This window comes from Flagellimonas pacifica, from assembly GCF_900215465.1.
Classification (GTDB): domain Bacteria; phylum Bacteroidota; class Bacteroidia; order Flavobacteriales; family Flavobacteriaceae; genus Flagellimonas; species Flagellimonas pacifica.
This window is the reverse complement of record NZ_OBEH01000002.1, coordinates 827,980-885,650: the sequence shown is the minus strand read 5'-3', so window position 1 is coordinate 885,650 and position 57,671 is coordinate 827,980. Positions and strand designations below refer to the sequence as shown.

The following is a 57,671-nucleotide window of genomic DNA, read 5'->3' as shown; positions in this document are numbered from 1 at the left end:
TTTGGCCAAGTCAACCACAAAAGTTTCATTGCTGATGGTCTTTCCAAAAGCAATGGGGAGTTCCATTTCGGCTTTTTGAAATTTATTGGAAGCTATTACCGAACGCATGGAAACAATAGTGGCATTCTTATTGGGGACTTCAATGCCAATGGTGCCTTTTCCGGGAATGGGGGCAATTATCCTAATGCCCAAAGCGGCTAGAGATAAGGCAATATCGTCCTCGAGGTTTTTAATTTTTGAGATTCGTACACCTGCTTCTGGCACAATTTCATACAAGGTCACGGTTGGACCAATGGTTGCCTTAATTTGGGCAATTCCAATTTTATAATTCTTTAGGGTACTTACAATTCTGTTCTTATTTTCTTCAAGTTCTTCTTGGTTGATGGTAATACCACCGGTAGCTCCATGTTGATCAAGAAGTTCGATATGTGGAAACTTGTAATTCCCTAATTCCAATTTGGGGTCAAACTCCCCAAAATCCTTGACTAGTTTTTCTGCCTTTACATCGGTCTCTTCCTTTTCCTCAGTAACTTTTTCAACCTTGAGGTCTATATCCAAATCTTCTTCTTGCGGAAGATTGACATCCAATCCTGCTTCACTTTGTAAAGGTGGAATATCTTTTTTATGGGTGTAGGTGTCCACAGCAACCGGAGTATCAGTTTCCATACTGAGTTCAACACTACCATCATCTGATTGAACTGTTACCGGAGTGGATTTACTTTTCTTGAAATCAGATTTTAGTTGTTGCTTTTGTGAGCGGAAGAATTTGGCAACACCTTCTGGGCTGAAGTTGAAGAGCCGAACCAATATGACCATCAACACAAAAACCAATAAGAGAAATACCCCAATTTTACCGGTATAATCTTGAAGAAAGTCATTCATTTCATATCCAATCAATCCTCCAAGTAAAGGTTGTTCAAAGGCAAAGAAACCCAATGCAATTGAAATCCATATGATTCCCGTAAGTCCCCATATCCATTTGCCAATAAGGCCTTTACTATCCAACCCAAGAAATAGATAAAGTCCGGTTATGGCCAATAATAATGGGAATGAAAGAGAAGCCAATCCAAAACCTTTGTACATAAAAAAATGACTTACGCTAGCTCCAAACTTGTTCAATAGATTGCTGGCCTGCGCATTTCTATCTTTAAATTCAGAAAGCATGCTCTGATCTTCTTGCCATGTAAAGTAATAAGACATAAAAGAGAAGAAAAGGGCAATACTGAGCACAATTAAAAGGCTGCCCAAAATAATTTTATTTTGCTTGGACAGCTTTAGTGAAAAGCCTTTTTGTGAGGATGTAGGTTTTTTGGATTTAGTCCTTTTTTTTGCCATTAATCTCTAATATGGGGGCTAATTTACAAATTTACGATGCTACCGATGATCCCAGATGTTTGTTATGTCATTTTTGGCAGATAAATAATGAGTCCTATTATACTTGCAACAATGGATACTATCATAACGGCACCGGCAGAGATATCTTTTATAAAACCAATTTTAGGGTCTTTTTTTGGTTGAATATAATCCGATATTTTTTCAACGGCCGTATTTAATCCTTCTATTCCCATAACCGTTCCTATGGCTAACAATTGCACCATCCATTCGGCACTTGAAATATTGTAGTAGAAACCAGCACCAGTAACCAGCAGAGCAATAACAAACTGAATTTTGATACTGGACTCTGTCTTTAAAAGCAGGAACATTCCTTTTAAGGCATAGCCAACACTTTTGACCCTATTTTTTAAGAAAGATTCTTTAGGCATCCATCAATGCTTCTAGTGCTGCTTTATAATTGGGTTCATCGGCAGTTTCTGAAACTTGTTCGGTATAAACAACATTACCTTCATTGTTTATCACAACAACAGATCTTGAAAGGAGGGAGGTAAAGGCACTATCCGCAAAAGTTACACCATAATCCTTGCCAAAGTTCCCTGTTTTGTAATCGGAGAGCATGTCAACATTTTCAATTCCTTCAGCGCCGCAAAATCGTTGTTGCGCAAAAGGAAGATCTTTGGAGATACACAATACTTTAGTATTGTCAAGTTCTGCTGCTTCCTGGTTAAATTGTCTTACTGACTGTGCGCAGGTTCCCGTATCTACACTAGGGAAGATATTCAAAACAAGTTTACTGCCTGCGTAATCCGAAAGGGAAACTTCAGAAAGATCAGATTTTGTTAAGTTGAAACTAGGAGCTGATGTATGTATTGCTGGAAGGTTTCCTACTGTATTTGCTGGATTTCCTCCTAAAGTAATTGATGCCATTTTTATATCGATTTAAGATTAATCTCAAAAATATATAAAAAGAAAACCTTCTTGACCATTTTTGCAAGAAGGTTTTTCAACAAATAAAAGGTTATTCTGCTTTATGTATCTATAGAGCCCATGACTCTGGACATAAAATCATTCAGAGCTTCTTTTTTAGGAACACCAGAGTTCATCTTTTTTGAAACTTCTATAGCGCCGTACATGTTTGATATCAATTCTCCCAGTACATCAATTTCCCCATCTTTTAAATGAGAGGATTCGGTTAAATGCTCAAGAGTTTCAAGAGTTTCAATGACATAATCCTCATCATTGGCCTCTATGAATGATAGCACATGTTTAATTACTGGCAACCTCATTGATCAATATTTTCAGTACATCATATTTATTGGTCTGTACTTGGTTTTTAAGCGAACCATTTACAAATGCCGCAAATGTTGGTAAATTATCAACATTGGCAAGACTTCTTGATTCTGGGAACTTTTCTGCATCAACCAAAACAAATGTTACATCATCATTGGTCTGGGCCTCCTTTTTGAATTTAGGCTTCATAATTCTGCAGTTACCACACCAAGATGCCGAATATTGGACAACAACATTTTTATTGTCTTTTACAATTTCTTGCAGGTTATCCTGTTCCAATTCTAAGATCATAGGATTAATTTATATGGTTGGAAAGGTATTCTGCAACACCTTTTCTATCAGCATTCATAGCTTCTTTGCCTTCTTCCCAATTGGCAGGACATACTTCTCCTTTTTGTTGTACGTGGGTATAGGCATCAACTAGACGTATAAACTCATTTACATTTCTTCCCAATGGCATGTGGTTTATACTTTCGTGGAATACGGTACCTTCCTCATCAATTAGATATGTGGCCCTGTAGGTAACATTGTCACCTTCCAAGAAAATAGTTTCTGTCTCTTCATTGAATTCTTCATTTTGAATATCCAATATACCAAGTGCATTGGCCAAATTTCTGTTACTGTCTGCTAGAATAGGGTAGGTAACTCCTTCAATACCGCCATTGTCTTTACTTGTATTCAACCAAGCAAAATGAACTTCCGCAGTATCACAGGAAGCACCAATGACCATGGTATTTCTTTTTTCGAACTCACCTAAGGCTTGTTGGAATGAATGTAACTCTGTGGGACATACAAAAGTAAAATCTTTGGGGTACCAGAAAAGGATAATTTTCTTGTTTTCGGACTTAGCTTTATCCAAAACATTGATTTTAAAGGTGTCTCCCAATTCATCAATTGCATTTACTTCAAGATTTGGAAATTTTTTCCCTACATGCGTCATTTTAATACTTTTTTATATATTGATTTTGTGCAAATGTATTCCAAGCATTCTTCAATGTAAAACTTTGGGATTAGATTTTGTTATGCATTAATAGTACATGTTGATACTACCGGTTAGCAAGCTGCAAATCAAAAAACTAGAATAAAATCATTGCTTATAATCAATGAAAAAACATGCAAGTTGTAAAATATTTAATAGGAGTTGGCTATGTTTTTGAAGGGGTGGCCAATTGCTTGATCTTTATTTTAAAGGCCGCGAACAAAAGTGTCATAAATGGACTTAGCCAATTGAAAATGGCATAGAAAAAGTATTCTCCCACACCTACGCCTAAAACACCGCTATGATATGCCCCGCAGGTGTTCCAAGGTACCAACACTGAGGTAACCGTACCAGAATCTTCTAAGGTTCTACTTAAATTTTCAGGAGCCAATCCACGGTCTTTATATGCTTTAGAAAACATTTTTCCTGGTACTACCAAGGCCAAATATTGATCAGATGCAGTAACATTTAAGGCCAAACAGCTACCCACAGTACTGGCAAAAAGTCCGAAAGTGGTTTTTGCCATCTTCAATAAAGATTCTGTAATGCGCTCCAGAGCTCCAATACCGTCCATAATTCCACCAAAAACCATAGCGCAGATAATTAACCAAATGGTTTCTAGCATTCCTGCCATTCCCTTGGCTTTAAATAGGTCGCTCAATTCAGGGTTATCAGTTGCAATTGATGTCTTTATTGTTATGGCATTTAAGATGCCTTTGTACCCAGATTCAAAAGTCAAATCTTTTCCTCCACCCAGAAGACTAACTATTCCCGGTTGAAAAACCAAAGCGAACAAGGCTCCAAGTAAAGTACCTATTAAGAGAGCAACCAACGGGGGAGTTTTTTTAATAATCAATATTATGACTACAAGGGGAACCAAGAACAACCATCCACTAATATTAAAAGTGCTATTTATGGTGTTTAGAATAGAAGAAGTATCTGTTGCACCGGATGGGTCAATCGTAAATCCTAAAATAATAAAGACCACAAGGGTAACAGATATAGTTGGAATGGTGGTATATGTCATATAGCGGATATGCGAGAAAAGCTCCCCACCTGCCATAGTAGGGGCCAAATTGGTTGTATCGCTCAAGGGAGACATTTTATCTCCAAAATATGCTCCTGACAATACCGCACCGGCAGTCATCCCTAAAGAAATGCCCAATGCATCGCCAATACCTATTAATGCAATTCCTACGGTAGCAGCCGTTGTCCAGCTGCTTCCGGTTGCAATGGATATGATAGCGCAAATAACAACACTAGCTGCCAAAAAAATGGTAGGATTCAAAATCTGAAGACCATAATAGATCATTGCTGGTATAATTCCACTTATTAACCAAGTGCCAGCTAGGGCACCGACCATTAAAAGGATAAGTAATGCTCCGGTTGTGGATTGTACATTTTCGGCTACTTCGGCAAACATTTGTTTGTAAGATACCTTCTTGTAAAAACCCACAATAGCTGCCACTGCACCTCCCAATAACAAAATAAACTGGTTTGATCCTCCTATTGCGCTATCACCAAATACGAAAACATTGTAAGCCAACATGGCCACTAAAGCAAAAACCGGGATAAGTGCCTCCCAAATGCTCAATTGCTTATTTTCTACAATATGTTCATCTTGTCTGTACTTTGGCTTTTTATCCTTTTTTGGCATCTAGTTTGATTTTGTTAGCAGGTAATATTACGATTTTGAACCTTGTTCTGCAAACGAAGAATCATACCAATGCGGCATCACTTTTTAAAATGCCCAATTTTTCCATACAGCATTTCATGGCTTCATAAGTTTTTTGAATATCATTATCCAAACCAATTGAAAAACGGATTAGCCCTTGTGAGAGACCAAGTTCTTCCTGCTCTTCCAAAGGAATTTCTGAAGAGGTGGAAGTACCTGGAGCACTAAACAATGTTTTGTAAAAACCAAGGCTCACGGCCAAATATCCCAATTTCTCTTTCTGCATGAGTTCCATTAAGGCGTTGGCGTTGTCCAGTGAGCCCACATCTAAGGTAATCAACCCTCCAAACCCGTACTCTGCGTTCATTTGTGCTTTCATGGTTTTGTGACCAGGATGACTTTCTAGCCCTGGATATACCACTTTTAATCCATCTTTTTCAAATTGTTCTGCAAGGTAATGTGCATTTTCGCTGTGCTTTTTTATTCTGATGTGCAAGGTTCTCATGTTTTTGAGAATAGAAGCCGCTCTTACGCTATCCAATGTGCTTCCCAAAAGCATACCTGCTCCATCATTTACGTCTTTTAGACTCAGACAAAAATCTGTAGAAGCGCAAACGGCTCCAGCAACACAATCGCTACTACCGTTGATGAACTTGGTAAGACTGTGAACCACAATATCAGCTCCTAACTTAGCGGCATTGATATTTAAAGGAGAAAAAGTGTTGTCTACCACTAAAGGAATACCATGTTTCTTGGCCAATTTTGAAAGCGACTGAATATCGGCCACTTCCAACAAGGGGTTGCTGACCGCCTCGCAGTAAATCATCTTGGTTTTTGAGGTGATGGACCGTTCAACAATATCAAGATCTGTAATGTCAACAAACGATGTGGAGATATTGAACTTTTTCAAAAAGTTCTTTAGAAAAGCATAAGTTCCCCCATAAATAGTTCTACTACAAACAATATGTTCATTGGCATTACAAAGTTGAAAGATAACGGAACTTATAGCGCCCATGCCACTGGCATAAATGTTGGCAGACTCTGTTCCTTCCAACTGTGCCATTGCTTCCCCTAAATATAGATTGGATGGGGAGGAGTGTCGGCTATAAAGGTAGCAACCTTCAGTATTACCTTCAAAAGTATCGAACATGGTTTTAGCCGATAAAAAAGTGTAGGTGGAAGAATCGGAAATAGAAGGATTAACACCTCCAAATTCTCCAAAATATTGCAAGTCTTGTATATTTTCTGATGCCTTGTAGTCCATTGGAATAGTTTTGATGTAAAAATATAGTTATGATGAACTATTGTCAATATAAATTTATAACTATAGATTTTTGGTCTAAAATTTATAATTTTATAGAACTTAAATCGTTTTTAAAATAAAAATTTAAAGGTTAATAGAAAAACAATCAGTATGGAGTTGGATAATACGGATATACAATTGATAAAACTATTGCAAGAAGACTGTAAAAAGACCACAAAACAATATGCAGACAATCTACATTTATCCAAAACTGCCGTGTATGAAAGAATCCGTCGTCTTGAACGGAACAAGGTTATCACAAATTACGTAGCATTGGTGGACAAAGAGAAGGTGCAACGAAATTTTACCGTGTTATGTCATATTAGATTGGCACAGCACACCAAAGAGAATGTACTGAGGTTTGAACGGGAGATTTTAAAATTGGAAGAAGTTTCGGAGTGCTTTCATGTAAGCGGAGATTACGATTATATTCTGAAGGTAAATGTGGAGAATATGAAAAAATACAGGGAGTTTATGGTAACCAAACTAACGGCTATCAGCAATATTGGAAACACCCAAAGCTCTTTCACCATAAAGGAAGTAAAGCACAGTACCGCTGTAAGTATTTAAGAAAGTTTAACCTAAAACGATGTTAAAAAGGGAGTCACATTGGAGCGATATGCCTAATTTTTCCTCAATCAAGAAACAAACTACGATCAAAAAACACCTTTTTACAAATGAATTCGCGTATACGAGTTTTGCTCACAGTGCTGGCAACAATCATTGGCGGGCTGTCCCTAATACTTTACACAACATTATCACAAGACATCATTTTTGATGGATTAAGTTACTGCACTTCTTCCAGTACCGATTTGGCATTTGGGGGGCTGGCTACTTTTGCTTCTGCTGCCTTGGCAGGCTTTATTGCTTCACTTATAGTGGTGAGGGATAATTACTGGCCACACTTTTTCATTTCACTCTTTATTATTGGCAAAATGTCCTTTGTTGTTGTTTGCGGTCAATGGAGCGGGCCAATGTGGTTTGAAACGGGAATGAACCTATCCCTTTTGGCAGGCCTTTGGTTAGGCTGCTATGGAGCAGTAAAATTTCCATTGGCTCCTGTCTAAAATTCCCAAAAAGTCTAAAAAACATTCCATAATTTCCTAGAAACCTTAAGGGGCTTTTTAGTGTCAGATCATCGAGTTTATCCATCTCAATCCTGAGCGGAAATAACTTGCTTGAACAATCCTACCTGCCCAAACCATATTTCCATTCACTTCTTTCCATATATGGTTCAACCTATTTGATGGATTCAAATCCCCATTAGATGAAATCAAAACTTGTATTCCTCAATTGAAAGCGGGTATCCGTCAATCAGCAGTGCCCTAGCCGCATATTTCTTTGGTTTTTTGCCTTAAATCCTTAATAAGAATAAATAATTATGAAGAGAAAAAAACCGTATAAAGGTGAATGCAGGTATAAAACAAAGCTCTGTGGGAGTTTACTTGTTTTATGTATGGCCTTCAGTTTTACAGATTCCATGGCCCAGAGTTCAGGGAGTGCTGGAGAGGAAATTGCCATTGGCGCAAAAGTTGGCGCAAATTTCAATCAATTCTCACGCCCGGGAACAACTTTAGGCGGAAGTGTTGGAGGCTATGTACGCTATGCCGCCCTAGATTTTTTGGAAGTTCAAGGCGAGCTTCTGTATAGCCGTATTGGAGGGGGAAGAAGAGATTTTTCCAGAACAACAATAGCTGAGGACATATTGTACACCAATAGGGATGTTAGACTTCATACAATTGAATTACCAATTTCGGCCAGACTGGGCCTTCCAGAATTAAATGGGGGAGCAGTGGTACCAAAGCTAATTGTAGGCGGTGGATATGCATATAATTTTGCGGCTTTTGAAAAAAGAGATGCCATTTTTCAATTTGCCAATGGCGCAAATGGCCTGATTCCTGATCTTGACGAAAATGTTGGCAGCGATTACGCCAAACACATTTTTAGTGCCCATGTGGGTATTGCCTTGGACTACAATTTGCCCAATGGCAAGATGCTTACCATGGAGTTCAAGTACCGGAGGGGATTGAACGATGTAAACAAAATAAAAACAAATGTCATTGAACTGACTGATAGATTATACCCGTCCGGGTTCAATATTAACTTTTCTTATAGAATTTATTAAACAAGCAACAAATCTTTAATTATACAACTATGAAAAATATCAAAAAATTATTAGTAGCACTAATTGTCCCAATTGGTTTGGTCAGTACAGGCTTTTTGGCAACCTCCTGTAAAGATGACCTTACGGAAGAGGATATTCTTAATTTAGGAACCGAGGCAGATGAACTTGCCAAGACAAAGGCGGTTGAGGCGCTCAACGCAGCCGGGCAAATGGTAAGCTTTCAAATTAAAATAGTAGATACAAAAGGTAAACCAGTAGATGGGTTAAATGTATCCATGGTAGCAGCTTCAGAAGGTGGTGTTGCAGATGATCAAGCATTGGTCACTGATGCATCTGGGGCCGTATTCTTTGATCGCGTTGCCATTGGAGGCAATACCGTTAGTATTTCAGGAGAAAACATTGTTGATGCTTTGGTTTCTTTGGATTTTGGCCCTATCCGTCAGGGAATCCACTATCAAATGATCAATGGAGAAGTTGTTCCTACCCCGGTTACCGAAAGTGCTGTCCTTACTGTGTTGGGGTCAGGTACCTCTACGGCTACCGTAAAAGGTATAGCTACCATAGAAACAGATTTGACAAACGATACAAAAGAAGTGCCACAGGACATTACCATTGCTGCCAATCTTAAAGGAGAATTGGTACAGGCAACATCTGTGGACAATATGCAATACATTCTTACTTCAGAATCAATAGGTTCTGCTACGGTAGACAATGCAACGGGAGCATATACCATAGCGGTTCCTGCTGGTGTGGCATTTGATTTGGTCGTTCCCGAAGTTCAGGCAAACCAACGTGTTGCCATAAACGGTTTGGATGACAAAGATTTGGCCCAACCAGAATACAGGGATATACTTACCAGCTTTGGTTATAATGACCAAGCAGATGAAATCCCTACCGTACCCGGTGCAAGAATTCTTTTTGATGCCCCAAAAGGTGCAGGTGAAGGTTTTTCATTGGCCTTGTCCGAAGTAGGACGTAGTTTACCTGGTATTTCTTTTTCAGCTTCTACACCACAATTGGCAGGCCTTAGTTTTGTTGCACAATTTTTGGACTACGGTTCTGGTTATGTTGCCTCCCCAAAGGTGACCATTACGGATCCTACAGGTTCAGATGCCTATGCAAGGGCGGAACTTACCATTAACTCGATTACCGCTGCTACTTTAACAGCTGCTGGTACTGGTTATGATGCTGATGAATTTTACGATTTTGATTTTGAGATAGATTATCTTGATGAAGATGATGGGAGCGTACAAACGTTCACAGATTATGGTTTTGGTGATAATATGATTTCAGTTACTACTGATGAAAATGGGGAATTTACGCAAGCAGCTTTTGATGAAGCTTTGGTTACAGCTATAGGTAACTTCTTCACTAATCCTATCACAATAACTAATTATGATATCGTAGAGATGCGAATTATTCAAAATGATAATGCTGGTGCAGATGCTGTCTATACCGTTACAGCGGCAGATTCAAAAATAAGCGAGATTCAGATTATTGAAGGTGGATCAGAGTATACCAACCCTACATTTACCATTCCTGGAGCAGAGCTTGCTGTACATGGGTTTGGTACCCGTTGGGAATATACTGTTGATAACTCTAATGTAACCACTCCATACACTGTATTGCCGCAAAGCATTGAATTTCAATATGAGGAAGTAACCGTAGGCGGAGGTTCAGAAGCAGCTTTGAATGAAAGTATGGATGGTTTCCGTATAGATGACAGTGGTAATGTACAGTTTAAGGATGTATTGGTAACAGAAAAAACAACAAGTTTTTACGCTGAGGCTACTCCAAAAGTCATAATTAAAGAACCAAAAAATATTGCGGCATCAAGGTATATTAACGCGTCTTCAATCAATAAAGATGGGCAGATAACTTCCATAGATGAGGAGAGCGATCATCTTATGGATTTCGTTGAAAATGACGGTAGAGGTTATGATGATGTTTTTGGAGCATCCATTAGACCGGCAATTGAGGGTGCCCCGGGTAGCGGAGCAGCAGTAGAAGTTGTAGATGGTACATTCCTAGCCAGTGGCGAATATACGTGGGGTGGAAATCTGGATATAACTAATCAAGGTTCTGGATACTTGCAAAACCTAAATGTACAAGGTGCTACTTCTGACTTTAGTGTAAGTGGTTCTATTTTCAACATAACTCTAGAAGAAGGAGCAACACGTATTGTAAACATTAGCTATGGTACTGGAGATAAACATGAAAATGTTCACTAATCATAACTAAGTATTTTTTATAATTATTTAAAAAGGCTGTCTCAAACCAATGAGACAGCCTTTTTTGTTTTTAAGAGTTGTTTAACCCGTTGTACATTTTGAACAAAAAAGCAAGCGATATGTCAGTTCGTGTTTTTTCCTGTCAGATTGAGCTCTTGCCTTCCGAAGTAGTGTACGGAGGAGAGGCAGTCGAAATCAAGGGAAAAAGTATCGAGAACAAGGTTTATTTTAGTTATAAAGTCTATAAAAAAATGAATGTCTCCTCGAGCGCAGTCGAGAGGTTCTTTTTAAAATTAATTGTTTTACTAGGTCTCGCCTTTCTACAGGCCCAGGATGATAGCTCAACCTGAGGTTTTTTAATTGAATGAAAATCAAGTAGATGATTGAATCCCTATATTGAACTCACATTGTTTAATAATTGGACCATTAAGATGGCGGAAGTCTTTTCAATAAGATTCCTTACAGAGATTTAAGATGGGTCAACATCTTGTTTCTCATATGGGTACCTGGCATTTTGCCAAGACCTGCACCCATGTTATCTATCATATGGTGGGGTTTTGAAGTCCCGGGAATAACACAGGTAACATCCTCATTGGACAGGATAAACTTTAAAAAATACTGTCCCCAACTGTTTATGCTTTGCTCTTTGGCCCACTGCGGAAGTTGCTTTCCTCTAACTAACCTGAACAAAGAACCACTTTCATAAGGTTGGTTTATAATAGTAGCGGTTTTATATTTTTTGGCGGCGGCAAACAAAGAATTTTCAGCATGCCTTGATCTAATGGAATAATTGAACTGGACAAAATCCGGTCTTTCAACCTTAATGATTCTTTCCAAAGTACTATGGGACGAATCCACATAATGTGTAATGCCCCAATACCTTATTTTTTGCTCGTCTTTCCATTCCCGTAATGTTTTTACATGGGTTTTCCAGTCCACAAGATTGTGTATTTGGATCAAATCCATTGTATTTCTTCGCATTTTGGACATAGATGCTTCCATCTGTCGTATTCCAGCCTCTTTTCCAGATGTCCAAACCTTGGTGGCGTAAAATAGGTCATCCTTAAATTGGAGCCTATTGGTTAAATCGCCCACAACTTTTTCAGAGCTTCCATACATGGGAGAGGAGTCGATTACCGTACCTCCTAAGCGATGCATTTCTAAAAGTACTTGGCTTAAAATTTTGCGTTGTTGCTCGGAGTTTCCTGCATCAAAAGTTTGCCAAGTTCCTAACCCAACTATGGGTAAGGATTCACCGGAAGACGGAATAGCCCGAGATAAGATTTTTTTGTTCTCTTTTACTATATCTAGGTATGGGTGAAAGGAAAGCCCAATCCCACCCAATAAGGATAGCTTTAAAAGTTCTCTTCTACTGTGCATTGTGTTCATATATAGATTCATTTAAAGTTAAGATATTCTCTTTTTGTTGCTGTTGCTTTCCTAGTTTTCGGCCCGCATAGCTCCAAAGTAATGCAGCGGGTGCTGCTAAAAATGCAATGGTTCCTAAACTCAGCCCCAGTGTAAACAAACCTGCAAAAATCCAACCCACTAAAGCATCACCGCCGCGATAAACAGCTGTATCTATAAAATTCTTCGCCTTGTATTTTTCATCAATAGAAGAAACGGTGAACAATATCTCTCTCCCTGGACGCAGTAACATAAAATTTCCAGCACGATGAAGCACCAATAAGATTGCAATAGTGATCAAAGATTGATGTAAACCCAAAACAATTAATCCAAATCCCATAAGCAAGGGAACGGAAGCCAAGACAATGGACAACCCCAGTTTCTTTATAATTCTACCGGTGAAAAAAAACTGCCCCATAATTGCAATGGCATTCACGGTAAAATCAATATTTGAAAAATAACTGATGCGTTGATTGCTGTTGGTCAAGGTCTTTTCCAAAATATGTGCCTGTTCAAAATAGAGTACTGTGGAAATGGAGGTGTAAAGAAGAATAAACCCCACTATACCCAGAAGATATGCAGATTTGATGATTTTTTTAATACCCTCGAACAAAACCTTGCTATTGAATTTTATATTTTCAGAATCTTTATTGAAATGTGCTTGTTTATTGGATAATTTAAAAATGACCAAGATGCAAAACAGCGCAATGATCAAAAAGAAAGCGGCAGCCAATAAAAGTGAACTTATGGAGAAAAGACTATTTAACCTATTGGCAATTATGGGGCCAGTAAGTGCACCTAAACTACCTCCAGAAGCAATAATGCCAAAATAACGTTTAGAGGATTTGCTGGAGAAAACATCGGCCATAAAACTCCAGAAAAGGGAAACCACAAAAAGGTTGAATACGCTCAGCCAAATAAAGAATGAAATGGCAATGCTTCTTGTAGCCCCAAAAAGTTTAAATAGAAAGTAGAACAATAAAATGTTGCCAATGCAAAATGAATAAGAGAACAGTAGCACTCTTTTAATGGAGTTTTTGGCAACTAGCAATCCAAAAATTGGGACGATGCATAACATAGCTAAAAAAGTTCCTGTGAACAACCATTGCATATTTATGGCACCGTTCACTATACCCATTTCATCACGTAGCGGCCTCAGAATAAAATAAGAACATAACAAACAGAAAAAATAGATAGCGGAGCAAGCCACGATTTTTAGTTGCCTGCTTTTAAGGTGGTTGAGTTTTTCTGAAAAGAGATTTTTTCTCATCGGGCCTATATCAGCTTTTATAGAAGCTAATATGACCACATTGACTTTTTAAACCTTTGCGATTGGCAAATTAATCTGATGGATTTATAAAATGCTATTCAACGTTATGCCTTTTTTGAAATTGGGTTGGGGTAATTCCAGTAGTTTTTTTGAACGCAATATTAAAAGAAGACAAGGTGTTGAATCCACAATCGTAGGCAATGCTTGCAATCTTTGTATGCTTATGATCAGGATGTACCAACTTCATTTTGACTTCTTCAATTCTATAGCTATTCAGAAAATCTGGAAAACTTTTACCTACAGCATTATTAAGAACATAGGAAACCATGTATGCCGGTAATTTTGCTTGTTTGGCTATCGTATCTAATGCGCAATTAGTATCTAAATAGAGCTTTTGGGCATACATAATTTCTTCTAATTTGCTTGCATAAATATTTAGCTCATGTTGGGTCAATCGTATATTTTGACTCTTCTTTGAAGCGGTATTTTTAAGAAGGGATGGGTTTTTAAACAGCAAAAACGCCATGAAGTAAACAAAGGGCAAATAGCTTATGGGGCCTAATAAATAAGGCGTTATCCCAAGAATGTAATTTGAAAAATACAAGAACTGCAATACTGCTGTACCCAATACCAAAGAAACGATCCAAATAAGGGATACGTGTTGTTTTTGCTCAGTTCTATTTTTTGGAAGTAGCCATTTGCCCAAAAGAAATAAAGAAGCCAAAGTATAACTTACCTGATGAAACAGAAGCACGGAGTAGCCACCCTTGTGCCAAAACCCATCAAGGGAAAGTGAACTAACATAAAAAAGCAAAATAATACTGGGCAAAAAATGCAAAAGATTCCAAGCGGACCATTTTCTTGTGTATATGAAATGTAACATATATAGAAACAAGGCAGGTCCAGAAATGGAATGCGCTATAAATCCCAGGTTGAGCATCCAAAGTGGCGAGGTGTCCAAATATACCCAAAGAATCGATTTGGTAAGGCGGACGGTAATAGCAAAGAAAAAAACAAAAAGTAGAAGGTTTCTATAATCCTTTTTAGGCTCAAAAAAACTGTACAAAGCCATTAAAAGACTTTGGGCGGCACCAATTCCCGCTATAAAAATTTCAATTTCCTTGTTTAGTCTCAATAAGCGCATATTTCAAATTTAATCAGAAATTGAACATCTTCAACACATGTGTACAACCGGAACTTTGGTCATCGACTCCGAGGCAGAATCAAATCCAAAAAGAAGAGGGTCTTTTAGGAGAAACATTGTTACTTTTGTTAAGATTTTCGAACTAAACAATATCGTTAACAAATAGATATGAATCAATATGATGTGGCCATAATTGGGTCAGGACCTGGAGGTTATGTAGCGGCAATTCGCTGTGCACAATTGGGAATGAAAACCGCAATCGTTGAAAAGTATAGCACTTTGGGCGGCACTTGTCTAAATGTAGGCTGTATACCTTCAAAAGCACTTTTGGATTCCTCGCACCATTATGAAGATGCCGTAAAGCATTTTGAAGAACATGGAATTGATATTCCAGGTGAGGTCAAGGTTAATATAAAGCAAATGATATCCCGTAAGCAGGGAGTTGTGGACCAGACCACTAAAGGCATCCAGTTTTTGATGGACAAAAACAAAATTGATGTATACGAAGGCTTGGGTAGTTTTAAGGATGCTACGCATATCAATGTTGATAAAGATGGAAAGGAGGAGACTATAGAAGCAAAGCACACCATTATTGCAACGGGATCAAAACCATCATCACTTCCTTTTATTAAAATAGATAAGGAACGAATCATCACTTCCACTGAGGCATTGGAGTTAAAAGAAGTTCCAAAGCATATGATTGTAATCGGAGGAGGTGTAATTGGTTTGGAATTGGGTCAGGTATACAAACGTTTAGGTGCTGAGGTCACCGTTATAGAATATATGGACAGGATCATTCCAGGTATGGATGGCGGACTTTCAAAAGAATTGACGAGATCTTTGAAAAAGCAGAAAATGAAGTTCAATCTGTCCCACAAAGTAAAGTCGGTTGAACGTGTTGGTGATGAGGTTGTTGTAAAAGCCGATGATAAAAAAGGCAAGGAAGTCACTTTTACCGGAGATTATTGCTTGGTTTCCGTTGGACGTAGACCTTATACAGATGGATTAAATGCAGAAGCAGCTGGAGTAAAATTGGACGATAGAGGTAGGGTAGAGGTCAATGACCATTTACAGACCAACGTTTCCAACATTTACGCTATTGGCGATGTAGTACGTGGTGCCATGTTGGCGCATAAAGCCGAAGAAGAAGGAACCATGGTTGCTGAGTTGTTGGCTGGACAAAAACCACACATCAATTATAATTTGATTCCTGGAGTCGTTTATACTTGGCCAGAAGTTGCCGCTGTAGGTAAAACAGAAGAAGAGCTTAAAGAGGCTGGTGTTGAATACAAAGTTGGTCAGTTTCCAATGCGTGCTTTGGGTAGGGCCCGTGCAAGCATGGATATAGATGGATTTGTAAAAATATTGGCTGATAAGGCCACGGATGAGGTTTTGGGCGTTCATATGATTGGTGCGCGTTGTGCAGATTTAATCACAGAAGGGGTTACCGCAATGGAGTTTAGGGCCTCAGCAGAGGATATTGCCCGTATGAGCCATGCCCATCCAACCTACGCCGAAGCTGTTAAAGAAGCTGCATTGGCTGCTACAGATGATAGGGCAGTGCATATTTAAGAAGTAAGTTTACAAAAAAGGGTAGGGCTCTATTTGGCAGGTTTAAAAACTCTGTCCAAAAAGAGCCTTACTTTTACCAGGATTTCTTTGAATATCTGTTTACCTGCCGAATACAATTCCATTCCTTTGTTTTTAGTGTAGTTCATGCCCAGTGAAATATTAGCTTTCACCTCGGTTTCATGTTGATGGTATTTTAGTGCTAGATACGTACAGGCAACCATGAATAATATTGCTCCTGAAATCACTATCATTGGATTCAACGAATGGTTGAAAAAGCGGTAAAGTCCCAAACCGGTAAAACTTCCATACAAAATGATGAAGTGGATGACATATATGGAAAGTGTGCTTGCACCAATTTTCAGCACCGTTTTGTTCATCATGAATTGACGTAGCAACATAAAAACTGCAAAGACCACAAAAACATCACCTAAACGTATAAATAGATAGTTGTTCATTTCAATCAGTTTGAACAACTCTATTCCGGTTAATTTGTGAAGGTATACAAACCCATCCGAAGAATATAAGATCAAGGTAAACCCAACAAAAGAAGCCAAAGTAATGGCAACGGGATACAAATACCTGTAATTCTTAAACTGGGTAAAAAGTATGGAGAAGAAACCTCCCAATGTTGCATAGCCCAACCATGGAATTATAGTGAAAACGGACCCATTTGCTTTAGTAAAGTAATTGGCAATTGCATCTGGTAAAAATGAAAAAGACCATTGTTTGTATAAAGGTTCAAACAAGAACAGCAGTATTGTAATGCTCAAAAGCAGCAATGGAAAAAGATATTTCTTTTTTTGAATGGTCAAAAGATAAACCCCGATCAAGGCCAAAATGGAGAGCCCAATGCAGTGCAATACATCAACCAAATAAAAAGAATCGTAGATATTCCCGCTTAGAAATCCAAAAAGGTTCATTCGTAATAGATACCCTATCAATAATAATTGCAGGCCTCGCTTAATACCCTTTTTTACTCTAGGATTATCAAAACCTTTTTGCGGAACGCGAATCAATAAATAGGTAAAAATAAAACCTGAAACGGTAAAAAATACAGGAGCGGTAATACCCCTGAAATAAAGCCAAATGTTGAAGACGATATTCTCCCTATCCCTAAAAATAGGATCTAACAAGCCATCTATAAAATGTCCTTGGAGCATCATTAAAATGGCCCAGGCACGCATGGCATCAATAAAGAATAATCTGTTGGTCTTGGTTTCCATTTGCAAATAATTATCCTATATACTTGCCTTACAACAAGTTTGGATGTTTTGCAGGGCAAAATTAGACAAAATACTCGCATGTATTACGCAATTGAGGTATTTTAGCCAAACAATCATTTTTTTACGATATGGCAACAATTTTAGCATTTGCGGGAAGCAACTCATCAACTTCTATTAATTATAAGTTGGTTAAATACACAACATCACTGGCGGAAGAGCATGAAATTAGATTGCTCAACATGGCCGGATACCCTTTTCCCATGTTCAGTGAGGATGAAGAAAGAGAGAAAGGATATTCCAATTCTTTGATTGAATTAAAGGATGATATAGGAAAAGTTGAGGCCGTAGTACTTTCTGTAAGCGAACATAATGGAAACCCATCTGCTTACTTTAAAAATGTGTTGGATTGGTTGTCTAGAATTGAACGAAAGTTTTTGGAAGATAAAAAAGTGTTGTTGATGTCTACTTCCCCTGGAAAAAGAGGAGGAATTGGCGCATTGGAGGTTGTGAAGAACATGTTGCCAAGATTTGGTGCAGAGATTGTTTCCGAGTTCTCTTTACCGTCGTTCCATGACAATTTTGATGAAAAAGGTATAACTGATGCTTCATTGAACCAACAACATCAAGAGGCTTTGGACACCTTTTTACAATCATTAAAGTAATAGCTATTGCGCAAGCACCAATCTTTTGTTGTACAATCTATCCAAAAGTTCAAAAAAGCTTTGTTGGAGTGGTCAAAACCAAACCACAAAATTGTTTGGTTAGACAGTAATGGGCATGTTGACTTGTATGGTTCCTTTGATGCAATTTTAGCAATATCCGGACAGACCGATAAGTCCAGTTTTAGAGCCCAAAACATCGACGAATTGGATTTTTTTATCGATAAAAAACAAGATTGGCTCTTTGGATACCTTAGTTATGATTTGAAAAATGAATTGGAAAATTTGAATTCCAACAATTATGATGGCCTTGGTTTCCCTGAGGTTCATTTTTTTCGACCAGATAAGATAATTACCATTAAAGGTCAGGAAATCAACTTTTTATATTTGGAAGATGTTGCTCACGAGATAGAGAAAGATTTTGCCAAAATATGTAAGATTGTAGAATTAGAAGAGGAGAAATCAAAGTTACATCAATCCGTTCGTATAAAATTACGTATTCACAAAGATGCTTATTTTGAAAAAGCCAATACATTTTTGGAACATATTCACCGAGGAGATATTTATGAGGCCAATTTTTGTCAGGAGTTTTATGCTGAGGATACTGAGATAAACCCTTTGGAAACGTATAAGAATCTAAATGAAATTTCAAAACCTCCGTTTGCTACCTTTCTGAGATTGGATGATAGATATTTAATGTGTGCTTCGCCAGAACGCTATTTAAAAAAACTAGGTCAAACAGTCATTTCTCAACCAATAAAAGGTACAGCTCCCAGGGGGATAACCACTGCTGAAGATGAAGCGAACAAATTGAGATTGGAAAATGATGAAAAGGAAAGAGCAGAAAACATAATGATTACCGATTTGGTTAGGAATGATCTTTCCAAAAGCGCGCTAAAAGGAAGCGTTGAAGTTGAGGAACTGTGCGCAGTGTATACGTTTGAACAGGTTCACCAAATGATTTCGACCGTAGTTTCAAAAGTTTCAAAGGATAAAAATCCAGTAGAGATTATAAAGGAAACTTTTCCCATGGGAAGTATGACAGGCGCTCCAAAAATCTCTGCCATGAAGATTATTGAAGAACTTGAAGAAACCAAGAGAGGACTCTACAGTGGGGCAGTGGGATATTTTGACCCCTCAGGGAATTTTGATTTTAATGTGGTAATTCGCAGTATTTTGTATAACGCTACCAAAAAGTATGTTTCTTTTTCCGTGGGAGGGGCCATAACGGCAAAATCGGACCCTGAAAAAGAATACCAAGAATGTCTGCTCAAAGCAAAAGCTATGCGCAGCGTTTTGGAAGGGACCTAATGTTTATCGTTACTTTGCAACATGTTGGAACGCTTCAAAACACATATTCAAAACAACTTTTCCTTCTTAATGGGAAAGCGATTGTTGCTGGCTTGCAGCGGTGGATTGGATAGTGTTGTTCTTGCCCATTTATCAGTATGGTCTGATTTGGATGTTACATTGGCTCATTGCAACTTTAATTTAAGGGGAGAAGAAAGTGATGGGGATGAACTATTTGTCCGCAACCTTGCTGACGAACTTAAAACAGAAGTTGAAGTAAAGCCATTTAACACTCAAGAACAGGTTCAGCTTGGCAAAGGTTCTGTACAAATGGTGGCAAGGAAACTTCGCTATCATTGGTTTAATGAACTAATGGACGATAAAGGTTTTGATTATATATTGACTGCCCATCATACAGATGATAATTTGGAAACTTTTCTGATAAACCTTTCAAGAGGCACAGGACTGGATGGTCTCTCCGGAATCCCTGCTCAAAATGATAAAGTGATACGTCTACTTTTGAACTTCTCCAGAAATGAGATTCTGGACTATGCACAAAAGGAAAAAATTAAATGGCGGGATGACAGTAGTAACCAGGATAATAAATACCTCCGTAATAAAATCCGATTGGAAATTGTTCCGCAACTGAAGGAACTCCATCCTACTTTTTTGGAAAATTTCAAACAAACTCAGACATATTTACATCAAACAAGTGCAATTGTTGAACAGCATATTGAAGCGCTTAAAAAGAGCTTATTCAAGAGAGAAGGGGATAGGTTTGAGATAAATATTGAACGTTTGCGGGAATTACAACCAGTGGAAGCCTATTTGTACCAGCTTTTTAATACATATGGTTTTACTGAGTGGGGTGATGTTAAACAACTTTTAACAGCTATGAGTGGAAAGGAAGTGCATTCAAAAACACATAGGTTGTTGAAAGACAGGGAGTATTTGATTTTGTCCAAGATGGAACTTGATAATAAGGAAACCTACTTTGTTTCAGAAAAAAAATGCAATGTTGAAACCCCTGTTCCCTTGAAGATGGATGAAGTGAAAACCATAGGTGAAACGTCAAAAAACACCATCTTTTTGGATAAGGAAAAGTTAAACTATCCGTTAATATTAAGGAATTGGGAAAAAGGCGACTATTTTTATCCTTTTGGAATGCAAGGGAAGAAAAAGATTTCCAAGTTTTTCAAGGACGAAAAAATGGACGTTTTATCAAAGGAAAAACAATGGTTGTTATGTTCGGGCAACAATATTGTCTGGGTAATAGGTAAGAGATTGGATGAACGCTTTAAAGTTGATGATTCAACCAAAACCATTTTAAAAATCACACTATCTGTATGAGATATTTGTTACTACTCTTAGGAACTTTTTTGTTCACTGTGACTTTGCAAGGTCAATCTGAAAAGGACCCTGCTTTATGGAGTCATGAGGTAAAAAAAATATCAGAAATCGAGTATGAGCTTGTTTTTAAAGGAAAGATTCATGAAGGGTGGCACGTATACTCCCAATATACCGCAGAAGGAGGTTCTTTACCAAGCGAGTTTACTTTTGAAAAGGTAGGTGAAGACTATGAACTGATTGGCAAAACGGAAGAAAGTGAAACCATAAAGGAATACAGCGATATCTTTGAGGTTGAAGAGACCTTCTTTAAAAAAGAAGCAATTTTTACCCAGCGCATAAAACTGCTAAAACCTGATATCAAACAGATTTCGGTGAACCTGTTCTATCAGATTTGCAAAGAAGTGTGTATTCCAAAAGATGAGTTGTTTCAAATTTCTTTGGATGGCAATGCTTTTGTTGCATCGGAACAGAAATTGGATGAACGCAGCAAGATTTTAAGTGGGGCATTAAAACTGGATTTAAAGAACAAAGAGCTTCTAAACCAAGGGGAGTTAGAAGGTGCCAAGGACAAATCCAATCTGTGGATGATTTTTGGATTGGGATTTTTGGGAGGGTTGATTGCGCTATTGACTCCTTGTGTTTTTCCAATGATTCCCCTTACCGTATCTTTTTTTACAAAACAGTCTCAGCAAAAATCCAAAGGAATAATAAATGCCATATTGTATGGATTTTTTATTGTACTCATATACTTTTTGTTGAGTTTACCTTTCCACGTTTTTGATTCTGTTGATTCACAAATACTGAATACCATTGCAACCAATATCTGGTTGAATGTGCTGTTCTTTGTCATTTTTGTGTTTTTTGCCTTTTCCTTTTTTGGGTACTACGAGTTGACATTACCTAGCTCATGGGCTAATAAAATGGATGCCGCTTCTTCTAAAGTTGGAGGGGGACTGGGCATATTTTTTATGGCACTTACCTTAGCTATTGTTTCATTTTCATGTACAGGCCCTATTTTAGGTGGATTGTTGGGGAGCACAACCCTGGCCGAAGGTAATGTGGCCGCGAACCTCTCGGCTGGTATGGTAGGTTTTGGCTTTGCATTGGCTCTGCCTTTTGCTTTGTTTGCATTATTTCCCACTTGGTTGAACTCTTTGCCTAAATCCGGAGGTTGGATGACTACCGTAAAAGTGGTTTTGGGTTTTTTGGAATTGGCACTCGCTTTCAAATTCCTTTCCAATGCCGATTTGGTGGGCAATTGGGGTATTTTTAAAAGGGAGATTTTCTTGGGGATATGGATCATTCTTTTTGTGTTGACCACCCTTTATCTTTTTGGAGTTTTCAGATTTCCGCATGATGGGCCAAAACAGAAACCTTCTTCAACTAGAAAACTTGTTGGATTGTTAAGTGGAGCCTTTAGCATTTATCTGATTTTGGGCTTATTAAACTTTACCAGTTTGAAATTGTTAAGTGGATTTCCTCCACCGGATTTTTATAGCATAACCGAAACTGAAAGCGATTGTCCACTGGGATTGGATTGCTTTAAGGATTTTGAAGAAGGCGTTGCCTATGCGCAAGAGGTGAACAAACCCATTCTATTGGATTTTACGGGGTGGGCTTGCGTTAACTGTAGGAAAATGGAGGAAAATGTCTGGAGCGACCCAAAAATCTATGCATTACTTAAGGATGAATATGTCCTTATTTCTTTATATGTAGATGACAGAAAGGAACTTCCCGATTCTGAAAAATTCAACTTCCAATATGATTCTGGTAGAATAAAGGCTATTGAAACCATCGGACAAAAATGGGGCACTTTCCAAACTATTAACTTTAATGCCGCTTCACAACCTTATTATGTACTTCTTTCACCAAACATGGAAATTCTAAATGATGCCGTTCAATATGTAGACATCGATGTTTATGAAGAATGGCTTAAATCTGGATTGGAAGAATATCATCTTTCCATGAATAAATAGCGCTACTTTCTTCAAGTAATTTTCCTTTCTTGGAAAAATAGTTAACTTAGTTCAGCTAATTAACTTAACCAAAGACCCCGTGAAGAAGTTAAAGAAAGTACTTATAGTACTTACCGGCCTGTTGTTCATTATATGTATTGGTTCCATAATATTTTTCAATAGTCTTAAACCAGATTACGAAGGAAAAAAAATGCTGCCCAAACTAGAAAGTGAGGTCAATGTTTTTTACGATACTTATGGAGTTCCACATATTTATGCCCAGAATAAATCAGATGCTTTTCGCGCGTTAGGGTATATTCACGCCCAGGATCGTCTTTGGCAAATGGAATTGCTAAGGAGGGTTGCTACCGGAAGACTTTCAGAAGTTTTTGGAAAAGATCTGTTGGAAACCGATAAATTCTTTCTTTCACTGGGTATAGATGATTATACTTCAAAGACCATTTCCGAATTGAATATGGACAGTGAAATGGTGAAATTGTCCAATGCTTATCTGGATGGAATCAATGAATTCATAGAAAAAGGCCCAACACCCATTGAGTTCTATCTTACGGGTTTAAAAAAAGAACCCTTTTCACTTAAGGATAGTTATAATGCAATTGGTTATATGGCATTCAGTTTTGCAATGGCACATAAAACGGATCCACTCCTAACAAATATTAAGAATCAACTTGGAGAGGAATATGTAAGAGAGTTTCCCATCCATTCGGATACTTCAACAGTTTGGATTAAAAACTACAAGAATGTTGAAGCTGATTCTATTGGAACGGATATTACAGCAAGTGTCACCAAAGCGTTGGATAAACTCCCAGTCCCTCAGTTTGAAGGGAGCAACAGTTGGGTAATTGCACCCGAAAAGACAAAAAGTGGTAAGGTTATCTTGGCTAATGACCCACATATTGGGTTTGCGCAACCTTCTGTATGGTATGAAGCCCACATAAGTACTCCCAATTATGAAAAATACGGATATCATTTTGCCGGAGTTCCCTTTCCTGTTCTTGCGCACGATAGGAATTTGGCTTATGGCCTGACGATGTTTGAGAATGACGATATAGATTTTTATCTGGAAGAAACAAATCCTGCTGATAGTACAAAGTATGCCACAGAACATGGTTTTGAGGATTACGTATATGTCAACAAAGAGATTAAAGTTAAAGATGCAGAAGCCGTTTCTTTTACCTATAAAAAAACAAGACACGGTCCTGTACTCAACAATATTGCCAAACAAATTACTACCAAAGAGCCCATTGCCATGTCTTGGGTCTATACCAAACCTAAAAACGAGGTTATGGATGCTCTTTACGGAATCAGTCAAGCAAAAAACCTGAGGCAGTTTGAGCATGCTTTACCAAAGATTCACGCTCCAGGGTTAAATGTCATGTATGGTGATGCTGCTGGAAATGTTGCCTGGTGGGCAGCTGCCAAACTATATCAGATGCCAGATAGTATCTCTACCAAGTTTGTCCTTAATGGAAAAACAGGAAGAGAGGAGCCCTTACGCTATTTGGATTTTTCAGAAAACCCCAGTGCTATTAATCCTCCATGGAATTATGTGTATTCTGCAAACAACCAACCCGATTCTATTTCTGGAATGTTGTACCCAGGGTATTATTTACCTGAAAATAGGGCAAGGAGAATTGTGGGCCTGTTGGATGCCAAAAATGATTGGGACAGGGAATCTGTTTCGGAAATGATACTGGATGCCACTTCGTCCATTAATCCAGTACTAATAACAGAACTGATAAGGCTTTTGGATGTTTCTCAATTGTCAGAAGAACAATTGATTCAGATTGATGCATTAAAAAACTGGGATGGAAACTATACTTTGGATAATGTTAGTCCCACGCTTTATCACAGGTGCGAGTATTTTGTGCTCAAAAACACTTTTGAAGATGAATTGGGCAAGGAGCAATTCAACCAATTTATGGGAACACACTTGCTCAAAAGACATATTGCCTGGGGTGCTAAAATGAATGTGGGCAAATGGTGGGATAATATACTTACGAAAGATAAGATAGAAACACGAAATGAGATTGTTCTAAAATCATTTGCTGATGCATGGAACTCATTGGTCAGCGATTTTGGTAAGAATCCAAGCGAATGGACTTGGGAGAAAGTGCATACCTTGGAACATGGCCATCCCATAGGTCAAGTAGAAATGCTACGAAAGTTTTTTAATGTTGGCCCATATCCTGTGCCAGGGAGTAGGGAGGTCATCAATAATATGGCATTCCCATACGATAGTACAGGTCTTTACAAAGTAAATTCCGGACCTTCTACCAGACGCATCATAGATTTTTCAGATGTTGAGAACAGTATTAGTATTCTCCCCACTGGACAATCTGGCAATCCTTTCAGTAAACATTATGAAGACCAAGCAGAGCTTTTTGTAAATGGAAAGTTTCGTAAAATGATGATGAACAAAGAGGAAATAATGGAAAACAGTGAATCTTTGCTCATATTTAAAGCACATGATTGATATTCAGAGTTTGCTTAACCGTTGCTAAGACTAACGTAAAAGTAGAATTATTCTGATTTAATGGTATATGGAATAGTAATGACCTCAGAATAGAGGTCATTACTATTGGTTAATACTTTTTGTTAGAGATAACAAACACCATTGGAACAACCACCACCAGGAAAACCGCATACGGTTGTCCACCAAGGATGACAACAATTGGCAGAGATAAATAGTTGCTGACATTTGTCTGAACCTCCAAGAATATTTTGCTGTTCTTTTTTGTTGAGGGTTTTGATCCCATCAAGATTCATTAATTTTTTCATTTTTGACTTTTTTAGAAATATGATATAAATAACCCTGAAACTTTAAGGACACTCAAGGTTTATGTCCACATTACCAGATAGAAGTCATGCACAATTTATTTATATAGTGTAAGACAGCCTCTCAAGGGTTATTAAAATGCAGCACAGAATGGCGGCCCACCGCCAAGTATGTCGCATCTACCAACGTTGCCTGGATCACAGCCAACATAACATTTTGCTCCTTGAGGTTTTCCCGCACAGGGATTGCAACCTCCTCCATTAATTGTTTTTTGAGCTGCTTTAGAAAGCAGTTTGACTCCCGTAAGATTTGCTAATTTTTTCATAAGTAAAATAATTTAAGATAATGTATGCCTTGAACATTTATGGACACTCAAGGTTTATGTCCGATACCCGTTTTAATGTCTTTGGTCCTTCCAGTACTATATTTTCTATATCAAACCGATTGAATAGTTCAGTTACGGAATGTAGGCTAGGATAGGAAGGGAGGTTTAATGACTGTAACTCTAGTTCATAAAGGTTTACTCCATAATTAAACTTCTTCATGAATTTCTTTAATAGGAAATACCAATTCAAATCCATAAGGACCCAAGTGTTTTGTGACTATGCAAATCATTAATAAATATGAAAGGTTGGCTTGGTAGGAACTATAAATCCATTCTAAGTTAGATATTCAGTCCATAGAATACTATATGAAAATGTTGAACGGTCAAATATAATGTAGGAATAAGACTACTTTATGAATAAACGGTATAATGCTAAGATAAATGGTCAATAAGTTTCTTTAGTTTCTTTCTATTTCTACGCGAAACCATAATCTTTTCATTGGTAGATAGTAAAACAGCTTCCTTTTTATATATAGCGGTTATATGACCAATGTTTATTAAAATAGATCTGTTGATTCTAAAAAAGCCCTTATTGTGAAGCAAAGAATCATAATACTTTATTGGGTAGTTCACTAAATGTTTCTTGTCTTTCAGGTAGAAGCAGGTGTAATTGCCATCAGCCACACATTTAATGACTTCTTCTGTATTAATCGCAACGTGCGCGCTTCCTGTTGGTACAAGAAATTTTCTATCAATATTGTATGTTGATATGGGATATTCTAAATCTGGAGAAGCATTTTTTTTGCTATTAATGATTGCAAGGATTTTTTCCTGGGTAAAAGGTCTTAATAAGAATGACATTGAAAAGTTTTCAGGTGATGTTTGCATATTGCCATTGAAACCGCTGGTGAAGAAAAAATTGCAGTTCAAATGAGGTACTTTTCTCAAGATATCAAATGCATCACCGTCTTTAAGTGAAAAACACATAAATACAATATCTGGATTAAAATTTTTCAATAGAATGATTGCGCTATCTACGGTTGATGCAAACTTGATTGTATCAGGATTTCGCAAAACTTTCTTTAAGAGTTTTGTTAATCTATTTAAGAACTTAGGGTCCTTTTCAACAATTACAATCTTCATAAAGTAGGTTAATACTTACAATAATAATAAAAAATACAAATCAAAATTTAGTTTTTGGATGTTTATGAAATAATTATACTTTTGGAATCCAGTTATCGAATATTCCACTATAGTTTCTTACCTCAAAACATTTTGGATAAATCAGCTATCATATGCTTATAAAAGTTTATGGCGGTGCTGTTTTTGGGGTAGAGGCCCAAACCATTGTCGTTGAAGTTAACGTAGATAAAGGAATAGGTTATCATTTGGTTGGGTTACCGGATAATGCTATTAAAGAAAGCAATTATCGCATTGCTGCAGCACTCCAAAATAATGGCTATAAAATTCCAGGGAAGAAAATTACTATAAATATGGCCCCTGCAGACCTTCGGAAAGAAGGCTCGGCATACGATTTAACACTTGCTTTGGGGATATTGACGGCTTCAAACCAAATTAAATCTGAAAGCATTGAAGACTATATGATTATGGGCGAGCTTTCTTTGGATGGAAGCCTACAACCCATAAAAGGAGCATTGCCTATTGCCATAAAAGCTCAAGAAGAAGGTTTTAAAGGATTTATTCTACCCAACGAAAACGCAAGGGAGGCCGCAGTGGTTTCAAACCTAAAAGTTTATGGCGTGCAGAACATTGAGGAGGTCATAGACTATTTTGATAAAGGAAAGTCTTTGGAACAAACTGTGGTAAATACTAGAGAGGAATTCTATAATGAACTCAGCTTGCCGGATTTTGATTTTGCTGATGTAAAAGGTCAGGAAAGTATAAAACGTTGCATGGAGATTGCAGCTGCTGGAGGGCATAATATTATTTTGATTGGTCCACCGGGAGCTGGAAAAACGATGCTAGCCAAACGATTGCCTTCTATTTTGCCACCCATGACCTTGCATGAAGCTTTGGAAACAACTAAGATTCATAGTGTGGTAGGAACCATAAAGAATATGGGATTAATGAATCAACGTCCTTTTAGAAATCCCCACCATACCATAAGTTCTGCGGCACTTGTGGGTGGAGGAAGCTATCCCCAACCAGGTGAAATTTCCTTGGCGCACAATGGAGTACTTTTTTTAGATGAACTTCCCGAATTTGAACGTAGGGTATTGGAGGTTATGCGACAACCTATGGAAGATAGGGAAGTTACTATTGCAAGGGCCAAATTCACGGTTACCTATCCTAGTAGTTTTATGTTGGTGGCCAGCATGAACCCAAGTCCTGGAGGATATTTCAATGACCCAGATGCTCCGGTGACCTCTTCGCCAAATGAGATGCAACGTTATTTAAGCAAAATCTCTGGCCCCCTGTTGGATAGAATTGACATTCACATTGAAGTAACACCAGTGCCTTTTGAAAAACTTTCGGAGGAAAGAAAGGGGGAAAGTAGTTTAGAAATACGAAAAAGGGTTGGTGTAGCTAGGGATATCCAAACAAAAAGATTTACCGTACTTGAAAATGTGCATTATAATGCACAAATGAATACCAAACAGATAAGGGAGTTTTGTCTTCTAGATGATTTTTCAAAAGAACTGATCAAGAATGCTATGGAACGACTAAACCTATCCGCTAGAGCCTATGACAGAATTTTAAAGGTTGCCAGGACTATTGCAGATTTAGAAGCTGTGGAAAGTATATCCAGTAACCATATTTCCGAGGCCATACAATACCGGAGTCTGGATAGGGAAGGATGGTTAGGGTAATATAATGGTTCTTATAAAATACTATTTTAAGGTTTTTGTAGCTAAATTCTTAAAAACCGAATTGAATTATTATAAAAATGCAAAAATCAAGTTAAATATCTGATTAACATGTATTTAAAATAACTTTTATTTGTATTTTTGCGCCCATTTTCAGAAAAAACTTACTGTATGCAATGTGTTGAACTGAATCCTGTTGGGAATTTTGACCCATGGGAACAAGATAAGATAGATGAGTTGCTTCACCAAGAAATAACCCAATCCCTCGGAGGAAAGTTAATATTTGAAAACGAGAGTGTAAAACTCTGGGATTTATACCTTGATCCGGGGGAACGCATCCCATTCAGGCATCTTAATACTAACTACAGCTGGGTTTGCACTACAGGAGGTCTGGCCTTGACCCGTCATGGGAATGGCAAAATAAATATGATCAAGCTAGACCCGGGAGATACCGAGTATTGCGAGTTAAAAGGAAAAAACCTCACCAACGATTTAGAAAATATTGGAGAAGACCCTATTATAATCAATATACTTGAATATAAAGAGAGCCAAGTTGGCAAGCAACTTTTATTTTCAGATTAGATAGCCTTGATATTAGCTTTTAATCCAGAAATTATTCCTAATATATTTTGAACGGTATCATCCAAATAGTACTTCACAGCTAAATGAGGTATTCTTATGGTTGTAAAGCCATTTTTAAAGGAATGCATTGCTTCCTCAAGATCATTTATGGCTTGTTCATGGGTAATCATATTGTAATCTTTATCAATTTCAATATTCAGCTTTACCCTAGAGATGGCAATATCCACAGATTTTTTTCCGTCCCACCATTCCAGCATGGGATGTGCACCTGCTTCCTTTAGAGCATAGAACAGTTGCACGGCTTCTATAGGAGTATTATTGTTTAGGATAATCTTCTTAATAAGTCGGGTGTGTCGCTCGCAGAGCTCAATGCCTAAAGAATCCATAGATTCTTTGTGCTGTTTATACCCGATACTTTTATCACAGTCCTTACATGTCATAAGTAATGGTCAAGTTTGGTCAATTATACGATTTGGGACTATTATAACTACCACTTTTAAATATTCGTATAAAATGTCGATGTATGACATCCCATTTTTAGACGAAATGCATTTTTTTGGATGAAATGCATTATTTGATGGAAATACTTTTAATTTGAAGCACAGAAAACAACCTTGAACATGTTTAAAAAGATTGGCCCAGGAGTTTTAGTTGCAGCGGCATTTGTAGGGCCGGGAACAATAGCGGTCTGTACCCTCGCAGGAGTTCATTTTGGATACACACTTATTTGGGCAGTTTTATTATCAATTTTGGCAACCATCATACTTCAGGAAATGGCTGGAAGAATTGGAGTTGTTTCGCAAAGCGGACTGGTTGATGTCATTAAGAAAGAACTTAAGGTAGATTGGATAAAAAAACTGGTCATTATAATAGTTTTAGGCGCAATTTTGGTGGGTAATGCTGCTTATGAGGCCGGTAATATTAGCGGTGCCACCTTAGGCCTTGAAGGTTTGTTCGGTCAAGGTGCATTATCACCATTCTATCCCTTACTAATAGGATGTTTTGCTTTTTTACTCCTATGGTTTAGCAGTTATAAGACTTTGGAAAAAGTATTTATTGGTTTGGTTGCGACCATGGGTGTTTGTTTTGTGGTCAGTGCCATTATCACAAAACCATCATGGGGTGAAATTGCAAAAGGGATGTTTGTTCCAAGTTTGCCAGAAGGAGGCCTATTAACAGTTGTTGCACTTATAGGTACTACTGTGGTACCTTATAATCTATTCTTACATGCCTCACTTGCCAAAGAAAAATGGAAGTCAAAAGATGAGCTTACCAATGTTAAATGGGATACCATAACCTCTATAGGGTTAGGCGGATTAGTTTCTGTTGCTATTTTAATTACAGCATCTGCAGCTCCAATTGAAAATATCACCAATGCCATGGATATGGCAAAAGGCTTGGAACCTTTATTTGGAAAAGCAGCTATTTATTTCATGGGAATTGGTCTTTTAGCTGCTGGAATTACCTCGGCCATTACGGCGCCTTTGGCCGCAGCTTATGTTGCCAGTAGCTGTTTTGGTTGGAATGATGATATGAAAAACCGGAAATTTAGGTTAGTGTGGTTTATAGTATTGTTTTTTGGAGTACTATCGCTATCCTTTAACTTTAAACCTATTGAGGTGATTCAATTTGCACAGGTGGCCAATGGAATACTCCTCCCGGTAATGGCAATACTATTACTTTGGATAGTGAACAAAAAGAGGGTAATGGGCACCCATAGAAATACACTTTTTCAAAATGTGCTGGGGTTTATAATTGTTGGATTCACCATTTTTTTGGGAACAAAAAGTATCCTAAAAGTAATAGGCCTGTTCTAAATGGAAAATTGGACTATCGATATCAATTGTGATGTAGGAGAGGGCATAGGCAACGAAGCAGACCTTTTTCCCCTAATAAGTTCGTGCAATATTGCCTGCGGAGGGCATGCCGGAGATATTGATAGCATTTCTGAGATAATCAAACTGGCAAAAAATCATAATGTGAAGATAGGGGCACATCCCTCATACCCAGATAGAGTGAATTTTGGCAGGGAAGTGATGAATATTTCTAATTCAGAACTTAAGCAAAGCATTATTGACCAAGTATCAACTTTTAAAAAAATCCTTGAAAAAGAGCATGGTCAGTTCCACCATATAAAAGCACATGGAGCATTGTACAACCAAATAGCTAAAGATAAAGAGTTGGCCTTGGTCTATTTGGATGCGATTAAAGAGTACAAAGACACAGTTCCAATATATGTACCCCATAAATCGATGGTTTCGGGAATAGCCAATAATTTAGGTTTTAAAATTAGGCTTGAAGCATTTGGTGATAGAAATTACAATGATGACCTAAGTTTGGTATCTCGGAAAATGGATAATTCCTTGATCCAAGAGCCCGAAAAAGTTTTGAATCATATTTTGCCAATGATCAAAGAGAACAATGTAATTTCGGTCAAGGGCAAGAGGATAGCGATACGGTTAGAAACAATATGTATTCATGGTGATACACCATCAGCATTGAAAATATTGATGTATCTTTCAAAAGAATTACCCAACCATAAGGTTCAACTAGAAAAGTGAAAAGTTACCCTATCAGTATTAAACCATATGGTCAGAACGCAGTTCTAGTGGAATGGCCCAATACCGTGGACGAATCCATATTAAAAGATATCCTTCAATTTATTGATAGTTTTAAGGAACTGAATCTGCCAGGTTGGGAAATGTCTGCAGCATACAATTCATTAACAATGGTCAATTATTACGAAGAAATTGACCACGAAGAGATTAAAAAAATAATCACCAACTGTTATTCCTCAAATAAACAATTTGAAAAAAAACCTAAGCAGTGTTTATGGCGTATTCCAGTTTGCTATAATCTTGATTTTGGAATTGACTTAGAGGAAACATGTAAGTCTTTAAAACTGTCTAAAGAAAAACTGATTGAACTACATACTTCATTTGAATATGTGGTTTATGGAATAGGTTTTTTGCCAGGATTCATGTATTTGGGAGGACTTCCCGAAGCGTTGGAAATTCCTAGGCGAAAGGAACCACGGTTATCCGTAGCCAAAGGCTCTGTAGGGCTTGCGGGGAAACAAACCGGAATCTATCCGCAAGATTCACCTGGAGGGTGGAACATTATTGGAAGCTGTCCAATCCCAATTTTTGATCCAAGTTTGAAAAAACCATGCTTTGCGAATGTTGGGGACAGAATACAATTCTATAAAATATCTCGTGCTGAGTACGATTTGCGTAAGATTGAATGTGAAGTGGGCATTTACAAACTGGAAAAAATTAGATTAAATGCTTAAGATCCTCAAATCTGGTTTTTTTGTGACCATCCAAGATTTGGGGCGTTTTGGTTATAGGGACATTGGAGTTCCTGTCTCTGGTGCCATGGATGATGTTTCTGTAAAAAATGCAAATAAACTTTTAGAGAATGAACCAAATGCCGCGGTAATGGAGATTACAATGACAGGCCCTACCTTACAATTTGATTCATCCACATACATCTGTCTATCTGGAGCTTATCTTTCCCCAACACTGAACAACAAACCCATTGAAAATTATCAGGTGATCAAAGTTGAAAAAGGAGATATCCTATCCTACGGTCGATTGGAAAATGGATTCAGAAGTTATTTGGCCATCAAGGGAGGCTTTAAAACCCCAAAAGTTTTAGGAAGTCACTCTCAATATTTCCCCATTACGCAGGAGAAGTGCCTTAAGAACGGAGATGAAATTGAATACGATGAAACCAATTCCTTTGATTCACTCCTTTCCGAAATTAAGATGGAAAACCATTTTGAACAGGATTATATAGAGGTATTCAAAGGTCCCGAGTATTCACTTTTGTCAGATAGGCAACTCGCCCAATTGTTTTCCAAAATCTTTACTGTGTCAAAGGCAAACAACCGTATGGCTTATCAACTGTCAGAACTGATAGCTGGACATAAACATTCCATGCTTACCTCAGGAACAATACCCGGAACCTTGCAGTTGACACCAGCTGGAAGATTGATTGTTTTAATGAAAGACGGGCAGACCACAGGAGGGTATCCCAGAATATTGCAACTTTCCAAGGCTTCGATCTGTATGTTGGCACAAAAAAAGTTTGGGGATTCCTTGACCTTTAAACTATTATAATCTTTTGTAAACCTCTTTAAAGGGAACCCTAAAGCGGGGACCATAAACACCTTGTTCTTCTCGGATGCCACAACCAATGACCATGTTGATTTCTGAACTACGAGGCAAACCAAGTACTTTCTTTACCCTCAAAGAGTCATGCCCCTCCATTGGACATGTGTCGTATCCTATGGCCGCCATGCTTATCATGAAGTTCTGGGCAGCTAGCGCTGCACTTTTATGTGCAACAATGCGCATATCCGATTGTCTAACTTGGCGGTAGGTTGGTTTAAAAACTCCAATAATTTGAAAAACATAATATTTCAACCACCCCAGAACACCAAGAAAGTCAGAGTAAATTGTAGGCATAAGCTTCTTATAATAATTTATAGCAAACTTTTCCGCAGTGCTGTATTCTTCTTTAGGCTTATTGCCAAAGGTTGTATTTAAAAACTCAAGGTTTGCATTTGCCCTTCTTCTCCATAAATCTTTTCTAGCAACCACAACAACCATTTGGTGGGCAGTTTTTGCAGCCTTTTGTCCCAAACAGGCATCTGCCAATTTGTTTAAAACTTCTTTTTGGGTAATATGGTAAAACTCCCAAAGTTGCAGGTTACTGCTGGTAGGCGCCAAAACAGCATTTTTAATACATTGCTCCACTTTCTGGACTTCAATTGGAGCATCTACTTTGTATATTCGAACAGAACGTCTATACCGTATTGCTTCGGTAACTTTTTTCTCCATGGGGTTAAAGATATTCAAACCAGTTTGCTGTTAAAATAATTTTTTGTACCATTGAACTGTGAAAACACAAAACCTAATTAATAGCGTGGTCATTATTATTCCAAAACTGGAATGATACAGACGCACTATTATATGAAAAAGCCTGTATCAAAAATCGATACAGGCTTTTTTTATTGAGTATAAAAGTTAAATGAATATGGTATTTTAAAATGACATAATTAATTGATAAACAGATGTATAAGTGTATTATATTTTAAATGAATTTAGAACAGTGTTAACTGTTAAAATTATTGAGATTTTGAAACATCTATCTTTGAATACTAGAGTAAATTCAAAGGAATTAGGGATTTGAAAGAAATGTATTAATGGAATTGAACAAGTATAGTAAAAATGTAACACAAGACCCTACGCAGCCGGCTGCACAAGCCATGTTATATGGAATTGGATTTAAAGACGAAGATTTTAACAAACCATTGGTTGGTATTGCCAGTACTGGATACGAGGGCAACCCTTGTAATATGCATTTAAATGATTTGGCCAAACTGGTTAAGGAAGGGGTAAACTCTAAAGAAACAGTTGGTTTAATCTTTAATACTATTGGAGTTAGTGATGGAATCTCTATGGGAACACCAGGTATGAGATTTTCTTTGCCTTCTCGAGATATCATTGCAGACTCCATGGAAACTGTTGTTCAGGGGATGTCTTACGATGCCCTTGTCACTGTTGTAGGTTGTGATAAAAACATGCCAGGAGCATTAATGGCCATGATTCGTCTAAACAGACCTGCTATCTTGATTTACGGAGGTACAATCGCTTCAGGTTGCCATAATACCAGAAAATTAGATATTGTCTCTGCTTTTGAAGCGTGGGGGGAGAAGGTGGCTGGCACCATGGAAGAAGGTGAGTTTAAAAGTATAATTAAGAAGTCTATTCCCGGAGCTGGTGCCTGTGGTGGAATGTACACGGCTAATACCATGGCATCCGCTATAGAAGCATTGGGAATGTCCTTGCCTTATAACTCTTCTAATCCGGCTATCGGTTCAGATAAGGAGAAAGAGTGTATTGCTGCAGGAAAGCAGATGCGCTATCTTTTAGAGCACAATATAAAACCGTTGGATATTGTCACAAGAAAATCCTTGGAAAATGCTATTCGTTTAGTTACAATAATGGGAGGCTCTACAAATGCTGTACTTCACTTTTTGGCTATAGCACGTGCTGCGGATATTGAATTTACCCTACAAGATTTTCAACATATAAGTGATACTACTCCATTTATTGCCGATTTAAAACCAAGTGGTAAATATTTGATGGAAGATGTGCATAGGGTAGGAGGAACACCAGCGGTTCTAAAATATCTGTTGCAAAATGGATTACTACATGGAGATTGCTTGACCGTGACTGGAAAAACATTGGCCGAAAACCTTAAAGATGTTCCAGATTTAGAAGATAACCAAGATGTGATCAGGTCTTTGGATAATCCTATAAAAGAAACAGGTCACCTACGTATGTTGTACGGTAACTTGGCCCAAAATGGTTCTGTTGCTAAGATTACTGGTAAAGAAGGACTATTATTTAAAGGAACCGCAAAGGTATTTAATAGTGAATATGATGCAAATGACGGGATAAGAACCGGTCTGGTAAAAAAAGGAGACGTAGTGGTAATCCGTTATGAAGGACCAAAAGGAGGTCCTGGAATGCCAGAAATGCTTAAACCAACAGCAGCTATAATGGGAGCTGGTTTAGGTAAAGAGGTTGCATTGATTACAGATGGTCGTTTTTCTGGAGGAACACATGGTTTTGTGGTTGGGCATATATCACCAGAAGCACAAGAAGGAGGAGTAATTGGTTTAGTTGAAGATGGTGATATTATTACCATCGATGCTGAAACAAATACTATTAATGTTAACGTATCTGATGAAGAATTAGAAGTAAGAAAGGCTGCATGGGTTCAACCTGAATTGAAATTCAAAAAGGGAGTACTGTATAAATACGCAAGATCAGTTTCATCGGCAGCTCAAGGTTGTGTTACTGATGAATTTTAGAAATAGGAAATATTTAATTATAAAATCCCTAAACTATCAATTTAGTCGAAATTGAATGGGGTGAGTCTTATGGAAACACTAAAAGAAAAAAAGACAGGAACAATTAAAAAATCCGCTATGAAAATTAGCGGGGCTGAAGCTATTATACATTGTTTGCTAGCAGAAGGAGTCGACCTTATATATGGTTATCCTGGAGGAGCAATTATGCCCGTTTATGATGAACTTTACAAGTTTCAGGATAAGTTAACGCATATTTTGGCAAGACATGAACAAGGCGCCACCCATGCTGCTCAAGGTTATGCAAGAGTAAGTGGAAAAGTTGGAGTGGCAATGGCAACTTCAGGGCCGGGTGCCACAAATTTGGTTACAGGAATTGCAGATGCTCAGATTGATTCTACGCCAATGGTATGTATTACTGGACAAGTTCCAAGACACTTATTGGGGTCGGATGCCTTTCAGGAAACTGATATTGTTGGAATTTCCACTCCGGTAACCAAATGGAATTACCAGATAACAAAGGCCAGCGAAATTCCAGAAATCATGGCAAAGGCATTCTATATTGCAAGGTCGGGAAGGCCAGGACCAGTATTGGTGGATATCACTAAGAATGCTCAATTTGATGAGTTGGACTTTGTATACGAAAAATGTACAGGGGTAAGAAGTTACAAACCTGTTCCAAAGCCGGATGTGAAGGCTATTGAGACTGCTGCTGACATGATTAACAGCGCTAAAAAACCATATATTGTTTTTGGTCAAGGTGTTATTTTAGGTGAAGCCGAAGCACAACTTAAAGCTTTGGTAGAAAAAGCGGGAATACCTGCTGCATGGACAATTTTAGGCCTTTCGGCAATGGACACTGACCACCCTCTTAATGTCGGGATGGTTGGAATGCATGGTAATTATGCTCCCAATGTGTTGACCAATGAATGTGATTTGCTCATTGCAATAGGTATGCGTTTTGATGACAGGGTTACAGGCAGTTTGGATACTTATGCCAAGCAAGCAAAAGTCATCCATTTTGAAATAGACCCTGCGGAAGTCAACAAGAATGTACCAGCAGATTTGGCTGTTTTGGGTAATGCAAAGGAGACCTTAAAACTATTGTTGCCGCTGATTAATGATAACGAGCATAAGGAGTGGAGGGCGGAATTCGATAAAAAATATGAAATCGAATATGAAGCCGTAATAAAGAATAGCTTGAAACCAACAAAGGAAGGACTTACCATGCCTGAAGTGATAGAGCAAATCAATTTAGCTTCTGGGCATAAAGCCGTAATTGTAAGTGATGTTGGCCAACACCAAATGATGGCCTGTAGATATGCTAAGTTCAAGCAAACCAAAAGTAATATTACTTCTGGTGGATTGGGAACCATGGGATTTGCACTACCAGCTGCTATTGGTGCCAAGATGGGGGCCATGGAGCGAGAAGTAGTGGCGATAATTGGAGACGGTGGTTATCAGATGACGATTCAGGAACTTGGAGTCATCTTTCAGCACAACGTTCCTGTTAAAATTGTGGTACTCAATAATGAACATTTGGGAATGGTACGTCAATGGCAAGAATTGTTCTTTGAGAGTCGTTATGCTTCAACGGTAATGACCAACCCAGATTTTGTTAAAATAGCCGAAGGCTATCATATTAAATCACGAAGAGTTGTTGAACGTTCTGAGCTTGTAGATGCGGTTAACGAGATGATAGCATCCAAAGACCCATACTTTTTGGAAGTAAGGGTAGAGAAAGAAGATAATGTGTTCCCAATGATTCCATCGGGAGCCTCTGTATCTGATATCAGATTAAAATAAGATGAATCAGGCAAATATCTTGGATGCTCCCAAAATGTATCCACAATTGCGTTGCAAGTCAGAGGAAATTGGTTTTACCATGCCTTCTGATTTGTACATTGGGACATTTTTAAAAACACTCGTAGCCTCTAAACCGGAAGGAAATTTTTTGGAGTTGGGAACGGGAATAGGTCTTTCATTGGCTTGGATGCTAGAAGGGATGGACAAAAACTCTAGCATTATTAGCATTGATAATGACCAAGAACTTATACAAATAGCAAAAGAGTTTTTCGGAGAAGAAAAAAGACTTCAATTGATTTGCGAGGATGGTGAAAAATGGTTGCCGAAGTATAATGGTAATAAATTTGATTTGATTTTTGCTGATGCCTGGCCTGGAAAGTACAGTCTTTTAGACAAAACCTTGAAATTGCTTAATGTGGGAGGGTTCTATGTAATCGATGATATGATCAAGCAACCAAATTGGCCTGAAGGTCACGAGCAAAAAGCTAATGAGCTTATTGAAATTTTAGAAACAAAGAAGGATTTTACAATCACAAAAATGGACTGGTCAACAGGAATCATAGTTGCTGTCAAAACAAAATAATATGGAAAAACAGTGGTATACCATATCGGTTTATTCAGAAAATAATGTTGGATTATTAAATAGAATATCTGGAATATTTTTAAAAAGACATATTAATATAGAGAGTTTAAATGTCTCCAAATCAGAAATAGAAGGTATTTCTAAATTCACAATTGTGGTTTTCATGACGGAGGATAGTACTAGAAAGATTGTGGGTCAAATAGAGAAACAGATTGAAGTAATAAGAGCTTTTTACCATGTAGATGATGAAACAATCTATCAGGAATCTGCATTGTTCAAAATTGCATCCGATCTTCTTTTTGATGAACGTCAAATCCAGAATATCATAAAAGAGAGCAATTCACAGATTGTTACCGTGGCTCGAGACTTTTTTGTTTTGGCCAAGACAGGGCGCAGACATGAGGTTGATGAAATGCACGATGCTTTGGAACCATATGGAATCATGCAATTTGTACGTTCAGGTAGAATTGCAGTTAGTAAAGCCAGAATGCCTATCACCGAAATATTGGAAGAATTTCAAAATCAATAAAATAATAGCACAAATCAAAAACTGAAAATGACAAATTATTTTAATACACTATCACTACGTGATAAGTTGGAACAATTGGGAAAGTGCAGGTTTATGGATGCCAGCGAATTTACGGATGGTGTAACTGCATTAAAAGGGAAAAAAATTGTAATTGTGGGATGTGGAGCTCAGGGGCTTAACCAAGGTCTTAATATGAGAGATTCTGGTTTGGACATCTCTTATGCCCTTCGTGAAGCTGCTATAAAAGAACAAAGGCAGTCCTATAAAAATGCCAAGGAGAACAATTTCACAGTAGGCACCTACGAAGAGTTGATTCCAACAGCCGATTTGGTAATCAACCTAACTCCAGATAAGCAGCACACAAATGTGGTGAGTACCGTAATGCCTTTGATGAAAAAAGGAGCTACGTTGTCCTATTCCCATGGATTCAATATTGTGGAAGAAGGTATGCAGGTACGTGAGGACTTAACGGTAATCATGGTTGCTCCCAAAAGCCCAGGTTCTGAAGTACGTGAAGAATATAAAAGAGGTTTTGGTGTGCCTACGCTTATTGCTGTGCATCCGGAAAATGACCCGGAAGGTAAAGGTTTGGAGCAAGCCAAAGCTTATGCCGCTGGTACAGGAGGGCATAAAGCAGGAGTATTGGAATCATCTTTTGTTGCAGAAGTAAAGTCCGATTTAATGGGGGAACAAACCATTTTATGTGGACTTTTACAAACAGGATCTATCCTATGTTTTGATAAAATGCTGGAAAAAGGAATAGATGCTGGATATGCTTCCAAATTGATTCAATATGGATGGGAAACCATTACAGAAGGACTAAAGCATGGTGGAATAACCAATATGATGGACAGATTGTCCAATCCGGCAAAAATTCAGGCATTTGAATTGGCTGAAGAATTGAAAGACATCATGCGTCCCTTGTTCCAAAAGCATATGGATGACATCATGAGCGGACATTTTTCTAAAACAATGATGGAAGATTGGGCCAATGGTGACAAAAACCTTTTGGATTGGAGATCAGCTACTGGTGAAACTGCTTTTGAAAAGACTCCGGCCGGAAGTGACGAGATTTCTGAACAAGAATTCTACGATAATGGTGTATTGATGGTGGCTATGGTAAAATCAGGTGTTGAGTTGGCCTATGAGACCATGACCGAATCAGGAATCATTGGGGAATCTGCTTACTACGAATCTTTGCATGAAACACCATTGATTGCAAATACCATTGCTAGAAAGAAACTTTTTGAAATGAACCGTGTGATTTCAGATACGGCAGAATACGGTTGTTATTTGTTTGACCATGCATGTAAACCTTTGTTAACGGATTTCATGAAAACAGTGGATACTGACATTATTGGAAAGCATTATGGCGAAGGAGGAGATAATGGTGTGGACAATGTAAAACTTATTGCAATAAACAAGGCATTGCGCGAGCACCCTGTTGAAGTTGTTGGAGCAAGGTTACGTGAGTCCATGACTGCCATGAAACCAATTGTATAAAAGAGGTAAACACCGCTGATAGTACCTTATGAAAGGGACAGCGATAACATATTTTCCAGAAATAGCGGATATTTATAAGGCTGCAGAGACTATTAAACTAATAGCCGACCAAACACCGATGCAGCAAAATATCCGCTATTCTAAGCAATACGGAGCCAACATTTTTTTAAAAAGAGAAGATTTGCACCGTGTCCGTAGCTATAAAATTCGCGGAGCGTTCAATAAAATCAGTTCGCTTGCCAAGGAAGAACTGCAAAAAGGAGTAATCTGTGCCAGTGCTGGCAACCATGCTCAAGGTGTAGCCTTTGCATGCAACCATTTAAAGGTACAGGGCACTATTTATATGCCCGTGGTGACACCTAGACAAAAGATAGACCAAACTAAAATGTTTGGAGGGGATTGGGTGCAGATAATCTTGGAAGGCGATACATTTGATGATTCCCAAAAAGCTGCGGAAATACATTGCAAACAGGAGGAGAAGACCTTTGTCCATCCTTTTGATGACCCCAAAACCATTGAAGGTCAGGCAACGATTGGTTTGGAGTTGTTAGAACAGGCAAAAGACTCAATTGATTACATCTTTGTTGCAGTAGGAGGAGGAGGTTTGGCTTCTGGACTTTGCGCCACTTTCAAGGCTTTGTCACCAAAGACAAAAATTATAGGTGTTGAGCCTGCTGGAGCACCCTCCATGAAAACTTCCATTGAAAAAGGAGAGTTAGTGCAGCTTTCACAAATTGATAAGTTCATTGATGGAGCTGCCGTGCAGAAAGTTGGAAAATACACCTTTCCCATCTGTAGGGATAACCTGCACAAAATGGTGACCGTTCCCGAAGGAAAGGTATGTCAAACTATTTTAGAGCTGTATAATAGAGATGCTATTGTTGTGGAACCTGCCGGTGCATTGACTACAGCTACGTTGGATGATTTTGCGGAGGAAATAAAAGGGAAAAATATAGTCTGTATAGTTAGCGGGAGCAATAACGATATTACTAGAACTGCTGAAATCAAAGAACGTGCTTTGCTATATGGCAATCTAAAGCACTATTTTATTATCCGTTTCCCACAGCGCCCTGGGGCCTTAAAAGAATTTGTGGCCGATATTTTGGGTCCAAACGACGATATCACCCATTTTGAATATTCCAAAAAATCAAGCAGGGAAAATGCACCTGCAGTGGTAGGAATAGAACTAAAATCTTCCAAAGACTTGGAACCTCTTATCCAGAGAATGAAAACAAACAACTTCTATGGGGACTATTTAAACGATAAACCTGATCTCTTTCAATATTTGGTTTGATTTTTTATTGTTTGAGGGTAAGATTTGTTCTGCTTTTTAATATTTTTTACGGGTATTTTAAATGCTTTTTCTTTTTTGAAGAAGAAACCTTGGTGCTACCCATATCACAAATTCACTAACATTTTTTATAAAGGCCCTACTAAAACGTTTGCGTTGGTAAACCTTTGAAAATAAAGGGTTTTTCAAGCTTTTTTGTGTTAGTTTTGCTGTTTAATATCGGCTTTGATAAAATATCAATCCAAAAAAATAGGCTCATGCAAAAGACAATTACCATACCAGAAGAGTTTCAAGTAAAAGAGCGAATCCACCAAACCACTTATTTGGTTGATGGGGAACTTCGCGAATGGAAAGGAAAGAATTCCGAAGTAATTTCTACCATATCATCAACTGATACTTATGCGCATACCGTACTGGGAAGTATTCCAGATATGGGTGAGCCAGAAGCTATGGAGGCATTGGATGCCGCCACTCACGCTTATGCTCAAGGACAAGGGGTTTGGCCCACCATGAAAGTAAAGGACCGTATTGAATGTATGGAATCTTTCGTTAAAAAAATGGAGGGGAAACGGGAAGAAGTGGTCAAATTATTGATGTGGGAGATTGGAAAGTCATTACCAGACTCTAGAAAGGAATTTGACCGTACCGTTGAATATATTTACGATACCATTGAGGATTATAAGCAATTGGATCGTGATTCTGCCAAATTCCAGAAGCATGATGGGGTTTATGCCCATATAAGAAGAGGGCCTTTAGGTGTGGTGCTTTGCTTGGGGCCCTATAATTACCCATTGAATGAGACTTTTGCTTTGCTGATTCCTGCATTGATTATGGGGAACACGGCCATTTTTAAACCGGCAAAACACGGTGTACTATTAATTACTCCACTTTTAGAGGCGTTTCAGAGCAGTTTTCCCAAAGGAGTGGTAAATATATTGTTTGGACGAGGGAGGGCCGTGGCTGCACCCATCATGAAAACTGGTAGGGTAGATGTGTTGGCATTAATTGGAAACAGTAAATCTGCCAATGCTTTACAGGACCAGCATCCAAAAAGTAATAGATTAAGATTGGTTTTAGGGTTAGAAGCTAAAAATCCTGCAATTATTCTTCCTGATGCAGATTTGGATTTGACCATCAAGGAATGTATTTCGGGAACATTGTCCTTCAACGGACAGCGTTGCACTGCACTTAAAGTCATTTATGTGCATGAGGATGTCAAGGACGAGTTCCTGAAACGATTCTCGGCAGTGGTTGATACTTTAAAATTTGGTAACCCATGGGATGAAAGTGCCCAGTTGACCCCGCTTCCTGAACCTGGAAAACCGGCGTACATTCAAGAATTGTTGGATGATGCCAAAGAAAAGGGAGCTAAAGTGTATAACAAAAAAGGAGGGGAGCCATCTGATAATTTCATCTGGCCAGCGGTGTTGTATCCCGTATCTAAAGATATGAGGGTTTACCAAGAGGAGCAATTTGGACCTGTAATACCTGTAGTTTCATTTAAAGATATTGAAGAACCATTGGATGATATGGCAGCATCCAATTACGGACAACAGGTGAGCTTGTTTGGTAAGGATGTGTATACCTTATCCCCACTTATTGATACGCTTGCAAATTTGGTATGCAGGGTAAACCTGAACAGTTCTTGCCAACGTGGACCAGATGTGTATCCATTTACGGGTAGAAAAGACTCCGCCCAATCCACTTTGAGTGTGCATGATGCTTTACGATCATTTTCTATACGGACTTTTGTAGCCTTTAAGGACAATGATTTGAACAATGAAACCATTGAACAGTTGTTAGAAGCCAAAGTGAGCAATTTTTTGGGCACGGATTATATTTTGTAGCTTTTTTGATAAGTTCAAACTAGTGCTGTTTACTAGATAGAAAAATGGCCTCCATTGGAGGCCATTTTTCTTACTATATTTAAATGAAATTAGATGTTGACTGCCAACCAATCACCAACCTCACTGGTTTTGTAAGCTTTGCTTCCTTCGGAAAGGTCTTCGGTGACCACACCTTCGGCAAGTGATTTGTTTACCACTGCCCTAATGGCTTCAGCTTCTTCTTTTAAGTTGAAATCTTCAAATAACATTGCCGCAGACAATACGGTTGCCAGAGGATTGGCAATGTCCTTTCCAGCTGCTTGAGGGTATGATCCATGGATAGGTTCATACAAAGAAACATCACTACCAAGAGAAGAAGATGGCATCAATCCCATGGAGCCCGATATAACGGAAGCTTCATCAGTTAAAATATCACCGAAAAGATTAGCGGTAATAATAACATCATATCCTTTGGGCCATTGAATCAATCTCATGGCAACGGCATCAACAAATTCGTACGATACTTCCACATCTGGGTATTCCTTTTCCATAGCCTGTACGGTCTCACGCCAAAGTCGTGAAGCCTCCAAGACATTGGCTTTGTCCACACAGCACAATTTCTTACCTCGCTTTAGGGCCATTTCAAATCCTTTGCGGGCCAAACGCTCAATTTCAAAGCGTTGGTAGGTCATGGTGTCAAATGCGGTGTTCCCGTTATCTTTTCTTCCGCGTTCACCAAAATACACGCCTCCGGTTAGCTCACGCAGAATAATTAGATCAGTACCTTCAATACGTTCTCTTTTTAAAGGTGATTTGTCCACCAATGATGGAAAGGTAAAGGTTGGGCGCACATTGGCAAAAAGACCCAGTTTTTGGCGCATTTTCAGCAGACCTTGTTCTGGACGTACCTTGGCAGATGGATCATTGTCAAAACGTGGGTGACCGATAGCGCCAAACAATACGGCATCAGCTTTGGCGCAAACTTCGTGTGTTTCGTCCGGGTAAGGCTCTCCAACGGCATCAATGGCGGCAGCGCCTGTCAAGGCAGGTGTCCAATTAATTTCATGGTTGAACTTTTTTGCAACTGCGTCAGATACTTTTACGGCTTGATCTATTACTTCTGGTCCAATTCCGTCTCCGGCTAAAAGGGCTATATTTAATTTCATTATTCAGTGGTCAATTATCAGTTATCAATTATAAGTTGTTGTGTGCGCAGGATGAAAGGTTAAGGTGAATGGGGTTTGTTGGTTGCTCATTGTTTATTGGTCATTGCACATTGAATTTTAAACAAGGTTGAGCATTTTTTCGGTTGCTTTTATGGCAGATACGGTCTGATCTGAATCCAGTCCTCGGGTAGTAAAATCCTTGTCCTTGGTCTGCCAAGTGATTATGGTCTCACAAAGGGCATCAGAATTACTTCCCGGAGGGATTCGCACCGCATAATCTACCAATTTGGGCAATTCCCTGTTCTCTTTTTGATATACTTTTCGCAATGCGTTGATAAAGGCATCAAACTGTCCATCACCTTGGGCATTCTCTTCATATGATTTTCCATCAATCTCAATGGAAAGGGTAGTGGAGGGCTTTAATCCTTTGGAATGGGTGAGCACATAAGATTTCACAAATACACGTTGTTGGTACAGTTCGCTATCCAATACATCAGAAATGATATACGGAAGATCCTCTTTGGTGACCCTTTCCTTTTTATCTCCAAGTTCGATGATACGCTCTGTTACTTTTTTAAGCTCTTCGTCATTCAGGGTCAGTCCCAACTCCTGAAGATTCTTTTGGATATTGGCCTTACCTGAGGTTTTACCTAGAGCATATTTGCGTTTTCTGCCAAAACGCTCGGGTAATAAGTCGTTGAAGTAAAGATTCTTCTTGCTATCTCCATCTGCATGTATTCCAGCAGTTTGTGTAAAAACATTATCTCCTACAATTGGTTTATTGGCGGGAATACCAAAACCGGTAAAGGCAGAGACCAATTTGCTCACCTTAAAGAGTGAAGATTCCTTGACGCCAATAGAAATTTCTGGTAAAAAATCATTTATTACGGCAACTACACTGGCCAAAGGTGCGTTCCCCGCACGTTCTCCCATACCGTTTATGGTTAGATGAAGTCCGTGGATTCCTGCCTTTAGTGCTTCCATGACATTGGCAACGCTTAGGTCGTAGTCATTATGCCCATGAAAATCGAAATGGGCATCGGGATACCGTTCAACAATCTGGTGCAGAAACTCAAAAGTTTCCTGATGGGTCAATACACCAAGTGTATCTGGCAATAAAATGCGTTTTACGGGCAAAGTGACCAGGAAATCCAAGTATTGGAACACGTATTCCGGTGAATTTCGCATGCCATTGCTCCAATCCTCCAGATAAACATTGGTGGAAATCCCCAAAGCCGATGCTTTTGTCACCACGGTTTCAATATCTTTAAAATGTTGCTCAGGAGTTTTTTTGAGTTGATGAGTCAAATGGTTTAACGAACCCTTGGTCAACAAGTTTTGCACTTTGGCACCTGCCTGCTCCATCCAATCGAGCGAAACTCCACCATCTACAAAGGTCAATACCTCAACATTGGAAATAAAACCTTCGGTTTCTGCCCAATCCGTAATATTTTTAACCGCTTCAAATTCCCCATCAGACACTCTAGCCGAGGCTACTTCAATGCGATCTACCTTCAATTCCTCCAACAGCAATTTGGCCAAAGTGAGCTTTTCCGAAGCGGAGAATGACACTCCGGAGGTCTGTTCACCATCCCTAAGGGTGGTATCCATGATTTCAACAGTCCTTTTTTTCATTTTCAAATGGCTGGGTTGAGAGGCTTGAATGGTTTTATAAAGGGGTGTTCTGTGCGAATTCTTCAATATTGTTTTTGATGTTCAACAGATAGTCAATATCATCAAATCCATTGAGCATGTTCTCTTTTTTGTAATCATTGATAGCAAAGCTTTCACTTTCTCCTGATTCCAAAATGGTAATGGTCTGCTCCGGAAGGTTAATTTCCAATTCGGTTTCTGGGTTACTTTCAATAGCCTTAAAGATTTTATCCAAAAACTCTGGGCTTACTTGTACTGGAAGAACACCTATGTTCAAACAATTGTTTCTGAAGATGTCAGCAAAGAAACTGGAAACCACACATCGAAAACCATAATCATAAACTGCCCAGGCTGCATGTTCACGAGAGGAACCGGAACCAAAGTTTTTACCACCAACCAATATTTTACCACTATAAATGGGATTGTTGAGCACAAAGTGTTCTTTTGGGGTATCATCTGAGTTGTACCTCCAGTCACGGAACAAGTTATCACCAAAACCTTTACGCTCTGTAGCTTTTAAGAATCTAGCGGGTATGATCTGATCGGTATCCACATTTTCAATAGGTAATGGAACCGCTGAACTTTTTAGTATGTTGAATTTATCGTATGCCATGTTATTCAGTTTTAAGTTATCAGTTATCAGCGGTCAGTTTTCTGAGCTCTGATAGCTGAAATCTGTTTAAAAAATTATGCGAGAACTTCTTCCATTAATTCCCTGGGATCGGTTACTTTTCCGGTTACCGCAGCGGCAGCAGCTACCAAAGGACTTGCCAATAGGGTACGGGATCCAGGACCTTGTCTTCCTTCAAAGTTTCGGTTAGAGGTGCTTACAGCGTATTTTCCTGCAGGAATCTTATCATCGTTCATGGCCAAGCATGCAGAGCATCCAGGCTCCCTCAATTCAAAACCAGCGGTGTTCAGAATGTCCAAAATACCTTCTTCTTTAATGGCTTCTTCCACGCGATGTGAGCCAGGAACCAACCATGCGGTAACATTATCGGCTTTTTTTCTTCCTTTTATTATCGAAGCAAATGCCCTGAAATCTTCAATCCTACCATTGGTACAACTACCCAAGAATACAAAGTCAATTGGCTTTCCGATCATGGCATCACCTTCTGCAAAAGCCATATAGTTTAATGATTTTTTATAGGTGGCCATACCTCCTTCAACTGCTTCTGCCATTGGAATATCATTGCTGATACCCATACCCATGCCCGGATTGGTTCCGTAGGTGATCATAGGCTCAATTTCGGAAGCATCAAAATTGATTTCTTTATCAAAAGTGGCATCATCATCAGAATATAATGTCTGCCAGTATTCCGTGGCTTTATTCCAATCGGCACCTTTAGGTGCATATTCTTTCCCTTCTACGTAGTCAAATGTTTTTTCATCCGGAGCGATCATACCACCACGGGCACCCATTTCAATACTCAGGTTACACACGGTCATTCGGCCTTCCATAGACATATCTCTAAAAACGTCACCGGCATATTCCACAAAATAGCCTGTGGCTCCTGATGTTGTTAATTTGGAAATGATAAAAAGCGCAACGTCTTTTGGAGTAACTGCTTTGTTCAGCTTCCCATTAACATTGATACGCATGCTTTTTGGTTTTGGCTGCATGATGCATTGGGTGGATAGCACCATTTCTACCTCACTGGTCCCAATTCCGAAAGCTATGGCTCCAAAAGCTCCATGAGTGGAAGTATGAGAATCTCCACAAACAATAGTTGCCCCGGGAACCGTTATCCCATTCTCAGGTCCAATTACATGTACAATTCCATTTTTCTCATGCCCAAGACCCCAATAGGGAATGTTATGGGCTTTGGAATTTTCTTCCAGTGCTTTTAATTGGTTGGCAGAAAGCTTATCCTTAACAGGCAAATGTTGGTTACGTGTAGGTGTGTTGTGATCCGCAGTCGCAAAAGTGCGCTCAGGATACAACACTTTTATATCTCTATTTTTTAAACCCAGAAAAGCTACCGGACTTGTTACTTCGTGCACTAAATGTCTATCAATAAAAAGTACATCGGGACCATTCTCTATTTGTTGCACCACATGCGAATCCCAAACCTTATCAAATAGTGTTTTACTCATCGTTACGTTCAATAATTTATAAGCTGGTAAATTTAAAGTATGAAATAAAAACTGTGGCCATCTTAAGGTAAAAATTACGATGTTCAAGACATGTTTTTCAACTAACCAAAAGCTGGCTTTCTATTAAAAATAAGTTTAACCTAAAAACTAATTCGTTTCTTGGAAACATCAAAAACCTTAAGATTGCCTTAATGGGTCATTTTTGAGAATCCTAAAATGTGCCAATAATACCAATAAATGCACTCACCTGTTTTTAAGTGTTGGTTCCTAGTTAATTAAGGTCGTTCAGGGATGTTTTAACGCACTTCATTTTATTTTAACATTGCTGTAACGGAATTAAAGCAACACGCTGACTACTTTAGAGGGAACGACCTAAAAGTTTATTCATTAACTCATCTAAAACGAACAAATGAAAAAAAGTTACTCGGCCATTTCGGCCATGATTTTAATTGCGATTTTTTGTATTTCCAACAGCACGTTTGCACAACTTACTTTCTTGCCCCAAGGTAGTCAGAAGGCAAAAGTTTCCCAGCGAATTGGAACTACAGACGTTTCCGTTATTTACTCTAGACCCAGTGTAAATGAAAGAGAAATATGGGGTGCTTTGGTGCCATATGGCATGAACAATCTTGGATTTGGTACGGCCAAAGAATCTCCATGGAGAGCTGGTGCGAATGAGAACACGATGTTTAAAACTTCTCATGACCTAACTATTGGTGGTAAAACATTGCCAGCTGGAAAATACGGACTGCATATGATCGTGAATGAAGATAACACTGCAACCGTGATTTTTTCAAAGAACCATGGTGCGTGGGGAAGTTATTTTTATGAGCCTAGTGAGGATGCTTTGCGTGTAGATGTGGAAACGAAGGAGATTGGTCATGTGGAACAGCTTTTGTTTACTTTTAACGACGTTGATGCCACTTCTGCTGTAGTTGCATTAAACTGGGAAAAAAAGCAGATTCCATTTAAAGTTGAAGTTGATGTAACCAATAATGTATTGGCAGAAATTCGTCAAAAACTACAGACCAATCCTGGATTTAATCGTCAGACCTGGGAGCAGGCGGCAAACTTTGCCTTGAATAATGGAGGTGATCTGGACGAAGCTCTTGGTTGGATTGATGCCGCAATTGCTGGACAATTCTTTAGCCAAAAGAACTTCAACAACCTGAGCATAAAATCCCAGATTTTGGCAAAACAGGGGAAAACTACTGAAGCAGAAGCTTTGATGGAAGAAGCATTGCCCCTAGGAACCGTTTTCCAAGTACACGGTTATGGCAGACAACTTATTGGGCAAGGAAAAGTCTCTAAAGCCTTGGAAATCTTTAAGTGGAACGCCAAAAACCATAAAGGTACATGGCCCGTGCATTATGGTTTGGCCAGAGGTTACTCTGCACTAGGTGATAATAAATCCACCGTAAAACATTTAAAGATTGCCATGGAGAATGCTCCAGCCCAAGTAAATAAAGATAGGGTGGCGGCTAACTTGGCGAAGGCCGAAAAAGGAGAAGCAATCAATTAACCAATACTAATACCAGAAGTTTTGGAGGCCCGGTTTTTACCGGGCTTCTTGTTTTTGATAGATGTCCAATGATTAGCTGATGTAATTCCAGATATTGGACTGTTGCATCATTTTGGTATAGGCTATCAAGATGTATTTGTTTTCTTCTTTTTCCAATCTTGGGTCATTTTTTAGCAGTTGCAAGGCGTGATATCGCGCCGTTTTTAATATTTGATTGTCCTTTACAATGTCCGCAATCTTCAGGTTGAGCAATCCGCTTTGTTGCGTTCCCATTAAATCCCCAGGTCCGCGAAGTTTTAAATCCACTTCTGCAATTTCAAAGCCATCATTGGTGCGAACCATGGTCTGCAAGCGTGTTTTGGCATCCTCAGATAATTTATGGCTGGTCATTAAGATACAGAAACTCTGTTCTGCACCTCTTCCAACACGTCCGCGTAGCTGGTGTAATTGAGAGAGACCAAAACGTTCTGCACTTTCAATGATCATCACAGACGCATTGGGCACATTTACGCCCACTTCAATAACGGTTGTTGCCACCATAATTTGGGTCTCACCTTTTACAAAACGTTCCATTTCGTAATCCTTGTCAGCCGGTTTCATCTTACCGTGTACAATGGAGATTTGATAGTCTGACTTGGGAAAATCACGGGCAATACTCTCATAACCATCCATCAAATCTTTATAATCTAAAGCTTCGGATTCTTTGATCAGCGGATAAACAATATAAATTTGCCTTCCTTTTTTGATTTCATCTTTGATGAATTGAAAAACCTTCAACCTATTGCTGTCAAATCGATGTACAGTTTTAATGGGTTTTCGCCCGGGAGGAAGCTCATCAATTACGGAAATATCCAAATCTCCATACAGACTCATTGCCAAGGTTCTTGGAATAGGCGTAGCGGTCATGACCAAAATGTGTGGAGGAATTTCATTTTTGTGCCATAGTTTGGAACGTTGGGCCACCCCAAACCGATGTTGCTCATCAATAATGGCCAATCCCAGATTTTTAAACTGCACCTTGTCCTCAAGAACAGCATGTGTTCCGACTAAAATATTGAGATTACCATTTTCTAGCTGATTATGTAATAGGGTTCGTTCAGATTTTTTGGTTGAACCGGTCAGAAGGGCAATTTTCACATCCATTTTGCCCAACAATTCCTTTAAGCCATTATAATGTTGTTGAGCTAATATTTCCGTGGGCGCTACCAAACAACTTTGAAACCCATTGTCCGCAGCCAAAAGCATACACAAAAGAGCTACAATGGTTTTTCCAGAACCTACATCCCCTTGAAGTAATCGATTCATTTGAGCATTACTGCCCATATCTTTTCTAATTTCCTTAATGACCCTTTTTTGGGCATTGGTCAATTCAAAAGGAAGGTGTTCGCTAAAAAAGGTATTGAAATTATCACCCACTTGATCAAATCGTAGTCCTTTAATTTTATGCTTACGAAGTATTTTTTTTGAAATCAGTTGCAATTGCACAAAAAACAGTTCTTCAAACTTTAACCGGAACTGAGCTTTGGCCAATAACTCCTGATTTTTTGGGAAATGGATATTGAAAAGAGCCTCGCTTTTTGAAATCAAACGCAATTCTTCAATTATAGATGGTGCTAATGATTCAGGAAATTTTCCTTTGCAATCCAAAAATAACTGTTGCACCATTTTACTGATTACCCGGTTGGTAATGCCCTTGGTACTCAATTTTTCGGTGGAAGGATAAATGGGCTGCATGGCAACTTTTAAGCCTTGCTGATGTTCTGACAGCAGTTCCATCTCCGGATGCGGCATGGAAAAAGTGTTTCCGTAACGGGCCGTTCTACCGAATACCACGTAGGGTTCGTTCAATTTTAGGTTTTCCCTGATCCATTTGTGCCCACGAAACCAGACTAATTCCATTTGTCCCGTGTCATCAACAAAAGAAGCGACCAAACGTTTTCCCCGTTTTTGCTCCAAGGTTTTAAGATGAACAATTTTACCCACTATCTGTACATCGGCTCCACTGGGTTGTAATTGGATTATTTTATAATATTGGGTCTTGTCCAGATAGCGATTGGGAAATAGATGCAATAAATCCCGATAGCTTTCTATTCCCAATTCTGTTCGCAAGGTTTCAGCCCGGTTTGGACCAACACCTTTTAGATACGGAATAGGAGTTTGTAGAAAATTGGGATTCATCGAACTAAAATATGTAATTTGGAAGGACTTTTGATACATCCCCAATATGAAGCTTGGCCTCACACTTATTTTTTTCCTATCACTTAAGCTTTTAAGTGCTCAAATCCAAGATGATGTGGATTTTAAATTCTGTGGAGCAGATATTTATATTCAACCTAATGAAAAGAAAATTTCAGGAAGATATAGTGTTCAGTTTTGGCCTTTAAAAAATGTGGATTCCATTTTTTTGGATGCACATGACATGTCTTTTAACAAAATAAGAATGTCCAAATACCGAACTCATAAAAGTTTGGATGTTAAGATAGATCCGTTTGTAAAAAAGGATAAACTAATTATTAAAGGGAAGTTTGAAAAAGGGGCAGCCTATACTTTACGTTTTGAATACAGAGCAACCCCAAGCCAAACGGTCTACTTTTCAGGATGGGATGATACAATTATGGGAAATGAGCAAGTTTGGACCCAAGGCCAAGGCAAATACACAAGCCATTGGCTGCCTAGTTTGGATGATATGAATGATAAGATAGAGTTTGATTTGAATTTTATCTTAGATGAAAACTATACTGTTGTTTCAAATGGTAGGCTTATGGCAAAAGATACCTTGCCTGAATCTCACGCGTTCTTATGGAAATTTGATATGGAACAACCCATGAGCAGTTATTTGGTAGGTTTTGCCATTGGCAATTTTGACAAGAAAACAATTCAATCAACATCTGGTATTTCCGTTGAATTATATTACGAACCCAAGGATAGCTTAAAAGTCGAACCCACCTATCGCTATACCAAAGAAATCTTTAATTTTTTGGAAAATGAAATCGGGGTGCCGTACCCCTGGCAAAACTATAAGCAGGTGCCAGTTCATGATTTTTTATATGCTGGAATGGAGAATACCGGCGCCACCATTTTCTCCAACACTTTTGTGGTGGACTCAACGGCATTCATGGACAAGAACTTTGTCAACGTAAATGCCCATGAAATGGCCCATCAGTGGTTTGGAAACCTAGTGACCGAACAAGGTGGGAAACACCATTGGTTGCACGAAGGATTTGCCACCTATTATGCATATTTAGCTGAAAAGGACATTTTTGGAGAAGATTATTTTTACTGGCGTTTGTTAGAAACGGCTTGGGCATTGGACAACTTTTCTGGAGAAGGAAATGGAGAGGCGTTGATAGACTCCGGTGCCGGAAGTCTTACTTTTTATGAAAAAGGAGCTTGGGCATTGGTGATGTTAAGAGAAAGGGTAGGGGATTCCAATTTTAAGCAAGGAATACAGAACTATTTGACTAAATATGCTTACCAGAACGTTACCATTTCAGATTTTATATGGGAAATGGAAAAAGCTTCGGGAATGAAGCTTATGGATTTTGAGGAAGCATGGTTGCAGGAATCTGAGTTTCCGTTTGAAGCAGTGAAGACTTTTCTGATTAAGAAAAACAAATCCATCAATGAATATTTTGAGATAAAAGATAGCATTGGGGATATGACCGCTTTGGCTGAATCTATATTAAAAAAAAAATGGGGCATGTTGATATCGGATAGATTAAAACACCAAGTACTTTTAGACTATGGAAATGAATTATCTGCAGAATTCATAAAAAGCATATTAAACAATGAAAGCCTTAAGGTGCGTCAAGCAGTGGCTTTTTCATTGGAAAAAGTTTCCGCTGATATTCAAACGGCATTTGAAAATCTATTGATGGATGAAAGTTACAAAACCATTGAATCGGCATTATATAGATTATGGACAGATTTCCCCGAACAACGAAATATCTATTTGAACAAAACAGCTAAAATCATTGGACTACCCAACAAAAATGTTCGTTTATTATGGTTGACTTTGGCTTTGGTCACACCGGAATATCAAATCATATCTAAACCAGATTTTTTTAAAGAGTTAAGTGACTATACGAGCACTGAGCATCATTTTGAGGTACGTTTGTTAGCATTTCAATACCTTAAAAGCATTGGGGCCTTTAATGATGAAACTGTAAAAAACTTGATTAAAGCTTGCAACCACCATGTTTGGCATTTTAAAAAATCATGTCGAAAAATGCTCAAAGAGTTTTGGAAGGAAGAAGAGAATAAGGAAAGGCTTAAAAACATTTATCCAACCTTAAGTTTGGAACAGCAAAAATATATTGATAAAACTTTTGGAAAATGAGGGCATTGGTTATTTCTGGAGGTGGAAGCAAGGGGGCATTTGCTGGTGGGGTTGCTCAGTTCCTAATTCAGGAAGCGAAGCATGAATACGATTTGTTTGTGGGGACCTCCACAGGGAGTCTTCTAATTTCGCATTTAGCATTGAATAAGCTTGACAAGATCAAACAGATTTATTCCTCGGTCAATCAGGACAGTATATTCAACAACTGTCCGTTCTTGGTCAAAAAGAAGCATGGGGTAGAAACTATTGCCATAAATCATTGGAATGTGGTCAAAAATTTTATCCGAGGTAAAAAAACCTTTGGGGAAAGTGAAAACCTTCGTAAACTTATCCGTAACTCTATAACTCCAGAAGAATTTAAAGAGTTAAAGCAAGGTGCTAAAGATATTGTGGTCACGGTTTCTAACCTCTCTTTGAATCAGGTAGAGTATAAGTCGATAAACGATTGTACATATGATGAATTTTGCGATTGGATTTGGATTTCTTCCAACTACGCGCCATTTATGAGTTTGGTAAGGCGAAATGGATGTGAATATGCAGATGGAGGGTTGGGAAGCCTTGTGCCCATAGAAGAAGCTGTAAAACGAGGAGCAACCGAAATTGATGTAGTGGTGCTTCACACCGAAGTGAATTACTTGAACCGTATGCCGGCCAGAAATCCTTTTGAATTGATAACCACCATTTTTAGTTTTGTTTTGGATAGGATTGAAAACCAAAATGTAAGAATTGGTAAGCTTGTTGCCAATCAAAATGATGCTATCATCAATTTTTATTACACACCAACAATTTTAACTACAAACTCATTGGTTTTTAACAAAGAACGAATGACAAGATGGTGGAAAAGAGGCTATCTGTATGCTAAAAACAAAAATGAGGAAACTAGTCCAATAGCACCAGACCACACAGATTAAATATTACCATAATTCGCCTACTTCCTTTTTTACAAATGCCAAGGCAGTAGTTGATGGTGATTGTTTTTCCATGGTTTGGTTAAGGATATCTTCCCGTAATTTATCTGGAGAGTCCGTTTCGCTCATACCTGCAGAACGAATAATTTGGATGGTAGCATTTTTAGCTGCCTTGATAATGTTCCAGCATTCTTCTGACATATAAATTTGTTGGGAAAGATTGTGTTCAAATTCGGTTTCCACTTGTTTGATGAGTAGATTTTCATAAGCACTTTTGTCCTTTCCTTTGGGAGCCACCCTAACTACTAAACTATTGATGGAGATTCTCTCCAAGAAGAGCACCATTCTTTCATAGGCTTGCAATCTGATGGGCAGTGTATCTTTTTGTGAATCTTTATGTAATAAAAAACGTCTTCGACCATCTTCATTTCTAGTATGCAATCTGAAGAAGTAAAAGGCTACCGCTCCGGTAACAACAGCAGGTAATAAATAAGCAAAAAGCTGAAAAATCTGATCTCCGGTCATAGGATGGTTTGTTTTTGGATTTTATAAAATCTAAAACGGACGAAAAGAACAAAAAGTATCCCTAAGTAAAACATCATTGTTTTTTAGGTCGATTTCCCATTGTAATCTCCAATGTACTGCCTTTCTTAATGTCATCATGGGTAAAGAACAGCTCATCCAATTCTTTCCCATTTAGTTGTGCTGATTGCACATATTTGTTTTCTGACGAGTTATTATATGTAATGATGGAGAAGGTTTTGCCGCTTCCTAAAGGAATCTCAACTTTATCGAATAACGGCCTTCCTATTACATATTCTGGCTTGCCAGGGGTTACCTGATAGAAACCCATAGCATTTAAGATGTACCAAGCCGACATCTGACCACAATCCTCATTCCCAATAATGCCATCAGGTTCCGTGGTGTAGAATTCTTTTAGAATTTGGTCCACCAACTTCTGTGTTTTCCATGCTTGGCCTGCATAGGTGTACATATGCGAAATATGATGGCTTGGCTCGTTGCCATGGGCGTATTGTCCTATAAGCCCAGTAATATCTCCACTAGCATTATCACCTTCAATTTCAGAAGAAGTTGAAAAAAGACTGTCCATTTTCATGGTGAAAGAATCGTAGCCTCCGTACAATTGGGCAAAACCTTCAATGTCATGAGGTACAAACCAATTCCATTGCCAGGCATTGCCTTCAATGTAATCGGAATGTTCATGATCCGAATGTTTTGGATTGAACGGTTCTCTCCAGGAACCATCCGCATTTCTTCCTCGCATAAAGCCTGTTTCTGAATCAAAATATTGTCGATAGGCCAACGCTCGTTGTTGAAATTCCTTTGAAATGGAATCGTTATTGGCAAATGATGCAATTTGAGAAATACACCAATCATAATAGGCATTTTCCAAGCCATAGGAAATAGAGCCGGTAATCTTATCGGAAGGAATATGGGCGCCTTCATTGATATACTTGTTGTGTTCCGACATCACTCTTTTTTTTCGGGGTTCTGCTTCATCCGCTATCAATTCTGGAAGGTAAGAACTGCTGGTAATTGAAGCCTTAAGCGCTAATTGGGAATCAATACCCGGTAATTTTTTTGACAAGGCATCGGCAATGTTGGCAACGGCAGGATAACCCACCATGGTGCCAGTATAGTTTGAAGCCAAAGGCCATTTGGGCAATAGGCCACCTTGTTCATACTTGGACAGCAGATTGTTGACATATTCAATAGATTTGGGTTCGTCAATTATGGTCATCAAAGGATGAAGTGCCCTAAACGTATCCCATAACGAATATACCGTATAGTTAACCTCTCCTTCTTTAGTTTTGTGTATTTTTTTATCGATGCCCCTATATCTACCATCCACATCTTGATACAACATGGGTGCGATCATACTGTGGTATAGCGACGTATAAAATGTAGTGAGTACTTTTTCATTGCTGGTTACTACCTTGATTCGACCCAATTCATTTTTCCATTTTTCTTTAGCATCCGATACTACCTTGTCAAAATTCCAATGGGAGATTTCAGTTTTCAGGTTGTTTTCCGCTCCCATCAAGTCCACTGCTGATATCCCCACTTTTAGCATCAAGGACTGATCGTTCTTGAGAGAAGGAAAATTAAGAACGGTGTGAATATTTCTTCCCTCGTGCTCGGTCAATTCGGTATTCACCATAATACTATCTACCACAATTTCTTCCACAGCAAAAGAA

Annotated in this window: 51 protein-coding genes (2 of these 51 only partly in view); 27 read left to right on the top strand and 24 right to left on the bottom strand. The window is 38.5% G+C overall.

Annotated elements, in window-relative coordinates:
- From CRO15_RS09620 to CRO15_RS09585, 8 genes are all read right to left on the bottom strand, one after another.
- Positions 1-1,335: the 5' portion of a DNA translocase FtsK gene (locus tag CRO15_RS09620; protein WP_097045576.1), read on the bottom strand. The gene continues 1,038 nt to the left of window position 1, outside the view; 1,335 of the gene's 2,373 nt are visible here — the first part of the coding sequence; its start codon is at positions 1,333-1,335; the stop codon falls past the left edge of the window.
- A 62-nt stretch (positions 1,336-1,397) separates the two neighbouring features.
- Complete coding sequence (locus CRO15_RS09615) at positions 1,398-1,763, bottom strand: diacylglycerol kinase family protein (protein ID WP_097045575.1); 366 nt, start codon at positions 1,761-1,763, stop codon at positions 1,398-1,400.
- Entirely contained in the window at positions 1,756-2,262 is a 507-nt protein-coding gene (gene tpx, locus CRO15_RS09610; protein ID WP_097045574.1) for a thiol peroxidase, read from the bottom strand. Before tpx ends, CRO15_RS09615 begins: the two co-directional genes overlap by 8 nt.
- Before the next feature lie 101 nt (positions 2,263-2,363).
- Complete coding sequence (locus CRO15_RS09605) at positions 2,364-2,621, bottom strand: DUF6952 family protein (RefSeq protein WP_097045573.1); 258 nt, start codon at positions 2,619-2,621, stop codon at positions 2,364-2,366.
- The gene (locus CRO15_RS09600; RefSeq protein ID WP_097045572.1) at positions 2,602-2,916 is read right to left on the bottom strand and encodes a thioredoxin family protein; all 315 of its coding nucleotides are present in this window, start codon (positions 2,914-2,916) and stop codon (positions 2,602-2,604) included. Before CRO15_RS09600 ends, CRO15_RS09605 begins: the two co-directional genes overlap by 20 nt.
- A gap of 4 nt (positions 2,917-2,920) precedes the next feature.
- Complete coding sequence (locus tag CRO15_RS09595; RefSeq protein WP_097045571.1) at positions 2,921-3,565, bottom strand: peroxiredoxin; 645 nt, start codon at positions 3,563-3,565, stop codon at positions 2,921-2,923.
- Between the two features lie 205 nt (positions 3,566-3,770).
- On the bottom strand, positions 3,771-5,261 hold the full coding sequence (gene nhaC, locus CRO15_RS09590; protein ID WP_097045570.1) for a Na+/H+ antiporter NhaC: 1,491 nt from the start codon (positions 5,259-5,261) through the stop codon (positions 3,771-3,773).
- Positions 5,262-5,322: 61 nt separating this feature from the next.
- Positions 5,323-6,543, bottom strand: coding sequence for an aminotransferase class I/II-fold pyridoxal phosphate-dependent enzyme (locus CRO15_RS09585; protein WP_097045569.1), 1,221 nt, complete (start codon positions 6,541-6,543; stop codon positions 5,323-5,325).
- A gap of 150 nt (positions 6,544-6,693) precedes the next feature.
- Between CRO15_RS09585 and CRO15_RS09580 the strand changes: the two genes are divergently transcribed.
- From CRO15_RS09580 to CRO15_RS09560, 5 genes are all read left to right on the top strand, one after another.
- Entirely contained in the window at positions 6,694-7,152 is a 459-nt protein-coding gene (locus CRO15_RS09580; protein ID WP_097045568.1) for an Lrp/AsnC family transcriptional regulator, read from the top strand.
- A 107-nt stretch (positions 7,153-7,259) separates the two neighbouring features.
- The gene (locus CRO15_RS09575; RefSeq protein WP_097045567.1) at positions 7,260-7,649 is read left to right on the top strand and encodes a hypothetical protein; all 390 of its coding nucleotides are present in this window, start codon (positions 7,260-7,262) and stop codon (positions 7,647-7,649) included.
- 314 nt (positions 7,650-7,963) lie between these two features.
- Positions 7,964-8,707, top strand: a complete 744-nt coding sequence (locus CRO15_RS09570) for an outer membrane beta-barrel protein (RefSeq protein ID WP_097045566.1) — start codon at positions 7,964-7,966, stop codon at positions 8,705-8,707.
- Between the two features lie 29 nt (positions 8,708-8,736).
- Entirely contained in the window at positions 8,737-10,938 is a 2,202-nt protein-coding gene (locus tag CRO15_RS09565; protein WP_097045565.1) for a hypothetical protein, read from the top strand.
- Positions 10,939-11,057: 119 nt separating this feature from the next.
- On the top strand, positions 11,058-11,288 hold the full coding sequence (locus tag CRO15_RS09560) for a hypothetical protein (RefSeq protein ID WP_097045564.1): 231 nt from the start codon (positions 11,058-11,060) through the stop codon (positions 11,286-11,288).
- A gap of 109 nt (positions 11,289-11,397) precedes the next feature.
- Here CRO15_RS09560 and CRO15_RS09555 read toward each other — a convergent pair whose 3' ends face one another.
- The 3 genes from CRO15_RS09555 to CRO15_RS09545 all read right to left on the bottom strand — a co-directional run bounded on the left by CRO15_RS09555 (position 11,398) and on the right by CRO15_RS09545 (position 14,759).
- Positions 11,398-12,318, bottom strand: coding sequence for an aldo/keto reductase (locus CRO15_RS09555; protein ID WP_207763850.1), 921 nt, complete (start codon positions 12,316-12,318; stop codon positions 11,398-11,400).
- Positions 12,308-13,615: an NTP/NDP exchange transporter gene (locus CRO15_RS09550; RefSeq protein WP_097045562.1), complete on the bottom strand. Its 1,308-nt coding sequence runs from the start codon at positions 13,613-13,615 to the stop codon at positions 12,308-12,310. Before CRO15_RS09550 ends, CRO15_RS09555 begins: the two co-directional genes overlap by 11 nt.
- A 94-nt stretch (positions 13,616-13,709) precedes the next feature.
- Complete coding sequence (locus CRO15_RS09545) at positions 13,710-14,759, bottom strand: helix-turn-helix domain-containing protein (RefSeq protein WP_097045561.1); 1,050 nt, start codon at positions 14,757-14,759, stop codon at positions 13,710-13,712.
- A 168-nt stretch (positions 14,760-14,927) separates the two neighbouring features.
- On the opposite strand from CRO15_RS09545, the gene lpdA reads away from it, so the two are divergent.
- Entirely contained in the window at positions 14,928-16,331 is a 1,404-nt protein-coding gene (gene lpdA / locus CRO15_RS09540) for a dihydrolipoyl dehydrogenase (protein ID WP_097045560.1), read from the top strand.
- A gap of 29 nt (positions 16,332-16,360) precedes the next feature.
- Here lpdA and CRO15_RS09535 read toward each other — a convergent pair whose 3' ends face one another.
- Positions 16,361-17,554: an acyltransferase family protein gene (locus tag CRO15_RS09535; RefSeq protein WP_097045559.1), complete on the bottom strand. Its 1,194-nt coding sequence runs from the start codon at positions 17,552-17,554 to the stop codon at positions 16,361-16,363.
- 128 nt (positions 17,555-17,682) lie between these two features.
- Here CRO15_RS09535 and CRO15_RS09530 point away from each other — a divergent pair, with 128 nt between their 5' ends.
- The 5 genes from CRO15_RS09530 to CRO15_RS09510 all read left to right on the top strand — a co-directional run bounded on the left by CRO15_RS09530 (position 17,683) and on the right by CRO15_RS09510 (position 25,305).
- Entirely contained in the window at positions 17,683-18,216 is a 534-nt protein-coding gene (locus tag CRO15_RS09530; protein WP_097045558.1) for an NADPH-dependent FMN reductase, read from the top strand.
- A gap of 6 nt (positions 18,217-18,222) precedes the next feature.
- Entirely contained in the window at positions 18,223-19,524 is a 1,302-nt protein-coding gene (locus CRO15_RS09525) for an anthranilate synthase component I family protein (protein ID WP_097045557.1), read from the top strand.
- Between the two features lie 69 nt (positions 19,525-19,593).
- Positions 19,594-20,853 carry a tRNA lysidine(34) synthetase TilS gene (gene tilS / locus CRO15_RS09520; RefSeq protein WP_313788464.1) on the top strand — a complete coding sequence of 420 codons (1,260 nt, stop codon included), beginning with the start codon at positions 19,594-19,596 and terminating at the stop codon, positions 20,851-20,853.
- On the top strand, positions 20,850-22,829 hold the full coding sequence (locus tag CRO15_RS09515) for a protein-disulfide reductase DsbD family protein (RefSeq protein WP_097045555.1): 1,980 nt from the start codon (positions 20,850-20,852) through the stop codon (positions 22,827-22,829). Before tilS ends, CRO15_RS09515 begins: the two co-directional genes overlap by 4 nt.
- Before the next feature lie 79 nt (positions 22,830-22,908).
- Positions 22,909-25,305, top strand: a complete 2,397-nt coding sequence (locus CRO15_RS09510; protein ID WP_097045554.1) for a penicillin acylase family protein — start codon at positions 22,909-22,911, stop codon at positions 25,303-25,305.
- A 122-nt stretch (positions 25,306-25,427) separates the two neighbouring features.
- Here CRO15_RS09510 and CRO15_RS09505 read toward each other — a convergent pair whose 3' ends face one another.
- The 3 genes from CRO15_RS09505 to CRO15_RS09495 all read right to left on the bottom strand — a co-directional run bounded on the left by CRO15_RS09505 (position 25,428) and on the right by CRO15_RS09495 (position 27,076).
- Positions 25,428-25,610: a hypothetical protein gene (locus CRO15_RS09505; RefSeq protein ID WP_097045553.1), complete on the bottom strand. Its 183-nt coding sequence runs from the start codon at positions 25,608-25,610 to the stop codon at positions 25,428-25,430.
- A gap of 131 nt (positions 25,611-25,741) precedes the next feature.
- The gene (locus CRO15_RS09500) at positions 25,742-25,933 is read right to left on the bottom strand and encodes a hypothetical protein (protein ID WP_097045552.1); all 192 of its coding nucleotides are present in this window, start codon (positions 25,931-25,933) and stop codon (positions 25,742-25,744) included.
- A gap of 432 nt (positions 25,934-26,365) precedes the next feature.
- Complete coding sequence (locus tag CRO15_RS09495; RefSeq protein WP_097045551.1) at positions 26,366-27,076, bottom strand: LytR/AlgR family response regulator transcription factor; 711 nt, start codon at positions 27,074-27,076, stop codon at positions 26,366-26,368.
- Positions 27,077-27,228: 152 nt separating this feature from the next.
- On the opposite strand from CRO15_RS09495, the gene CRO15_RS09490 reads away from it, so the two are divergent.
- Both CRO15_RS09490 and CRO15_RS09485 read left to right on the top strand, forming a co-directional pair.
- Positions 27,229-28,764: a YifB family Mg chelatase-like AAA ATPase gene (locus CRO15_RS09490; RefSeq protein ID WP_097045550.1), complete on the top strand. Its 1,536-nt coding sequence runs from the start codon at positions 27,229-27,231 to the stop codon at positions 28,762-28,764.
- Positions 28,765-28,932: 168 nt separating this feature from the next.
- Positions 28,933-29,343 carry a hypothetical protein gene (locus CRO15_RS09485; protein ID WP_097045549.1) on the top strand — a complete coding sequence of 137 codons (411 nt, stop codon included), beginning with the start codon at positions 28,933-28,935 and terminating at the stop codon, positions 29,341-29,343.
- On the opposite strand, the gene CRO15_RS09480 is transcribed toward CRO15_RS09485, so the two are convergent.
- Positions 29,340-29,783 (bottom strand): hypothetical protein, encoded by a 444-nt coding sequence (locus tag CRO15_RS09480; protein ID WP_097045548.1) that lies wholly within the window; start codon positions 29,781-29,783, stop codon positions 29,340-29,342. The two genes, CRO15_RS09485 and CRO15_RS09480, sit on opposite strands and share 4 nt — an antisense overlap.
- A gap of 180 nt (positions 29,784-29,963) precedes the next feature.
- Here CRO15_RS09480 and CRO15_RS09475 point away from each other — a divergent pair, with 180 nt between their 5' ends.
- Genes CRO15_RS09475 through CRO15_RS09460 form a run of 4 tightly spaced genes read left to right on the top strand, consistent with a single transcriptional unit; the run spans position 29,964 to position 33,467 of the window.
- The gene (locus CRO15_RS09475) at positions 29,964-31,160 is read left to right on the top strand and encodes an Nramp family divalent metal transporter (protein WP_097045547.1); all 1,197 of its coding nucleotides are present in this window, start codon (positions 29,964-29,966) and stop codon (positions 31,158-31,160) included.
- A complete protein-coding gene (gene pxpA, locus CRO15_RS09470) occupies positions 31,161-31,904 on the top strand; it encodes a 5-oxoprolinase subunit PxpA (RefSeq protein ID WP_097045546.1) in 744 nt (247 codons plus the stop codon). It abuts the gene before it with no gap.
- Positions 31,901-32,635: a 5-oxoprolinase subunit PxpB gene (pxpB, locus tag CRO15_RS09465; protein WP_097045545.1), complete on the top strand. Its 735-nt coding sequence runs from the start codon at positions 31,901-31,903 to the stop codon at positions 32,633-32,635. Before pxpA ends, pxpB begins: the two co-directional genes overlap by 4 nt.
- Entirely contained in the window at positions 32,628-33,467 is an 840-nt protein-coding gene (locus CRO15_RS09460; RefSeq protein WP_097045544.1) for a 5-oxoprolinase subunit C family protein, read from the top strand. Before pxpB ends, CRO15_RS09460 begins: the two co-directional genes overlap by 8 nt.
- Here CRO15_RS09460 and CRO15_RS09455 read toward each other — a convergent pair.
- A complete protein-coding gene (locus tag CRO15_RS09455) occupies positions 33,462-34,190 on the bottom strand; it encodes a nitroreductase family protein (protein ID WP_097045543.1) in 729 nt (242 codons plus the stop codon). The two genes, CRO15_RS09460 and CRO15_RS09455, sit on opposite strands and share 6 nt — an antisense overlap.
- 365 nt (positions 34,191-34,555) lie before the next feature.
- Between CRO15_RS09455 and ilvD the strand changes: the two genes are divergently transcribed.
- From ilvD to CRO15_RS09420, 7 genes are all read left to right on the top strand, one after another.
- Positions 34,556-36,232, top strand: a complete 1,677-nt coding sequence (ilvD, locus tag CRO15_RS09450; protein WP_097045542.1) for a dihydroxy-acid dehydratase — start codon at positions 34,556-34,558, stop codon at positions 36,230-36,232.
- Positions 36,233-36,301: 69 nt separating this feature from the next.
- A complete protein-coding gene (ilvB, locus tag CRO15_RS09445; protein ID WP_097045541.1) occupies positions 36,302-38,035 on the top strand; it encodes a biosynthetic-type acetolactate synthase large subunit in 1,734 nt (577 codons plus the stop codon).
- A 1-nt stretch (position 38,036) separates the two neighbouring features.
- Positions 38,037-38,618, top strand: coding sequence for an O-methyltransferase (locus CRO15_RS09440; RefSeq protein WP_097045540.1), 582 nt, complete (start codon positions 38,037-38,039; stop codon positions 38,616-38,618).
- Between the two features lies 1 nt (position 38,619).
- A complete protein-coding gene (ilvN, locus tag CRO15_RS09435) occupies positions 38,620-39,147 on the top strand; it encodes an acetolactate synthase small subunit (protein ID WP_097045539.1) in 528 nt (175 codons plus the stop codon).
- Positions 39,148-39,174: 27 nt separating this feature from the next.
- Entirely contained in the window at positions 39,175-40,650 is a 1,476-nt protein-coding gene (ilvC, locus tag CRO15_RS09430; protein WP_097045538.1) for a ketol-acid reductoisomerase, read from the top strand.
- A gap of 28 nt (positions 40,651-40,678) precedes the next feature.
- Positions 40,679-41,944 carry a threonine ammonia-lyase IlvA gene (gene ilvA, locus CRO15_RS09425; protein WP_097045537.1) on the top strand — a complete coding sequence of 422 codons (1,266 nt, stop codon included), beginning with the start codon at positions 40,679-40,681 and terminating at the stop codon, positions 41,942-41,944.
- Between the two features lie 254 nt (positions 41,945-42,198).
- Complete coding sequence (locus CRO15_RS09420; protein ID WP_097045536.1) at positions 42,199-43,788, top strand: NADP-dependent glyceraldehyde-3-phosphate dehydrogenase; 1,590 nt, start codon at positions 42,199-42,201, stop codon at positions 43,786-43,788.
- A gap of 89 nt (positions 43,789-43,877) precedes the next feature.
- On the opposite strand, the gene leuB is transcribed toward CRO15_RS09420, so the two are convergent.
- The 4 genes from leuB to leuC form a co-directional block, all read right to left on the bottom strand.
- Positions 43,878-44,933 (bottom strand): 3-isopropylmalate dehydrogenase, encoded by a 1,056-nt coding sequence (gene leuB, locus CRO15_RS09415; RefSeq protein WP_097045535.1) that lies wholly within the window; start codon positions 44,931-44,933, stop codon positions 43,878-43,880.
- Positions 44,934-45,050: 117 nt separating this feature from the next.
- Positions 45,051-46,568, bottom strand: coding sequence for an alpha-isopropylmalate synthase regulatory domain-containing protein (locus CRO15_RS09410; protein WP_097045534.1), 1,518 nt, complete (start codon positions 46,566-46,568; stop codon positions 45,051-45,053).
- 34 nt (positions 46,569-46,602) lie between these two features.
- Positions 46,603-47,199: a 3-isopropylmalate dehydratase small subunit gene (gene leuD, locus CRO15_RS09405; protein ID WP_097045533.1), complete on the bottom strand. Its 597-nt coding sequence runs from the start codon at positions 47,197-47,199 to the stop codon at positions 46,603-46,605.
- Between the two features lie 74 nt (positions 47,200-47,273).
- On the bottom strand, positions 47,274-48,683 hold the full coding sequence (gene leuC, locus CRO15_RS09400) for a 3-isopropylmalate dehydratase large subunit (RefSeq protein ID WP_097045532.1): 1,410 nt from the start codon (positions 48,681-48,683) through the stop codon (positions 47,274-47,276).
- A gap of 409 nt (positions 48,684-49,092) precedes the next feature.
- On the opposite strand from leuC, the gene CRO15_RS09395 reads away from it, so the two are divergent.
- Positions 49,093-50,205, top strand: coding sequence for a DUF2911 domain-containing protein (locus tag CRO15_RS09395; protein WP_097045531.1), 1,113 nt, complete (start codon positions 49,093-49,095; stop codon positions 50,203-50,205).
- 72 nt (positions 50,206-50,277) lie between these two features.
- Here the strand turns inward: CRO15_RS09395 and recG are convergent, their stop codons facing one another.
- Positions 50,278-52,383, bottom strand: coding sequence for an ATP-dependent DNA helicase RecG (gene recG / locus CRO15_RS09390; RefSeq protein ID WP_097045530.1), 2,106 nt, complete (start codon positions 52,381-52,383; stop codon positions 50,278-50,280).
- A 46-nt stretch (positions 52,384-52,429) separates the two neighbouring features.
- Between recG and CRO15_RS09385 the strand changes: the two genes are divergently transcribed.
- Positions 52,430-54,544: a M1 family metallopeptidase gene (locus tag CRO15_RS09385; RefSeq protein WP_097045529.1), complete on the top strand. Its 2,115-nt coding sequence runs from the start codon at positions 52,430-52,432 to the stop codon at positions 54,542-54,544.
- Entirely contained in the window at positions 54,541-55,455 is a 915-nt protein-coding gene (locus tag CRO15_RS09380) for a patatin-like phospholipase family protein (protein WP_097045528.1), read from the top strand. The genes CRO15_RS09385 and CRO15_RS09380 overlap by 4 nt, the downstream gene beginning before the upstream one ends.
- A 3-nt stretch (positions 55,456-55,458) precedes the next feature.
- Here the strand turns inward: CRO15_RS09380 and CRO15_RS09375 are convergent, their stop codons facing one another.
- On the bottom strand, positions 55,459-55,977 hold the full coding sequence (locus CRO15_RS09375; protein ID WP_097045527.1) for a DUF7935 family protein: 519 nt from the start codon (positions 55,975-55,977) through the stop codon (positions 55,459-55,461).
- Between the two features lie 73 nt (positions 55,978-56,050).
- On the bottom strand, positions 56,051-57,671 hold the 3' portion of the coding sequence (locus CRO15_RS09370; RefSeq protein ID WP_097045526.1) for a GH92 family glycosyl hydrolase. It continues 656 nt past the right edge of the window; 1,621 of the gene's 2,277 nt are visible here — the last part of the coding sequence; its start codon lies beyond the right edge, outside the window — the gene reads right to left on this strand; its stop codon occupies positions 56,051-56,053.

What these genes read in the sequence shown, in the direction of transcription:
- CRO15_RS09615 (WP_097045575.1), bottom strand. Translation starts at nt 1,763, where the DNA reads ATGCCTAAAGAATCTTTCTTAAAAAATAGGGTCAAAAGTGTTGGCTAT.
- tpx (WP_097045574.1), bottom strand. Translation starts at nt 2,262, where the DNA reads ATGGCATCAATTACTTTAGGAGGAAATCCAGCAAATACAGTAGGAAAC.
- CRO15_RS09605 (WP_097045573.1), bottom strand. Translation starts at nt 2,621, where the DNA reads ATGAGGTTGCCAGTAATTAAACATGTGCTATCATTCATAGAGGCCAAT.
- CRO15_RS09600 (WP_097045572.1), bottom strand. Translation starts at nt 2,916, where the DNA reads ATGATCTTAGAATTGGAACAGGATAACCTGCAAGAAATTGTAAAAGAC.
- CRO15_RS09595 (WP_097045571.1), bottom strand. Translation starts at nt 3,565, where the DNA reads ATGACGCATGTAGGGAAAAAATTTCCAAATCTTGAAGTAAATGCAATT.
- nhaC (WP_097045570.1), bottom strand. Translation starts at nt 5,261, where the DNA reads ATGCCAAAAAAGGATAAAAAGCCAAAGTACAGACAAGATGAACATATT.
- CRO15_RS09585 (WP_097045569.1), bottom strand. Translation starts at nt 6,543, where the DNA reads ATGGACTACAAGGCATCAGAAAATATACAAGACTTGCAATATTTTGGA.
- CRO15_RS09580 (WP_097045568.1), top strand. Translation starts at nt 6,694, where the DNA reads ATGGAGTTGGATAATACGGATATACAATTGATAAAACTATTGCAAGAA.
- CRO15_RS09575 (WP_097045567.1), top strand. Translation starts at nt 7,260, where the DNA reads ATGAATTCGCGTATACGAGTTTTGCTCACAGTGCTGGCAACAATCATT.
- CRO15_RS09570 (WP_097045566.1), top strand. Translation starts at nt 7,964, where the DNA reads ATGAAGAGAAAAAAACCGTATAAAGGTGAATGCAGGTATAAAACAAAG.
- CRO15_RS09565 (WP_097045565.1), top strand. Translation starts at nt 8,737, where the DNA reads ATGAAAAATATCAAAAAATTATTAGTAGCACTAATTGTCCCAATTGGT.
- CRO15_RS09560 (WP_097045564.1), top strand. Translation starts at nt 11,058, where the DNA reads ATGTCAGTTCGTGTTTTTTCCTGTCAGATTGAGCTCTTGCCTTCCGAA.
- CRO15_RS09555 (WP_207763850.1), bottom strand. Translation starts at nt 12,318, where the DNA reads ATGCACAGTAGAAGAGAACTTTTAAAGCTATCCTTATTGGGTGGGATT.
- CRO15_RS09550 (WP_097045562.1), bottom strand. Translation starts at nt 13,615, where the DNA reads ATGAGAAAAAATCTCTTTTCAGAAAAACTCAACCACCTTAAAAGCAGG.
- CRO15_RS09545 (WP_097045561.1), bottom strand. Translation starts at nt 14,759, where the DNA reads ATGCGCTTATTGAGACTAAACAAGGAAATTGAAATTTTTATAGCGGGA.
- lpdA (WP_097045560.1), top strand. Translation starts at nt 14,928, where the DNA reads ATGAATCAATATGATGTGGCCATAATTGGGTCAGGACCTGGAGGTTAT.
- CRO15_RS09535 (WP_097045559.1), bottom strand. Translation starts at nt 17,554, where the DNA reads ATGGAAACCAAGACCAACAGATTATTCTTTATTGATGCCATGCGTGCC.
- CRO15_RS09530 (WP_097045558.1), top strand. Translation starts at nt 17,683, where the DNA reads ATGGCAACAATTTTAGCATTTGCGGGAAGCAACTCATCAACTTCTATT.
- tilS (WP_313788464.1), top strand. Translation starts at nt 19,594, where the DNA reads ATGGGAAAGCGATTGTTGCTGGCTTGCAGCGGTGGATTGGATAGTGTT.
- CRO15_RS09515 (WP_097045555.1), top strand. Translation starts at nt 20,850, where the DNA reads ATGAGATATTTGTTACTACTCTTAGGAACTTTTTTGTTCACTGTGACT.
- CRO15_RS09505 (WP_097045553.1), bottom strand. Translation starts at nt 25,610, where the DNA reads ATGAAAAAATTAATGAATCTTGATGGGATCAAAACCCTCAACAAAAAA.
- CRO15_RS09500 (WP_097045552.1), bottom strand. Translation starts at nt 25,933, where the DNA reads ATGAAAAAATTAGCAAATCTTACGGGAGTCAAACTGCTTTCTAAAGCA.
- CRO15_RS09495 (WP_097045551.1), bottom strand. Translation starts at nt 27,076, where the DNA reads ATGAAGATTGTAATTGTTGAAAAGGACCCTAAGTTCTTAAATAGATTA.
- CRO15_RS09490 (WP_097045550.1), top strand. Translation starts at nt 27,229, where the DNA reads ATGCTTATAAAAGTTTATGGCGGTGCTGTTTTTGGGGTAGAGGCCCAA.
- CRO15_RS09485 (WP_097045549.1), top strand. Translation starts at nt 28,933, where the DNA reads ATGCAATGTGTTGAACTGAATCCTGTTGGGAATTTTGACCCATGGGAA.
- CRO15_RS09480 (WP_097045548.1), bottom strand. Translation starts at nt 29,783, where the DNA reads ATGACATGTAAGGACTGTGATAAAAGTATCGGGTATAAACAGCACAAA.
- CRO15_RS09475 (WP_097045547.1), top strand. Translation starts at nt 29,964, where the DNA reads ATGTTTAAAAAGATTGGCCCAGGAGTTTTAGTTGCAGCGGCATTTGTA.
- pxpA (WP_097045546.1), top strand. Translation starts at nt 31,161, where the DNA reads ATGGAAAATTGGACTATCGATATCAATTGTGATGTAGGAGAGGGCATA.
- CRO15_RS09460 (WP_097045544.1), top strand. Translation starts at nt 32,628, where the DNA reads ATGCTTAAGATCCTCAAATCTGGTTTTTTTGTGACCATCCAAGATTTG.
- CRO15_RS09455 (WP_097045543.1), bottom strand. Translation starts at nt 34,190, where the DNA reads ATGGAGAAAAAAGTTACCGAAGCAATACGGTATAGACGTTCTGTTCGA.
- ilvD (WP_097045542.1), top strand. Translation starts at nt 34,556, where the DNA reads ATGGAATTGAACAAGTATAGTAAAAATGTAACACAAGACCCTACGCAG.
- ilvB (WP_097045541.1), top strand. Translation starts at nt 36,302, where the DNA reads ATGGAAACACTAAAAGAAAAAAAGACAGGAACAATTAAAAAATCCGCT.
- CRO15_RS09440 (WP_097045540.1), top strand. Translation starts at nt 38,037, where the DNA reads ATGAATCAGGCAAATATCTTGGATGCTCCCAAAATGTATCCACAATTG.
- ilvN (WP_097045539.1), top strand. Translation starts at nt 38,620, where the DNA reads ATGGAAAAACAGTGGTATACCATATCGGTTTATTCAGAAAATAATGTT.
- ilvC (WP_097045538.1), top strand. Translation starts at nt 39,175, where the DNA reads ATGACAAATTATTTTAATACACTATCACTACGTGATAAGTTGGAACAA.
- ilvA (WP_097045537.1), top strand. Translation starts at nt 40,679, where the DNA reads ATGAAAGGGACAGCGATAACATATTTTCCAGAAATAGCGGATATTTAT.
- CRO15_RS09420 (WP_097045536.1), top strand. Translation starts at nt 42,199, where the DNA reads ATGCAAAAGACAATTACCATACCAGAAGAGTTTCAAGTAAAAGAGCGA.
- leuB (WP_097045535.1), bottom strand. Translation starts at nt 44,933, where the DNA reads ATGAAATTAAATATAGCCCTTTTAGCCGGAGACGGAATTGGACCAGAA.
- CRO15_RS09410 (WP_097045534.1), bottom strand. Translation starts at nt 46,568, where the DNA reads ATGAAAAAAAGGACTGTTGAAATCATGGATACCACCCTTAGGGATGGT.
- leuD (WP_097045533.1), bottom strand. Translation starts at nt 47,199, where the DNA reads ATGGCATACGATAAATTCAACATACTAAAAAGTTCAGCGGTTCCATTA.
- leuC (WP_097045532.1), bottom strand. Translation starts at nt 48,683, where the DNA reads ATGAGTAAAACACTATTTGATAAGGTTTGGGATTCGCATGTGGTGCAA.
- CRO15_RS09395 (WP_097045531.1), top strand. Translation starts at nt 49,093, where the DNA reads ATGAAAAAAAGTTACTCGGCCATTTCGGCCATGATTTTAATTGCGATT.
- recG (WP_097045530.1), bottom strand. Translation starts at nt 52,383, where the DNA reads ATGAATCCCAATTTTCTACAAACTCCTATTCCGTATCTAAAAGGTGTT.
- CRO15_RS09385 (WP_097045529.1), top strand. Translation starts at nt 52,430, where the DNA reads ATGAAGCTTGGCCTCACACTTATTTTTTTCCTATCACTTAAGCTTTTA.
- CRO15_RS09380 (WP_097045528.1), top strand. Translation starts at nt 54,541, where the DNA reads ATGAGGGCATTGGTTATTTCTGGAGGTGGAAGCAAGGGGGCATTTGCT.
- CRO15_RS09375 (WP_097045527.1), bottom strand. Translation starts at nt 55,977, where the DNA reads ATGACCGGAGATCAGATTTTTCAGCTTTTTGCTTATTTATTACCTGCT.